Raw genomic sequence first — 46,678 nt, 5'->3', positions numbered from 1 at the left:
TCAAGTCCAGAGCGCATACTAAACAGCGAAAGACCAGCTAGGAGTGTCAAGCATCATCCGATGCCATTGCGTCAAGCATCAAGCGAGTCACGACAGCTCCAAGAGATCGTTGTCAGGTCTCATGATCTGCGTGACAGATCGTGCTCAGGATCTGTGTGACACTTCGCCGAGTGCTGGCGGACTGGAAAGCGGCGACGCCTCTGATCAGGGACACGCCAGGCGTGGCAATCTTGCTTTGCGTATTCGGATCGCTACTTTTTGCATGCGTCTCGTTGATGCGCGCACCCTGATTCGTTTGTCCGCAGGAAGAGGAACATGCACCACATCCGCATATCTGGCTTCTTCGTCATGCTCACCTCGGCATTGGCAATCGCCTGCGCCCCTGTCCCCGCGGCCATGGCCGTCACCTCCCCCGTGCTTCAGGCGGATCCTCCCAAGGAGGAAACCTGCCCCAACGGGCAGCCGAAACCGTGCGGCGCCCAGGAGGAACGCGGCGGCGTCGACGCCGACCGAGAAGAGACCAAGAAGGACACGGCCAAGGCCAAGGAGGACATCGCCGAGGCCAAGAAGAAGGTGGAGGAATGCCCTCCGACCTCCAAGCAGTGCATGGAGAACCTCATCGGCGACGGCGGCCAGCAGCGCAAGGACCTCGACGACACCCGGCAGGCGCTGGCCAACTTCCGGCCCGCACCCTCAGACAACGCCGCATCCGCCATCGCCGAAGCGTGTGACGAGTTCGCCGCGGGCCTGCCTGCCGCACTGCGCAACTCCCCTGACTTCTCCCAGCTGACCGGTGTCTGCGAGCTGATGAACCCATGACCGCCGTGAACTCTCCTCTTCGTTGGACACCGATGGTTTTCACCGCCGTCCTGGTCGCGCTCGTTCCGGCGACCGCCTTGGCCACCCCCGCACCCGGTGTGCCCGACGTTCCTGTCGCCCGGGCCTTCGACGGCGACAAGCCGCTGCCATCAGTGGACGAGGCGGTCAGGCGGTGCGCGGAAAATCCCGGCGCCTGCCGCTTCCGTATCGACTCACAGGCTTCCGGTGAGTACTACAGTGCCGTGAAGTCCCTGGGCAACGCGGTCATCAACTGCACCAAGGACCCGATCACCGTGGAACGCCAGGTCACCTTGCGTACCGGCAGCACAGATAACCTCGGTGGTGAGATAACCGGCAACATCTCGGTCGAGGGGCAGGTCAACGCCTCCGGCGAGGTCTCCGCAGGGGTGTCGGGAGAAGGTAGCGGGACCTTCACCACACCCAACACCCAGCAAGGGCCATACGCGGCGTTCAGTGCCAAAGGAGGGGCGAACGGCAGCGGAAAGCTGGCGGGCTCGCTCGGCGCCAAGGGCGCCTTCGAGGGCGCCTTCAAGCTCCACTACCAGCGCAGCTGGACCACCGAGAACACCGAGGCGACCCAGTACACCACCACCGTCCGCTCGGGCGACGCCCTGGTTTTTGGGGCCAGCTCCGCCATGCAGCGGGTCGCGGGAAAGATCACCATCGGCGGCCTGCAGGTGCGCAACGTCACGGTCGACGGCCCCTCGACCGTGAACACCAGCACCTTCGTCGCCGACACCTTCACCGTGCCGGGCGACACCTGCGACCGGTTGCGGCCCGCGAGCAAGACCGCCGTGGAAGACACCGTCAATCGCGGATTCCGCAGGGCTGATCGCTCAACGATCCTTCCCGCGCTGCCGCAAGGCGCGCGGCTGAGGCAATGCACCGTGCTCGCCGCCGGGCGTTCCTGACCGCCCCGCCTGAGCACCCCTTTTTTCGTGGAGATCATCATGACGTCACCACACACTCCCGTCAGGGCCGCCGTCGCCGGCGCACTGTTGTTGGGCCTGGGCCTGGCGGCACAGCCCGCACACGCCACCCAGCTCGCCCCTGCCGCAGCATCCGCGCAGACCACAGGGCCCGATACCAAGCCAGTCACCGTCATCAACGGCGACTTCGCCCTGCCCGCCTTCACCGGCACCGGCCCGAACTGGGCAGCTGTCCAGGGCTGGTCTGTCGGCTCGACCAATGGAGCCGGCACATCCTACGGCGTCGCCCGCTACGCAGGCACCGTCTCAGGCCACCCCGACGGCAAGACGGCCGTCATGCTTCGCCTGCCGAACGCCACCACCCACTCCTTCAAGCAGCGGCTGCGCGGTGTGCGCGCGGGCGCCCAGGTCACCGTCACCTTCGACGACAGCCCCGGTGTGGCCGCCGCCTGCACCCCGGCGGCCCTTACCCAGGGCCAGGCCTACACCGTCGAGGGCGACGGCGGCCAGGCCGGCGCCCGGACCACCGCCCCGGACCCGGACAAGAAACCCAACGTCCTGGGCACCGGTGTCTGGCGCACCGGCCAGACCTACACCTTCACCGCCAGCGAGCACGAGCCGCTGCTCACCTTCACCTCCCAAGTACCCGCCACCGACAACGCCAGAGGCGACTGCGGCCCCCTGATCGCCAATGTGCGGGCGGCCCAGATCCCGCCACCGGTGGACAAGACCATCCCGAAGAGCGCGCTGCCGGACTCCCAGGCCTTCTACGGCAACGACCGCAGGCCGGTCGCCGACGCCGTCAACCACTGCGCGAGCGCGCCCGGCACCTGCTCCTTCACCCCGCAGGAGGCCTACTCCTACACCTACTACGAGCCTGCGAAGGCCAACGGCGACACCTACATCAACTGCACCCGCAACGCCCTGACCCGCACCCGTCCCGTCACCGTCGCGGGGCGCTCCTACGGAGACCTGCCCACCAAGGCCGGACTACCGGGCAGCGCGGGCGCGGCCAGCTCCATGGCCCAACAGTTCGCCGCCGGGGCTGGAACGGCTCCCAGCTGGTCCACCTCCATCACCCACAACGTCACCGAAGTCGCCCAGCCCGCCGAGGCCTCATGGGTGGAAACCCAAGCCGGACGCCGCCGTACCGAGGGCTGGTTCACCACCAGCCCGGCTCCCGCCGACCCCCACACCGAGTGGCGCCTGTACACCGTCCTGGACTACCCCGCCACCGAGCTGTCCGACCGCCTCTACCAGCGCACCGGTCCGATGACCGGCTCCGAGAAGCAGCGCTGCCAGTCCAACCGCCCCACCGCCACCACTCCAGTCGGCGCCGATGCCCCCGCGGGTTTCGAACGCGCCCACTGAGACGGGGCATGACGAGCATCCGAACGAAAAGTCCCGTTAAGGGGGCGTAAGCCGGAAAGAGGCAACAGCCGGTGCCACGCGGTCTGTCCTGCCGCTCGGCGAGGGCGGATTTCGGCGGTCTGCTGCCGAACGGGCCACGAGACCGAATCGGCAAGGGAACCAATGTGGAAGCGTTGACGGCCCGGGACTCCTATAGCTCCGGCGAGCCGCCACTCAGTTGATCAGTGGGTGCGGGGGCGGGGCGCCAGCACTTCGGTGACCTTGGCGATGGCCTCAGCTCCGGGTTTGACCTGGGGTGATGCCGTTAGGTGACCGGACAGAGTCCATGTTCTGTCCTGTGCGCCGACCGCCATTGCCCTTTTCCGACTTACTTGGTCTGCCCCCCAAGCAGTTGTCGGTCCAGGAGTCCCGGCACCGGCTGGCCCGCAAGATCTGCCACGGCAACGCCGGGAAGATCCGGCAGGCCTACCGGGAAGGCCAGGAAGACCAGCTGGCCGCCCTCGGGCTCGTGCTCAACGCCGTGGTGTTGTGGAACTCCCGCTACCTGAGCGCGATCATCGACCAGCTGCGCGCTCAAGGCGTGCCGGTCAAGGACGCCGACGTGGCCCGGCTGTCCCCGCTCGGCCATGCCCATCTCAACTGCCTGGGCCGCTACGCTATCGCCTCCTCCGCACCCGCCGGGGACCTTCGGCCGCTCGGCGAGGCAGCGCTGCCCGAGGCCGTCGTGGTGGACGAGGACGGGGTGTGAGCCGCCTTCCTCGGCGGTCCTCTCCTTCACATCCGAAGGAGTGCATGTGCCGTCCATGTCCTAGCATCGAAGGATCCGGCACCCGTGGGTGTCTGCCGACCGTGACCTCTGCCGATCAGCGCACGTCAATACACGACAGCCGGTTACGCGCGGTCACCGGCTCCGCCGGGGCGGCGGGCGCTGGTGTGCAGGGTGTGTTTGCCGGCCACCGCGCGATGGTGCTGGAGGAAATCGGGGGCCTGCCAGTGCACGTTGGTGGCCCAGCCCAGGCGTTCGAACAAGCGAATCAGCGCGGCGGAGGGGTCGATCTGGTCGGCGGCGCGGCCGTGCCGGGCGCAGTCGGGCTGACTGTGGTGGCCGTTGTGCCAGCTTTCCCCGAAGGACAGCAAAGCCAGCGGCCACAGGTCGGTGGAGCGGTCGTGGCGGCGGGTTGTGTACGGCCGCTCACCGATCACGTGGCACAGGGAGTTGACGCTCCAGGTCACGTGCTGCAGCAGGGCGATGCGGACCAGGCCGGCCCAGATGAACGCGGTCAGCCCGCCGTAGAGGGTGCCGCTGATCGCCCAGCCCGCTGCGAACGGCAGGAGCAGGGAGGCGGCGCACAAGGCGGGGTAGGCGCGGGAGATCCGCAGCATGGCCGGATCGTTGCGCAGCGGGTCGGGGGCATACCGTGCGGCCGAGGTGGGTTCGCTGGAAAACAGCCAGCCCAGGTGGGCGTGGGCCAGGCCTCGCAACCGCCCGCCGGGATGGGCGCCGTAGCGGTAGGGGGAGTGCGGGTCACCGGGCCGGTCACTGAAGGTGTGGTGTCGTCGGTGGGCGGCCAGCCAGCCGATGAGGTTGCCCTGAAAGCTCATCGACGCGGCCACGGCCAGAACGGCGCGCAGCCAGGGGCGGGCGGTGAAGGAGCCGTGGGCCAGTAGCCGGTGGAAGCCGACCGTCACCCCCAGCCCGGTCACGATGTAGAAGACGGTGGCCAGCAGCAGGTCGGTGAGGCTGATCCCGCTTCCCCAGGCCAGCCAGATGCCGCACGCCAGTGCGATGAACGGCGCGATGACGATCGTGGCCGTCAGCGCCGCCTGCCCGGCATGGACACTGAGGCGCTGCTGGGCGGGCGGGAAGGGTGACCGTCCGTCGTATTGCTGTCCGATGGCCTGCGGAGCTTGGGTGTGCATCCGGGTCACGCCACCATTGGCAGGCCGCGGTCCAGGCCGGTGATGTGCAGCAGCCGGGACATGAACGGGCGGGGCGCACTCAGCGCGAGGGTGATGCCCATCAGCCGGGCGCGGTGCTGGATGCCGACCAGGACGGCCAAGCCGCCGGCGTCGCAGAACGACACCTGCGACAGGTCGAGGATGAGCAGGCTCGTGCTGGAGTGCAGCGTGTTCATCAGTTGCCGGCGAAGCGCCGCGCTGGTGAAGATGTCGATCTCGCCGGACAGGTGAATGACGGTCGGCCTTGATCGGTCGGCTACGCCGAGTGGCGCGGTGTCGATGACGGTTATGGAAGTCTCCTTCGGGGAAGCTGGAACGGGATGAGATGCCTGCCGACCGGAGATCGGCCTGCCGCCAGGACGGGCGAGTCCTGAAAGTGATCGATCTGGCCGGCAGAGGGCACGCGGGGCACGCTGGCGCTGGCGGCTGTCTGGCGAGGAGGACACCTTCTGGCCGGTGACCAGCCCGCTCTCGTTCTCCCAGCGGGCCGTGTCGTCGGCGGCCGTCCCGCGCGGAGGCGGAACGGGGTCGGGCGGCAAGCGTGCGCCGGTTTGAGCGTCGTCGGCGCTCAAACCGGCGCTGTCCTGGGTGGTGAGGTCTTGGGCGGTGAGCTTGAGTGTGGCCTCAGCAGGAGCGGCGGCGGTGTCCGGCGGGATGACCAGCAGGACGACCGGCTCGCCGGCTGCGAAGATGAGAGTGATCAGACGCGGGTCGGTGTGGCGGAACCAGCCGATGCGGACCTGCCGCCCCCGTGCCGGGACCCGGCGCGGGATGCTCTGCCACGCATCGCCATGCAGGCCGATGCGGAGCGTGACTCGGCCCAGCCGCCGGTCCACGGTGGCGATGAGGCCGGGTAGTTCAGCGGCCGCGTCGCGGGAGTAGGGCCACCAGGCCCCGTCCACCACGGCTCGCCGGTCCAGCACCGGGTGAAGACTGAGTCGCAGCGCGGAATCGGCCCGAGGCATCGCTGATGAAACAGGGCTGAGTGGTGCGGGTTGAGAAAGAAGTGTCGGCGTCATGGTCGCCTGACCTGTCCAGGCCCCTGCGAAGGGGCCGGTGGTGGTTCGCCGGGGGCGACGCAGACCTGAATGCCAACGCTCGAAAAGACCTCGGTACCCTCAGTGTACGGTATGACTTCCGGAATTCGGCAATTCCGGAAGTAAACTGTGCGGGTGACTTCCGGAAACGCGCCCTCAGAGATCACAGAACCGGCCGGAGAAGCTTCCGGAAACACAAGCCGGTCGCGGGCCGTGCCGCTGTCCGGCCCGTACGCGGCGATCCTCACCGACTACGCCACCGCGCTCGAGCGCTCCCCGCTGGCCGACTCCACCAAGACCAAGTACGCCTCCCGGCTGCGCGGCTACCTGGCCTGGCTGGCCGACCAGCACGAGGCCAGCGCCCTGGACGGCGACCCGCTCACCGACCCGGTAGCGGCCACCGGCGCGGTACGTGACTTCCGCCGCCACCTGAAAAACGGCCGCCGCGCTCCCAACACCATCGACACCTACCTGTCGGCCATCGACGACTTCTACGCCCGCCGCGGTCTCGGCAAGCCCCAGGCCCGCCGCGAGCGCGACGCCGGCCGCACCGCTCCCCGCGCCCTGGACGCCCGCCGCGCCCGCCGCTACATCCGCCACGTCCAGCTCACCGCGACCTCGCGCGACAAGGCCATCGCCCTGCTGCCCTACTTGGCCGGCCTGCGCATCTCCGAAGTCGTTGGTCTCGACCTGGCCGACGTGCGCCTGTCAGCCCGCAAGGGTGAGCTGCGCATCCGTGGCAAAGGCCGCGACGGCGGCAAGATCCGCCTGCTGCCCGTCCATCCCGACCTGCGCCAGGCCATCGCCGACTGGCTGGCATCTCGCGCCGATTGGAAAGGGGCCGACACCCACGCCGCGCTGTTCCTCAACCACCACGGCGGCCGCCTGAGCGATCGGTCCGCCCGCGGCATCATTACCGGCTTCGGCGACGCCGTAGGCCTCAATGACGACCCCACCGAGCCCTTCGGCCCGCAGGTCCTGCGCCACACCTTCGCCACCCAGCTCATCCGCGACGGCAAGGACCCCATCCTGGTCGCCGAACTGCTAGGGCACGGCTCGTTGGACACCACCCGCCGCTACGCCCTGCCCACCGAAGCCGACAAGGCCGCCGCCTTGGACGCTCTCATCACCGACCATTAAACAGTCCGCTCCGCAACGCTCGCCCTGGCGCTCCATCCGCATGAGATCGCCTCACGACCCCGAAACACCGAGACGACTACTCACCATGATCATTCTCAGCGATAACCGCTGTCCGTCGGTTCCTCACCCCCGGGCTACCGGTTCGGCCCCGTCTTCCGCGCCAGCATCAACGGGACCGGCGGACCGCTGTCCTACGACGCCGCCCACCACCGGTGGCAGGGCTACTGCGAGGCGGCCGGAGTCGACATCGAGATCCACCAGCTACGGCACGCCCACGCCACCGAACTCATCAACGCCGGCGTCTCCACCGAAACCACCCAGCTGTACACTCTCCTCGCCGACGACGTCGCAGACACCGAGATCCGCGCCGCCCGCCGACGCCGCGACCGCCGCTGACCTGCACGCTCACTGCTCCACACGTCACTACACACAACCAAGATCAATCTCAGCGCCAATGGCTGTTCCCAGGTTCCTCAACCCTGATCCTGCTGGAGAACGGGAACGCGGTTTTGGCCGAGGAGGGGATGGTCGTCTTGTCCCACGGTTGCCCCGCACAGCAGAGCCCACCCGCGGCGCTCGCTCTGGCCGCCGCCCTGCACGTGGTCAGCCGGCACCTCGACCGGGTCGCGAAGCTCAACGCTTCCTCGCCCGGCGGCGCCGCGGCCGAGAGCCCGTAGCCGCGCCGCCGCCGGGGGCCGTTACCGGCGCCGAACATCAACCTGCTGTTCGGCGCCGGACGGACTCGCCCGGTCGACGACTGTCCGAGTCCTGCCCGGATACCTGGATCACGGACAGCCGAAGCACTGAGCGGCGCCTTCCAGGCCGCACCGCCAGGGACAGCCTCTGGCTATTCGTCCGCCAGCAGCTCTCTCAGAGTGCCGCCCTCGCGCCGACACGACATATGATCATGGATTTCTCGCGGCGTCCGAAACGTAGCCGTCAGAAAACGATCAGGGTCTCTGTAGCCGTCAAACAGCCCTGAAGCCCCGCCGAAATAAACTCGGCGGGGCTTCAGGGGTACCACCCTTCAATCCTTAAGCCTGGTCTTGCCAGATTTCGAACTCTCGCGGTGTCTTTTGAGCAAGGATATTCATAATTGGAGCTCGGTTCACGGACTCCAGCCATGCATCGAGGGATGTTCTGTCCTCTGGGAACCGCCATTCGGTGTGACTTCCGGCAGACTCGAGTTCGTTATCCAATGAGTACCTGAATTCGAACTGTAGCTGAACGTAGTACTCGTGCTCTCCAGACGAGTCGATGACTTCGAGCTGGCGAACCAGGCTGAGCACAAAGGTTGGCTCGGAAAACCAGCTCACCTTTCCGTATTGAAAGAGGTGCCCGTCTGCATCTGGCAATTCGGGTATATCGAACTCGATCGCCGAGTAACGACGGACCAGTCCCGTCAAATCCGAGACCTGAGAGGTGAACAAAGGTGGCTCGCCGAGGAGCCCTCTGGCAAGGTCCAAAGCCGCTTCTACCTGCTGCTTGTTGGACATGAGTACCTTCCGTGCCCGATACCTGCGCCTCAGGATAGTGTTTGCCCGCGGAGTCCTCGCACCGGCGGGCGGACTTTCCCCCTAAGGCCGGTAGCCACCCTGTAGCTGCCTCCTGAAGTGGTCTATTACATCCAGAGCCTCTCCCCTGGTTCGCGCCCCACTCATGAGATTATTCACATAATCACAGTAATCGAATGCACAGAAGCGCCAATCAGGTTGGGTGATCCGCTGCTGCGCGGTAGCCACACACCATTCTCGGCATCATTCACACCGATACCGAACTTATCTAGCACGGTCCTCGCAGGGGCAGCCTTCGGTGAGTTTCCAGCCACAATATGGTGTGGACTGTGAGGTGTGCCCGGCTCCGGGAAAACCGGATTAATGAGGCTCCGCCGTAGTTTATCCGCGCATCCCGGCTCGGTATTGTGAAAAAGAATTGCTTGGCTGCCTGCGAGGACATGGTAGGTGTGGATGTCGTCGATGGTGAGGTTGTGGACGCGTTGGATGGCGGTCCACTTCTTGATCGCGGTGATCTGAACGCGGGTGCCGGCACCGCCAGAACCGCACCTGATCGTGGGCCCCGACTACTACACCTACGGCCCCTGGCCCGGCGGCGCCGCGCTGGACTTCCTGCGACCCATAGCCACCGAGGCCACCGCCCTCCTATGGATCGTCGTGATGATCGTGCTCGCGGCCTCCCTACTCTCCTTCGCCCGTCTCCACGCCCCCCGGACGGAGTCCTGACATGCGCATCGAGATCTCCCGCCTGACCAAGACCTACCGGGGCGGCGTGCACGCCCTCGGCAGGCTCGACCTCGACGTGCCGACCGGCATGTACGGGCTGCTCGGCTCCAACGGGGCGGGCAAGACCACGCTCATGCGCATCCTGGCCGGGCTGCTCAAACCCACCTCGGGAACGGTCCGCGTCGGCGGGCACGACATCACCACCGCCGACGGGTGTCTGGCCGTGCAGCGGACGCTCGGCTACCTCCCCCAAGACCTCGGGGTCTACCCCGACGTGACCGCGCGGCAGTTCCTGGACTACATCGCCCTTCTCAAGGGAGTCGACTCGCGCACCGCGCGGCGACGCCGGATCGGCGAGCTACTCGAGGTGGTCGCGTTCACCAAGGACGCCGACCGCAGGCTCAAGGGCTTCTCCGGCAGCATGCTGCGCCGGGCCGGCATCGCCCAGGCACTGCTCACCGACCCCCGGCTGCTGATCGTGCACGAACCGACCAGCGGCCGGGACCCCGAGGAGCGGATCCGCTTCCGCACCCTGCTCTCCCAGCTCGCGGGCGAGCGCACGGTCCTGCTCAGCACGCACATCGTCGAGGACGTGGCCCAGACCTGCCGCTACCTCGCGGTACTGGCCAAGGGACGCCTGGTGTTCCGGGGAAGCGTCATGGAACTGGTCTCGCAGGCCGACCACCGTCCCCGAGGGAGCGGGCATGCGCTACCGGCTCATCGCCCCCGCCTCCCCCGACCCGCACGCCCGAACAGGGGCCGGGCGCCCGGCCGGTGGGCGTCCGGACGCCTGATCGGTCAGGTGCCCGGACGGGCGGCCCTGGTCAGGTCAGCGGACTGCCCGCAGGGCGTCCACGATGCCGTAGCCGTAGAAGCCGTTGCGGAGCCTGTTTCCCTCGCACACGTGCGTCGTGACGACCGTGTTGCCGTTCGACAGGTGCCGCGTGTAGGTGTAGGCGGCGGGGGTGGGGCAGTCCTTCCTGGTGGCGGACGCCTTGAGCAACGTCTCCACGACGGCGGGGTTGAGCGTCTTGCCGCCGTGCGTCCGGTCGCGGTGGCCGAACTTGCTGACGATCAGCGCCGCCACTCCCGCGGCGCGCGGCGAGGCCATCGAGGTGCCCTGGAGGTACTGGTAGTAGGCGCAGACGCCGTTCTTGCAGTCACGGACGACGCGGGCGACGTTGGGCGTGCCGTCGGGGTTCAGCTCACCCCGCGCCTCGGCGAGCGACCGGGGGTAGGCCGACAGCGTCGTCCTGGTGACGTCGCTGGTGTTGGTGGGCGTGTCGTAGCTGTCCCCGCCGGGGGCGGCCAGGTCGACGGAGCCGTTGCCGTAGTTGGAGCCGTAGGACTTGCGCTCGCTGATACCGGTCGCGGAGACCGTGATCACGTGGTTGCCCTCGATCGGCATGATGGAGCAGTCCGGCGAGATCGTACGCGAGTAGGGCAGCTCGCCCGGCACCCGGACGAAGTTGGGGCTTGAGGTGTCGGCGTACTCCCTGCTGAGGTCGCTGAACTGGTTGCCGACGGCCGTGACCAGGGTCACGCCCCTGGCGTGCGCGTAGTCGAGCGCCCGCTGCATGGCCTTGATGATCGTGGTCTGCTCCAGGCGGTCGGCGGGAGAGTCGGCCGGGTTGTTGACGCAGTTGGACAGCCACGGGTCGATGTAGTAGCTCATGTTGGCCACGTCGATACCGACGTCACCCGCGTAGGTCAGCGCGTCCACGCTCGGCTGGAGGAAGAAGTAGCCAACGTCCGAGCCGACCCGCAGGTTCACGATCGAGACCTTGGGCGCCACACCCGCGATGCCCAGCCCGTTGATCGGCGAGGCCAGCGATGACGCCACGTGCGTGCCGTGACCGTCCTCGTCCACGTCCGCCGGGTCGTTGCAGGAACGGTCCGGCTCCTCCTCGCAGGGGCCGTCGACCTCGTCGCCGTTGGCGTCGACCGGGATGTCCACGGTGAAGTTGCGGCTCAACTCGCGGTTGAAGTTCGGCGCGATGTCGGGGTGGGAGCCGTCCACGCCGGTGTCGAGGATGCCGACCAGCACGCCGGGGTCGCCCTGCTCGTGCTTGTACGAGCCGTCGACGGTGGCGTTGATCTGCTTCATGTCCCACTGGAGTTCCGACAGCGGCTCGGCCTCGGGGGCCGGCTTGCCCGGCTTGGTGAAGGGGGTGCCGTACTCCTCCTTGCCCGGCTTCTCCAACGCCTTGGCCGCGAGGGCCTCGCGCACCGCCGCGTCGCTCACCGGGGCGTTCTTGGGTACGCCGCCGACTGACCGGTTGCGGGCGACGCCCTCGATCAGGGCGTTGCCCCCCAACTGACTCGTGAAGCCGGTGTTGGTCGTGGCGACGGTGGCGAGACCGACGGCGCCGTTCTCCTTGAGAATCCTCCCGCCCGCGGCCTGGATGGCACTTCTGGCGTCGGCGGCGTTGACATCCTCCTTGTAGAGGACCACGTATTCGGTTTCCCGGCTGGGTTCCGCACCCACCTGCCGGGCCTGTGCCGGAGCCGCCAGTGTCGCCGCGGCGACAGCGGCGACGGCAATGACGACAGCGCGTTTCACACATACCTCCATGCGTCAAAAAATCCCTCGCCAATATCACCACACCGACGGCACCACTCCGTACATAAAGAAGGTCGCGGAGAAGCGTAAGAACATGCCATTGACTACTTTCTCGGGATGTCGGATGTAGTGGTTCGCGACACCGGCCCCCGAGGGCGAGAGGGGCGCGCCCCGACAGCGGAACGATCTTCGATCGGCGCGGAACCCGGCCGGACGGCGGCCACCCAGGAGGTCACCCCCTTCCGCCGCGCGGCAGGCACGGACGTCCGCCGGGCGCCAGGACGGCGCGACGGGGGTTTCCCCGGCCGGAGGGTCGGCCCCGTACCGGACGGGCCGTCCACGACCACCGCGCACCGCGATCCCACGGTTCACAAAATCAGCACGAACCGCCGGAAACAATCCCTGAAGCCCTCCATGGAGCCCCACGCCGAACAAGTGCCGAGCAATTCATATGGTCATTACCGTAATTCCCGGAAGGAATGAATCCGGATATCGATATGACAGAATCCGGCTCACTCATGAGTGGCCCTCGCTGCCGTTTTCCGCACGCGGTCCCGGGCAGGCCCGGCCGAGGACCCGCCACCCGCCGCCCCGCGGCACCGGCCACCACCGCGCCCCCAAGGGGTGACGGCGGCGGCCCGCCCGACTCCCCTCGCGCGGTCAGTGCCGATACGGGACCATCCCCGCAGGCGCGGGGCCGACACTTGCTGACCAGTCACTTTATCGGCGAAGACGGGCAGAAAGAATCAGTCCGTCGAAGTCGACGGGGTACCAGCGGTCCTTGCCCGCTGTCCGTATGGCCCAGCCCTGTTCGTTGGCAGCGGGTTCGACGAGGACGGCTTGGCCGTCGCCGACGCGGGAGGCGAGCAGCTCCCAGATTCGGTCTCTGATCCGTTTGCTGGGGTTGGGGTACTGGGACTATTTCCTCAGGGAACAACGCTAGGGATTTTCCACAGGTCAGCACGGGTGCGCTGAGCATCGCTCCAGGAGCTTGGTTAGTGGATGTCCTCGGTGATGGTCCAGCGGTGGCCGCGCCCGATGCGTTGGATTTCTTGGCGTAGAGCGCGGGTGCGTTCGCGGGCGTCGGGTCCGGCGATGCCGAGGGTGATCCGGTGGCTGGTGGCCTCGTAGTGGGTGCGGTGGTCTTCTCCGGCGGCAAGGCGGAGGGCGATGGTGATCCGGGCGCGGAGCCGGGTGTGTTTGCGGGGGTGCTGGCCGGGGTTGAGGCCTTCGATGACGATGTAGGAGAAGTGCGGCGCGAGTTGCTGGTCGGTCTGGGCGCGCGCGGTCTCGCGGGACAGTCGGTCGGCGTCGATGCTCTGACGGAGCCGGTCGCGTTCGGTGATGGGGATGGGGCGGCGTCCGAGCCAGTCGGGCCAGCCGTCAGGCCGGGTGGGTGACAGGGGTGACACGGGGCCGGTGTTCTCTTCGGCTGGCGTGGTGCTGCCTTCGGCCACGTGGCTCCTTATCTGAGGTGGGGCACCTGTTGATCAGTTATTTATCGCATTTGCTGGCGATCTGGGCAGGCATGCCGATCTTGTCCCTGCCTGACTCGTTTCAGCTGGCATTTCGGGTCTCCGTCTGGTGAAGGTGGGAGGGCGAGCGGGTGGTGGTCTGGGATGATCTGCGGCATGGCGCGTGGTGATGGTGGCGGTAGGGACGCAGGGGCGAGCCTGTTTGGCGGCCGGTGAGCGACGTGGACATGATGACCGCGGTAGTCCCTCGCTACGTTCAGCTGTTCCGATGGGGCTGCGGGTGGGGCCTGGCCGGTCAGGTCGCGCTCTGCTGGTCGTGGTCGCGGAGCATGCGCATGACGGTTGCCGGCGAGGGGGGCCGGCCCTTCTTCGCGCCGCTGGTGATGACGAGCCGCGCGGCGATGTCGCGCAGGCGGAGGGCCATGGAGAGCATGTGGTCGTCGGTGACGCCGACGCCGCCGATGGCCTTGCCGCGGGCGCGGGCGGACTCGTGGCCTTCCAAGGTGCGGTCGCGGATGTATTCGCGTTCCATCCCGGACAGGGCCGCCAGCACGATGAACACGACGCCGGAGGGGTCGTGTGAGCCTTGCAGTTCCCCGGTGAGGAACTCCAGGCCGACGTCGGCCGCCCGCAGTTCTTCGGCGAGGGTGGCCAGGTCGATGCCCCGGCCGAGCCGCTTGTGCTCGTGGACCACGAGGGTGACCGCGACGCCGGAGGCCCGCAGCTCCCGGGCCAGGGCGACGGCCCGTTCGAGTTCGGGCCGCCTCGTTGCGCGGGTGGAGATCTTCTCGGAGAAGATCCGGGTGACGCTGGCCTTGGTGAGGGAGTCGAGCTGGGTGTCCAGGGACTGGCGCAGGGTGGAGGCACGGGCGTACCCGATCCGTACGTGCCCGGTCGGTGCGACGCCCGCTGCGGGGCGGGGCAGTTCGGTCCAGGCCGTCCCGGGCTTGCGCACGGCCGGGGTGGGGACGTTCAGCGCTTTGGCCAGCGAGGGCACGAGCCGGAACCGGGCGGTGTGGTACTGGATGGCGACCTTGCCCTTGGCGGTGCGGCATGGCGAGCCGGCCGGGACGGCGCAGGAAGACATCGGGCAGTCGCGGGATTCCACTCGCTGGAAGCCGTCGGGCACCGCCCAACTGTTTCATGGGTGCGTTTCATGAATCAAGCCGTTTGCATCGACCTATGAAACATAGAATCCCCCGGACGGGGCAAGGCGCGAGCCGTGTTTCATGTGTCTCCGTTTATGAAACAAATCTCAAGGTACCCGACCGGAAATTCCGCTACCGGCCGTCTTCGCAGGCCAGCAGCTTCAGAGAACACGGTCCAGGAGGCGACGTACGTGACTGGCCCTGGACCAGGCCACAGCCCTCGTCGGATCCCGGAGAACGCGTCCTCAGCCGACCAGGACCAGCTTGCGCACGTTTTTGACGGCCTCCTCACGGGAGGTGTCGGCAAGCGGCTTGAACTGCTCCAGCGCGGGGACAGAATGCGCGAGCGTCATCTCGACATGCACGAACTCAAGGTTGCGGTCCAGGCCGATCTGCTCCAGCAGGGCTCGCAGGTAGGGCATCTGAAAGTCGTAGCGCTCGCGAGGGGTGCCCGGGCCGTACGCGCCACCCCGGGCGGTCACCACGATCGTCCGCTTCCCGGTCAGCAGGCCCTCGCTCATCGGCTCTTGAATCATGTGTTCCTTGACCGTGACCCGATCGAACCACGCTTTCAGCACCGACGGGATCGAGTAGTTGTACATGGGCACACCGAGCACGATGGTGTCGGCCGCGCGGAGCTCCTTGATCAGCGGCTCGGAGACGGACCAGGCACGGCGCCGGTCCTCGTTCAGCCCCTCCTGGAGCAGCAGGCCGGCGACCACCGAAGCCTCGTCGACGTGGGGGATCGGCGAAGCGCCGAGATCCCGGTACACATACGTGTGATCGGGGTTGGCCTGGCGCCATTCCTCGGCGAAGATCCCGGTGATCTCCCTGGTCACCGAGCCGTCCTGGCGCATGCTGCAGTCGATGTGGAGCAAGGTCGGCATGGCTGTCCCCTTATGGGTGCGGAAGGATACGGGGTCGGAAGGTGCGGGGGACGGATCAGCGGTGTGCGCGCAGTGCGGCCAGCAGCCATTCGAAGGCCGGGACCGCCGGTGGGGATGGCTTCTGGCCCTTGAGGAGGCTCAGGAGCTGCCAGTACCGCTCGACTCGGGGCTCGGCGACCATGTCCAGCCACATGATCAGGGCGGCGGTCTCCTCTGCGGGAAGGTCGTCGGGGATGATCCGTTTCAGGATCAGGCTCGCCCCGGCCGACTCCGGCGCGATCCCGCGCGACAGAGCGGCGCCTGCGTGCTCCAGGACCAGGGGCCGGAGGTTGAGGCCGTACTCCAGGCGGTTGTTCTCCTCGCCGCTGAGAACCATCCGCCGGACCGTCTGCTGGAAGCTCTCCTCGCCCGCCAGCTCGGCCAGCTCCACCCACGCGTTGATCTGCTCGGAGGTCGGGTCTTCCGGGAGATCGGACGGGAGGTCACGCATCCATCCCGCGACGAGCCTGGCGTCCTCATCGACGACGTCGGCGAACACGCGGTCGACGAAGTCGTCGATGATCTGCTGGCGTTCCCGTGCCGAGAGCCGGGCTAGCGCGTTGATCAATGCGATCTCCTTGGTAGAGCTGTCACGGTTGGCGAGAATGCGCAGGACGGACCGGCGTATCCGCAGGGTGCGGATCTCGGCGTCGAGCGCTTTGAGGTGCAGGTCCGCCACTTCGCTCAGTGTGGTGCGCTTCTCCAGCACCTGCTGGATGGCGTCAAGACCGAGCCCGAGATCGCGAAGTGTCCGGACCAGGTCCAGCCGCGCGACCGCCTCCGCGTCATAGAGCCGGTACCCGCCCTCCGACCTCTGGACCGGAGGGACGACGCCGCTATCGGACCAGAAGCGGATCGTGCGCGCCTGCAGCCCCGTACGCTGGGCCAGCTGCCCGATCGTGTAGAGACCCGTCACGTCGTTCATGGCTTGAATCTGCACCTTCCACCTGGTGGAACCTCAAGCGATTTGTCGGAGATTCTCGCCGTGGAGCAGCCGTTGACGGGGCGCGGGCCAAGTACAACATCCGCCGCAGCTACGGCCCGGAGAAGGAAGCGCTCGGTGTGCTGGCCATCGAGATCGAGCTCCTCCAGCCCGCCACCGCGTGACAAAGCCGCAACCCAGCTACGGGCCAGGGCCCCGCGCACCGTGCGGGGCCCTCGTTGCGTCCGGCCTCAGGATCCCCATCGTGGTCAGTCCTGTTCGTTGCCTTCGGCCGTCGCATCGCGCAGCGGCCGCAGGCTCCCCGGCGCCTCCGGCCGGGTGAACGGGTAACTGCCGTGGAAGTTGATGTGCTCCCAGATCAACGGGTACAGCCGGGCCCGGATCTCCGGGCCGATCAACAGGTTCCCGTCCGCCTGCAGGGCTTTCACGGCGGCGTCGACCACCGTCGGCGAACTCGTCGCGGAGGGGAAGGTGGGTGCGTTCAGGCTGTCGGAGGCCGGGCCGGACACCATCCGCCGCGCCCACGCCGTCCACTCCGTCGCCGCGGTGCAGTCGGAGTACTCGCTGTGGACGCGCGGGGTGGAGGAGCGGGTGCTTCCGGTGCTGCGCGAGCTGGGGATCGGCCTGGTGCCGTTCGCGCCGCTGGGCCGCGGCTTCCTGACGGGGAAGATCCGCTCATCCGAAGGTTTCGCCGAGAAGGACTTCCGGCACGGCAACCCGCGCTTCACCGGCGCCAACCTGCAGGCCAACCTGCGGATCGCCGATGAAATCCAGGCCGTCGCCGAGCAGGCGGGGGCGAGCGGGGCGCAGGTCGCGCTGGCGTGGCTGCTGGCCCAGGACGACGACATCGTCCCCACCCCCGGCACCAAGCGCGTGGCCCGGGTCGAGGAGAACATCGCCGCCGCCGACCTGCAGCTCACCGCGCAGCAGCTCGACCGGCTGTCGGCGGCCGGGGACACCCACACCGAGGCCGGGCTGGCCATCCTGGAGCGCTGACCAGACCCACGGCAACCCACATTCCAGGCGGCCGCGTAGCGGCCTGCCGATCTTGATGAAGGAGTACGACGTGGAGACCATCACGCTGAACAACGGCACTTCGACCACCGCGACCCGGCCATGGTCACCTGGCCCGGCAACCGCCGTACCGGCTGAGAGGGAGACTGCCATGGACGGCTCCCCCCGGCCCCTCGACCGCCGCCAGGTCCTGCGCGGCGCGCTGCTGATGGGAGGCACAGTGATCACCGCGACCGGCTGCGGCGATGGAACCCGGCCCGCATCCGGGTCGGCGACGGGTCCGGCCTCACAGTCGGCGAGCGTGCCGCCCACCACGGCGGGCCGCACGGTGCTGCCGGCCTACTTCTCCCGGCCCGGCGAGAACTACTACAACGGCGGCCGCCGCGACCTCGAGGTCGGCAACACCTGTTCCTAGGTGGAGGCCGCGCGGGTACAGCACCGAGATCATGCTGTCGGTAGATCGGTGAGATCCAGCTGCGCACCGACCGGCGCCTGGACCTCACCGACCTGCCGACTGGGTAACGCCGGACGCTCGCCCGTTCCGGCGACAGCACGGCTGGACCATCCCTGCGCTCGATGCCGGCGGGGCGTCGGCGATACTGTGGGCGTGGAGTACGTGTCCAGAGTGCCGCGACCGCCGCTGGACAGGCTGATCGACGACCTTTACTACCTGGAGGGTGCGCCGCCGTACGCCCGGCTGACGCTGCCGCCGGGGCCGTCGGCGTTGCTCATCGTCAACCTCGGGGCGCCGTTCCGCATCCGCGCCGGCACCGACATCGAGACGGCCGAGTACGCCGACGGCTGCGTGGTCACCATGCCCACCCGCGCCTTCGAGTTCGGCTATCCGCCGGAGACCCGGTCCGTCGGCGTGCACTTCAAGCCGTGGGGGCTGGCGCCGTTCCTGCCGATGCCCGCGGTCGAGCTGTGTGACCGGCCGGTGACGGTGGAGCAGGTTTGGGGCCGGCCCGCCATTGCTGAGCTGCGAGACCGGCTGGCTACGGCGGCCGGGCCGTACGAGATGCTGACGCTGCTCGAGGAGGAGCTAATGCGACGGCTGTGCGAGACCGCCGGCCTGGGGCTGGTCCGCCATACGAGCAGCGTCATCGCGGCGACCAGCGGGGCGGTGGCGATCGGCGACCTGAGCGTGGCAGCCGGTGTCAGCGGCACTCATCTGGTACAGCGGTTCAAGGAGCTCATCGGCGTCACGCCGAAGCGGCTGGCCCGCACCTACCGCTTCGCCGCCACCGTGTTCGCGATCAACCCCGCCGGACCGATCGACTGGGGCGACCTCGCCGGTGGCGCAGGCTACTTCGACCAGGCCCACTTCGGCCACGAGTTCCGGGCGTTCACCGGGCTCACGCCGACCCGGTACGTCGAAGTCCGGCGGCGGTTCCTACGCGAACATCCCGGCCACGCGCTGGACGGCTGGCCGCTGCCGGCCGATTGATTTCTTACAAGAGCGACAGCTCACGACACGCTAATTTGGGGCACCCCAAAGCAGAGGAGAGCCCCGTGGGCAAGGTGGTCATGTACAGCTCGGTGTCGGTGGACGGCTTCGTCGCGGACGAGAATGACCAGCCCGGACCGCTGTTCGACTGGTTGTCCAGCGGTGACGTCCCGTTGGACGAGAGCGGCGAGCTGAAGGTGTCGCAGACGTCCTACGACTACACCCGGACGTACTGGGACCAGATCGGAGTCACGATCGTCGGCCGCCACGTCTTCGACATGACGGACGGCTGGGGCGGCAAGCCGCCGGGCGGCATCGACCACGTGGTCGTGGTGTCGCACCGGCCGATGCCCGAGGGCTGGGACCCCGAGGCGCCGTTTCACTTCGTCGACGGCGTCGAGGCAGCCATGGCCAAGGCGCAGGAGCTTGCGGGTGACCGCATGGTCGAGGTCGCCGCTGGCGACGTCGGTGGCCAGGTGCTTGCCGCGGGCCTGATCGACGAGGTGCGCATGGACGTCGTACCCGTCGTGTTCGGGTCCGGCAAGCGCTACTTCGGGTCGGTCCACGCGCAGCACCTGTTGGAGGATCCTGAGGTGGTGATTCAGGGCAACCGGGTGCTTCACCTGCGCTATCGGGTGCGCCGTTGACCGATTTGAGCGGGTACGCGAAGAAGTCCACCGCGAACGATGACACAAGATCGGGCCTCCGGCTGCGTTTGCGCATCGCTGTCCCCGGTCGGGCAGCCGACGCCGATCCGCCCCAGCACCTCACCTGCGGCAAGTTCAACTCAAGATCACTGGTTGCCGGTTTCCGTCGTATCTTGGCCGACCCCCGAACGGACTTGGCCTGAGCGTGGCCTCGGGACTTTGGACCGGATCAACGCGCCGACGCCGCCCTCCCATCAGAGCTTCTGATATCGAGAGATATCAGAAGCTCTGATGGGAGGGCGGCGTGGGGCGGCGGCACCAAGCGGTACCCGAGGCGTTCACCACCACCCACGCCGCCTACGCCGCAGCGCTGAAGCGGGCCCCGCTGGACGGCGACACCCGCCGCGCCTACGACTTCCGGGTCCGGACCTTCCTCGCCTGGCTGGAGACCAGCGGCCTCGACGGGGACCCGCTCAAGGGCGAGATCTCCCGCGAGATCCCGCTCCTGGACGGCACCGCGCGGACTTCCATCGCCGAGTGGCGCACTGAACGCGCCTCCCGGCCCGGCGCCGACACCCCGGCGCTGTTCCTCACCCGCCGCGGCGATCGCCTCGATGGGGATCTGAACGTACGGCAACGGCCGGCCTATCGCCTCAGAGATGGCCGCAGCGATCTGGACCGGAGTCAGTTCGTCTCCGGCCAGGTCCACCGCGCGCCCGATCCACTCGCCCGGCTGAGCGAAGGCCAGTGCGGTGAACGCGCCGACGTCATCGACGGCCATGATCTGTTGCGGCACGTCGGCGGTGAATGCGGTGGACACGGCACCGTCGCTCAGGTGGTATGCGCCGGTGTAGTTCTCCATGAACGAGACCAGGCGCAGGAATGTCGCGGGCAGGCCCAGCCGTTTGATGCGCTGTTCGATCCGCCACTTGCTCACCACGTTCTGCGGCAGCTTTTCGGTGTCGTGGCGGCCGACGCCGGAAAGGGACGCGTAGACAAGGTGCTCCACGCCGGAGGCGTGTGCGGCGTCAGCGACATTGTGGCCCCAGCGGACCTCGTCCTCGGCCGAGAAACCTTCCGGGGTCCCCGGAGAGCCCACGGTGGGCTGAACGCTGAACAGGCCGTTCGCGCCTTCGGTCGCGGCGCGGAGCGAGGCGACGTCGTCCATCTCGGCGCGGACGATTTCGGCGCCTGTCTGTGCCAGCGCGCGGGCCCCGGCGGCATCGGGATCACGTGTCACCGCTCGCACTCACCAGCCGTCGGCGAGCAGGTGCGCCGTCACAGCACGTCCCTGGAGGCCGGTTGCTCCTATGACAACGATGGTTTTCATGACATATCTCCGGTTCATCGGGGTGCACGGAGCTGTCCACCTAAACGGGGAGGCCCTCCCTCACGGCACCAGTTGCTTGAAGCCGTCTTCCGCGACAGAGTCGAGGCTCTACGCACCACCGCAGCCGACCTGGCCACCGACCCCGATCCCGGCCACGCGCTGACGGCATGGCTGAGAGCCGTCACCCGACACGCCGTGTCGAACCGAGGTCTGGCCGCCTCCCTGATGCACGGCCCCCAGGACAGCGCTTCCACGCCGGGTGTCTCCTGCCACACAATGATCACCAACGCCGGAGCAGACCTACTGGCCCGCGCCCGCCACGCGAACGCCGTGCGGTCCGATGTCTCGATCACGGATCTGCTCCAACTCGTCAACGCCATCTCCCTGGTCGCGGAACAAGAACCTGACGGTACGGCTCAGGCCGACCGGCTGCTCAGCCTCGCCCTCACGGGAATTAACCCCGCGCAAGAAGCGGCGAAGGACACGCATCACAGCTGACGCAGCCCGCCGGCAGCGTCTCCAGACAGGCCGTTGACGAGCACGCCGGTCGACGAGCTTGTCGATATCGGCGTGCCGCTCTGAAGCACTCAGCCGGTGCCCGCGGTCGCGATCCGCTGTTCACCAACTGGCGGATGATCAGAAAGAGCGGCGAGATGCCTTCATCATGCGGCCGGACGCCACGGCGCGAGGCGTCCGGCGGCCGTGCTCGCAGACGACGCCGACGCCTGCACCGGGTACGGGTCGTCTCGCGAGCAATGCCGCGATCACGGTCCGCCTCTCGCCGACGGGCCGACTCTGCGGTAGCATCATGCAACCAGTTGACGAAGGGGTGCGACATGGTGCGGCGAACACGACTGGACAGCAACGCCTGCCCCGTCGCCAGGGCGCTGGACGTGATCGGCGACTGGTGGTCACTCCTGATCGTCCGGGCCGCGCTCGACGGAGACCGCCGCTTCAGCGAGTTCCATCGGACACTCGGCGTGGCGAAGAACATCCTCACGACACGCCTGCGCACGCTCGTCGACTCACACATTCTGATGATCGTGCCAGCCGCCGACGGCAAAGCCCATCACGAGTACGTCCTGACCCCGCAGGGCGAAGCGCTGCGTCCGGTGATCGCGGCGCTGCGGCAGTGGGGGGAGCAGAACGCGCCTCCCACCTCCGGCGAGTAGCCGGTGCCGAGGACGATCCCTCCCCACCAACTTCCTCATCACAAGGAGAGTCCTGTGCCGGAGTCCAAGATCAATGCAGGCTCGCTGAGCTTCGATGCGCTGGTGGACGGCCCACCGGACGGTGATCTGGTCATCCTCCTCCACGGTTTCCCGGAAAGCTCCCGGCAATGGGCTACACACGTCGTAGCGCTCGCCGAGGCGGGATTCCGCGCCGTGGCCTTCGACCAGCGCGGGTACTCCCCCGGCGCGCGCCCGGCGGCGGTGACGGCGTATCGGATGCCGCACCTTGTACAGGACGTGCTGGACGTGGCGGATGCGCTGGGTGCTGATCGTTTCCATCTGGTCGGGCACGACTGGGGCGGCTCCGTCGCGTGGTGCACCGCTTTCGCCAACCCCAAGCGGGTGGTCACGCTCACCTCGTTCTCCACACCGCACCCGCGTGCCTTCGCCGACGCAGTGCGGGAAGGCGCGCAACCGGTGCCCGGCTACCATCGCACCTTCGCGCCCGAAGGCGCGGAGGCGATGCTGCGTGACAACCTCGCGTGGATCCGGGGCTCACTGGGATCGGCGGTCCCTGCGGACCATGCTCGCGAGTACCTGGGGCGGCTGAGCCGTCCCGAAGCGCTGAGAGCGGCGTTGAGCTGGTTCGCTGCCAAAGACCCCGCGGACGTGGCGATCGGCGCCGTGGAGGTGCCGAGCCTGTTGCTGTGGAGTGACGGCGACCCGGTGGTGCGCCGCCACACCGCTGAGCTGACGGCGAAATGGGTGACCGGTCCCTACCAATTCGTGGCATTAGAGGGGATCGGCCACTGGATTTCCGAGGAGGCGCCGGAGCCCACCGCGCAGCTGATGACCGAGCACATTCGAAGGTATGGATAGCGCGCCGTCCCAATGCAATATTCTGGGTTCTCCTCGACCTGGCCGGGCAGCGCGGTGAGCTGGTGACCCATCAGATCAGGTAGACGCATGTGCTCGGCACGGAAGATCGCGTGAAGTCGTTCGACATCCTGGTCGACGTGGCGAACTCGCCCGGCCCGTTTGAGCGCGGCCCGCAGTTTACTGGCCCCGCTCCCCTGGCCGTGCACCGGCGTGTTCATGGTGAGCAGTCGGGTGGCGGCGGTCGCGGTGAAGGCTGGCGCGTGCGACGGGCCGGTCGACTCCACTGTCCAAGCAACCGTCTCGATGCGGCCCTGCTGTGTCAGCTCGTTCAACACGCTCCCCCGAACCCACCCCGACCGACGACCCCGCCGCCACCGGCGCGACCGCGGCCGGGTTGATCTGGATGCCCGCTTCCTTCAGCCCGCCTTCGTGGTGCTCGAGCCCGCCGAGTACGCCGTGCCGAGTCCGGAACGCGAGGACTACCTGCGGACGCAGATCGCGCACCGATTAGGTTTCCGCGCCGTGCCCGTCTGTACGCGTGAGATCGACTCACGAGAGGCTGGCACGATGCGGAAACTGATCTTCGGCATGAACGTGACCCTGGACGGCTACATCGCCGCGCCCGGCGACGACCTCGGCTGGAGCGTACCGAGCGACGAGCTGTTCCAGTGGTGGTCCGACCGGGTGGGGGCGACCGGCCTGGCGCTGTACGGGCGCAAGCTGTGGGAGACGATGAGCTCCCACTGGCCGACCACCGACCAGCAGCCCGGCGCCACACCGGCGGAGATCGAGTACGCCCGCCGCTGGCGGGACATGCCGAAGGTGGTGTTCTCCTCGACGATCGACAAGGTCGACTGGAACACCCGCCTGGTCACCGGCGACGCGGTCGCCGAGATCACCCGGCTCAAGGCCGAAGACGGCGGCCCCATGGACATCAGCGGCGCCACACTTGCCGCAACGGCCATGCGGGCCGGGCTGATCGACGAGTACGTGCTGGTCACCGCACCGGCCTTGCTGGGCGGCGGCACGCCGTTCTTCACCGCGCTGGACAGCTGGGTGAACCTGAACCTGGTCGAGACGCGGACGTTTCCCGGCGGCGTGGTACTGACCCGATACGAGACGAGGCGATGAGCACGGGCCAAATGCTCGGCTCGTAAGGCCAGGTCCTTCCTGGCGTGCTCACCGTGACCCTCGGCGATGAGGGGACCCCTCCCCGGGCCCTTCCTCGCGTTCCAAGTGAGCAGTGGAGATGAGGGCGACGGCGTCGTTGATCGTAACGATGATCTTCGGGCATGAAGATGCCCCGCCGGCAACGCCGGCGGGGCGGTGGTGTTCGCGTTGCCGCGTTGGTGTTCAGCTGGTCGGGGTGCTCATTCGGCGGTGACTTCGGTGACGGCGGCCCGTGCGCTGGACTCGTCGACGATGGGCCTTTTTCTGATCACAGTGTCGGGGGCAGGCCCAGCCATGGTTTGTCGGTGGCGTCGAATCCGGTGAGCTCGGCGACCTTCCCCTCGACGATGTGCAGGACCGCGATGGTGAACAAACGGTATTCCGGGTCGTCGGGGGTGCGGAGGTACAGCGCGGCGGCAGGCATGCGGTTGACCGTCGCGGCGATGCAGCGCCAGTCGTCGTGGCCGCGTTGGAAGAGCCCACCGGAGACCCAGCCGTCCACCGCGTCCTTGGCCGTGACGATCAAGGTGCCCGGCTCGGGCAGCATCGCGAAGCGCAGGTCATCGCGCAGCAGGGCCATCAACCCGTCCAGGTCGTTACGCTCATGGGCGTCCATATACGACTTCACCACGCCGCGCTCGTCATCCGACAGCTCGTGCGTGGCGGGGCTCCGCCAGTCGAGGCGGCGGTCGGGCAGCCGCTCGCGCATCGTCACGCGCGCCCGCTGCAGTGCGCTGGTCACCGATGCGACGGTCAGCTCGAGGGCGTCGGCGGCCTTCGACGCCGGCCAGCCGAGGACGTCGCGCAGGATGAGCACCGCACGCTGCCGCGGTGGCAGGTGCTGGACGGCGACGATGAACGCCAGCTCGATCGTCTCCCGCGCCACCACCGATTCCTGCGGGTCCTCCGGGAGCATCCGGTCGGGGTAGGGCTGCAGGTAGTGCACTTCCGAGTCCGTGCCCGGCAGCTCGGCAGGCACTGGTGTGCGGGCGTTGCGCTTCTCCAGGAAGTCGAGGCAGGCGTTCGTCGCGATCCGATACAGCCAGGTCCGCAGCGCAGCGTGGCCCTTGAACGACTCCTGCTTGTTCCACGCCCGCAGGAACGTCTCCTGCGTCATGTCCTGGGCGTCCTCGTAGTTCGCGAGCATCCGGTAGCAGTGCACCTGCAGCTCACGCCGGTAGCGCTCCGTGATGATCGCGAACTGTGCTGCGTCATTTGAGCGGGCCGCCGCGATGAACGCGGCCTCGTCGTCGCTTAGCAGTCTGGCGTCGGTCATGGTCGTCAATCCTTCCGTAGGTGGCGAGGGGCTACCAGAACTGACGATGTGGCGGAGGATTTCTGAGCGGTGAAGCCGCTGACACCGGGCCGTTCGTCAGGCCGGATGGGTCGGGTCGGGCACACCCTCGATGTCGAGGTGGGGTCCCCGTAGTGCTGGGGAAAAGATCGGGCGGGATATGGCCGGTCTGGCCGATCGCCCAATGCAGCGGCCGATCCCGGCCGGTCGGCGGCAAGCCCTATGCGTCATCTTCGGCTCTCGGCGGGGGCTTTGCTTCACGATGAGGAAACGGATGAGGACGACAGCAACGCCCATCGCGGCGGCTGCACAGACGATCACCCGAACCGAGGTCTCCGTCGGACGCCCGATCAGGAAGATTTCGGGTGGCATAAAGGTCATCTCGACGATCGCGCCGACCGGCACCGTCAATCTGGCAAGCAGGCCGATCACTCCATGGTTCTTGATGGTCGCGCCAACAGCGCCCAGAGGCGGCCCGAAGAGCAGGCTCGCGAGCAGCCAGGGGAGCATCCACCCCACCTGCCAGGCCAACGGCAGACCTCTCAGGGTGGACTCCGTGCAGTAATACACCGTCGTAGCCGCGGTCAATGCCAGAACACCGGCGGCCACCCCCCGGGTACGTGTACCTGCCAGCCATCCCGCCGCCACCGCCAGTGCGGCCCAGGACCAGCCGACGTCCAGCAGCAGCCTCGCTACTTCGGCGATCCTCATGACCCACACCCCGCCCAGGGACGCATCCTTGACGAGGGAGGTGAGTGCACCGAATCCCGCACCAAGCGCGAGAGCACCGACCACACTGCGGATGATCTTCACTACGCGAGGATACGCAGCGAAGAGGCATTCCTTGGTCGATTCCACATGTCACCGTCACCGGCGCCTCCTTGGCTCCCCACTCGGGTCGGCGTCACCAGGGGCAAAGTAGCTCTGCGTGACGGCGGTGACGGTGTGCGCGTCGCAGAAATAGTCATTTCTGCGAACCACACGAGCTACATCCGGGTACGCGCGTACGTGTGCAGCGCGTCGCGGACGAACATCGCCCCCGCCTCGTCGTCGTACATGGCGGCGAAGCGGGGGTCGTCGACGAACATGTCCCCAATGCCGTTCACCATCTCGATCGAGCGCTCCCGGTCGCCCTCGGCGGTGGGGGTGCCCGGGATCTGACTCAGCCACTGGACGTGCCGGGCAGCCAGCGACTGAGCGTGTTCCGATGTCGGCGAATCCCCGGCCTTCACTGCGGCGACCCATGCGGCGACGAGGTCGTCGGTGTCCTGCTTCCAGGCCCGCTGCTGGTCAAGGCTCTTGCCATGCCACCAGTCGTTGCTCACTTGGAACGCGCGCTCGCCCCAACGTGAGATCACCTCGTCCTTGTAGAGGTCGTTGAACCCCGCCAACATGACATCCATCCGCGGTTCCACCCCCGCCTGCAGAGCCTCAAGCGTGTGACGCACAGACCGGACCTGCCGTTCGATGCGGTCCCGTTCCTCTTCCAACGCGGCGATGTGGGCGCGGAGCCCGTCGAGCGCGTCCACCTCCTCGGCCAGGACCTCGGCGATGGCCGGCAAGCCCATGCCGAGCCGGCGCATGAGCAGGATCCGCTGTAGCCGGGCGACCGCGGTGGGGTTGTAGTAGCGGTACCCGTTCGCGCCGACCCGGGACGGGACCAGGAGCCCGACGCGGTCGTAGTGCCGCAGGGTCCGGCTGGTGATGCCGGCCCTCGCCGCGAGTTCCTGGATCGTCCACTCCATCGTTCCAGTGTTACCCGTGGCGCAGCGTGGTTGCGATGATCTCCGAGGCGTCGGCGTGCAGGGCCTGCGCCGCGGTCTGCCCGGTAGCCGCCAGGTAGGTGTCGACCAGCCGGTTGCCCGCGGCGTACCCAGCGCCCATCGGCAGTCCCACCGGGGCGACGCCGAGGTGCTCCGCGCCGGGGTCGCCGTGCACCCAGGCGGTGAAGTTCTGCATGCCTGTCACGTCGAGCCCGGTGAGCACCTTGGCGAAGACCTCGTCGTCGTGCAGGTGCGGCACGCCGATGCGGGCGGGGCCGAGCTCGTCGCCGTAGAGCTGACGGGCGAAGGCGTCGGCCAGGCCCTCGCCGACGATGTGCTCGCCGACCGTGACGGTCATCGGGTCCCACACAACCCCGCCCGGGCTCCACCGCAGGTTGTGGTGCAGTTCGTGTACGGCGGTGGCCTCCAGCCGCTCCACGTTCTCGGGGAAGGGCCAGAACGTGATGGCGATGTGGCCCGAGATGCCGCCGAACCCGGTCAATCCTTTGCAGGGACCCATGAAGTGTTCGTCACCTGGATCGCCGAGGACGAACAGCACGGTGATGTCCGGGGCCTCCAGTCCCGGCGTGGCCTCCAGCAGTACGGCGAGAGCGTCGTCGAGCGCGTGTTTCATCCGCTCCCAGGCCCCGGCCGCAGCCAGGGTTTCGAGCGCGTCGAGGCAACGCTCCTCGTCACGGTCGATGGGGAACCCGGACGTTGCGAGGTGTACGGCAACCAGGTCGACCTCGCCGGGGTTGTAGCGGTACATACCCTTGTTGGGCTCCAGCATCGAGTGCAGCAGGCCAACGCGGTCCGCGACCGGGGCCAGCAGAATCCGCCGCATGGCGGAGTAGGTGTCAAGAACAGTGATCGACATGGCCGCGATGCTAGAAGTTGACGCAGCGTCAAGGTCAAACCAGCGGCGCTCTTCGTCGAGATACAGCCGGGCATGCCGTCACCCGGGCCCGTCGCGACCGGCGGTTCGCCGCTGTGATGGACTCACGCAACTTGGTCAGCCGCTGTCCAGCGTGCGCAGCTCCTCGGTCTTGCGGTCCGCGGTGAACAGCATCCACTCGCTGTCGCTCACGCCGTCATGAGCATGGTCAGAGTGCGTGGCCGCCGGCGACCTGCAGGACTTGCCCGGTGGCCCAGCGGGCCTGGTGGGAGGCCAGGTACACCACCGCGTCGGCGATGTCGTCCGGCTCTCCGCACCTGCCCATCGTCTTGACCCGGGCGTCGTACAGCTCCTGAGCCAGTGCAGCCTGCTCCGCAGACAACTGCGGTCACCCGGGTCGGCTACCAGGAAGTCGAGCGGTCGTTCTTCTGCCGCGTCTGCCAGCGCGCCGAGCGCGTAAGGCGGCCGCGGCCGCGCTGCTGGCCTGCCTTGACGCGCTGTGACGGTACTCCGGTCGACGCCGGTCGTGGTCAGAACTCGTCGTCATCGAGCTGGCGGCGCAGTTCCTCATCGGTGATGCCGGTCAGCCACTCCCAGCGGGCGGCAGTGGCGGCTTACCCGTGACCGCGGTGGACGCAGAAGAGCTGGTCTTCGGTGCCGTAGGGTTCCCGGTAGGAGACGATGGCGGGGCCTTGAGCGCTCAGGTGGCCGGGCAGCCGGGTGTCGGGGCTCCAGCCGGCTGAGTTGAAGCTGGTCCACCACAGGCTCTGGTCGCCGGAGCCGCGGTGCACGCAGTACAGCCTGTTGTTGAAGACGGCCAGGGCAGGGCCCTCCGCACTCCGGTGGGCGGGCAGCCGGCGGGCGGTGCTCCAGCGCGTGCCGTCGAAACTGGTCCACCACAGGAAGTGGTCAGAGCCGCCGCCGCGGAACACGCAATACAGTACGCCGGCGTAGACGGCCAGAGCGGGGTTGGAAGCCGTGAAGTGGCTGCCGAACGGCTGGTCGTTGCTCCAGCTGGTGCCGTTGAAGCGGGTCCACCACATCTGATCGCTGTTGGCGTCCCGGTAAGCGCAGTACAGCATGCCGTTGAAGGTCGCCAGGGCCGGGCCTCGGCTGGACGCGCCGTTCATGCGGGTATCGGGGCTCCAGCGGTTGCCGTCGAAGCGGGTCCACCACAGGCCCCTGTCGTTGCCGCCGCCGCGGTGCACGCAGTACAGGAAGTTGTTGTAAACGGCCAGGGCAGGGCCGTCGGCGCTGCGATGGGCGGGGAAGGCGACATTGTCGCTCCAGCCCTCATTGCTGCCGGGGTCGTAGGCGGTCCACCAGAGCGATTCGTCCCGGTCCCCGCGGTGCACGGCGTACAGCCGGCTGCGGAACTCCGCCAGCGCCGGATTGGACCTGGACAGGTGGCCGGGAAATCTCTCGTTCTCGCTCCAGTTGTGGGAGGTGTTCATGGTCGTCCACCACAGCGAGGTGTCCTGCCTGGGGGCCAGGGAGATGGGGAGGAGCATCCCCGGGGCGAACCAGGGCGACACCAGCCGACAACCGTGGTGCCTGCCGATGGCCTGGATGATAAGAGAACGGATCTGGAAGGAGAGCTCGATCAACCGGCCGAGCACCCTGGGACGGACGGCCCTGGCTACGATCTCCCCTACCAGCTCCGAGATCTCGGCGGCGGCTTCGGCGGCGGCGGCGTTGAGGACGATCTCAAAGCCCCACCATCTCGCGTTGGCGTACACCTGCATACCGTTGGCGCTCAGCTGCGCCTCGATCTGGCGAGCCCTGTCTTGGTCGGCTTGGGGGAGCCGACTGGTCTGCTCCTCGAATTCCTTGCGGGCTTTGTCCAGATACTCCCGGGAGATCTGCTGCGCCTCCTCGTGGGAGACGGAGTACGGGATGGCCTGCCAAGCGGCGAGGGCGTCTGCCTCGGCTCCGGCTTGGTCCTGGCTGGTGCTTTCATCGGGCATGCGATCACGTCCCATTCCGTAGGAGGATCCGCCGCGAAGCTCGTCAGCGGCCTTGAGTATCCGGCCGTGCCCCACTGCTGGCAAGAGCGTTCGGGTGGCCGCAAGCGGCCACAGGCACAACGGACCGTCTCGGGCCGGTTGGATGCGTGGTCGCAGGCCACTGGGCCTCCGCCGTCCGGGTCCGGCGTCGGCAGCGGTTTCTAGACGCAACGGCTTGTCTGTGCGCAGGGGGCTCGCTCCGGCTCTCGCGTTCGGCGCCGAGGTCCTCCCTCCAGTTGGCGGCAACGGGTAACACGCGGACCGGTGCAGGTCACAAGGGTGCGGACGGCGAGGTCACGGACGATGACGTTGACGGCGTCGGCGCCCAGCCGGGGGCCGAGGTCGCCGTGCCGGTCGACGCGGCGCAGCAGTCGTCCGGGGGTCTCCCCCGCCTCGGCGAGTACGGCGATCCAGTCGGTCCAGACGGCGACGGGGTCGGTCAGCGGGTGGCTGCCACGCGGGACGGCGATCGTCTCGTCCCGGCGGTCCTTGTCGGTTTTGTCCGCCGCGGTGTACCGCTCCGCTCCGGCGGCAGCCGCTCCCGCCTCAGCCCCGACCGTTGCCTTCGCCTACTGCAGCGCCGGCGGCAGTACCTTCACGGTCTTCTGTGAGGCGTGGTGGCAGGGCGGCACGGACCCGGCCACCGCCAAGTGGAGCGACGGCCCCAACAGCATGAGCATCAGCACCAGAATCTCGGACCCGGTGGCTCGCTACACACAGGGGGGCGGCAGCTGCATACCCGGGTCGTTGTGGGGGGCCAAGCTCACCATCACCGACGCTGCCGGCGCCGTCACCGAGAGATGGGTCTCTGGCGGCCGCGCCTGCCGGGGCTGATACGCGGCGAGTTATGGCGCCGGTAGTCCAGCCGTAGCCTGCCGCGACCGAAGCCGGAGCGCCCCTGTTGTCATGGGTGCTCCGGCCATGGCTTGTGGTTGATCCGCACCGTCTACATCACTCCCGCGCCGTTGATCATCGTCGTCCGCCGAACTCCCAGTCGTGGACTTCGATATCGGCATAGCGGTCCGGGGCCAGGACGGTGCGGGCCGTGTCCCGATCCCTCGCTCGGATCAAGGCTGCCGTGCCCAGCCAGGTGGCGCCGTCGTCGGACAGTAGCGACCCGTAGGCGATCAAGTCGTCCCGCCGGTCGGGCGGTGGAATGAGGTCGGCGGCCTGGCCCGTGCCGAGGCCGAGAACCAGATAGCGGTTGCCGCCTTCGCGGCTACCGGGGAAGTCCCACATGGTGCGGCCCAGGTGGTTGCGCCAGCGGCGCAGCAGCACGTCCCGGTACACGCCGGCCTGGTAGTTGGGCTCGTCGAAGGCGAACGTCCGCGCGGCGGCGGGGTCCGGCAGGTCGACGATGTGCACACTGCCGGAGGCCGTGTCGCCGTCGAGGGTGGGGCCGCGGGCGATCAGCTGCGCATCGTAGCGGTCCATGTAGGACCAGTGCTCCTCGGCGAGCTTCTCGCGCAGCGCTGCGGAGCCGGGCCGGTCACGGTGGTAACAGAAGAATTCCATGTCGAGCCTATCTATCACGGGTTGCGGCAGAGGCCGGTGCGCAGCGGGGTTTCGCTGATCAGCCAGGCCATGGTGAAGGCGGCGACGGACAGGGCGGCAGCATCACCGTCGGCGGCTACTGGCTGGGCGCCCACCTGCGCCTCCCCGACAGCCGTGCCGCCGCGCCGCTCCATGACCTACTCGCCCTGACCGCCTCGGGACGCGTCCACCCCATGGTGGGCGCCGAGTACCCTCTCGACCAGGCCGCAACCGCCCTGACCACCCGCCGCACCACCGGTAAGGTCATCCTCCGCGTGGCGTGAAGCCCTTCTGCAGCAGAAGCCCGCCATCAGCCTGCTTCCGGGATGGCGAAGGGCACCCTGCTCCCCTGTGGCTTGTGGGCGGCGATCGCAACCTGTAGGTTGCCATTAATGGCAACCTACAGGTTGCGAAAGAGGGTGGCATGGGTTCGGACGCGATCGAACGTGTGGTGGTGCTGCGGCACCCCATCGAGCGGGTGTGGGCCGCGCTGACCACCGCGGAAGGGCTCTCGCGGTGGTTCGGCTCGGTGGCGGAGATTGATCTGCGGCCCGGTGGGCGCGCGTTCTTCCGTTGGGACGACCTGGACGAGGAATCCGTCGCCACGATCGTGGTGGTCGACCCACCACACCGTTTCGTGTTCAGGTGGGCGATCGAGGGCCTGCCGGAGGATGACGCACCCCGGACGCTTGTGGACCTCACCCTGGAGCCGGTGCCGGGCGGTACCCGGCTGCGCCTGGTGGAGAGCGGGTTCGCCCAGGCCGCCGCCGACGTGGCCCACTCTGCCCACAAGGCCAACAGTCAGGGATGGGACGCCGAGCTCGTCGACCTGGAGACCTACCTCGATGCGGCCGCCTGATGCAGAAGGGCAGGCCGTCGCGGTGTTCGCGGCGCTCACCGATCCGACGCGGCGGGCGCTGCTGGAGGAGCTCGGCCGCGCCGGGCCCGCAACCGTCACGGATCTGGCGCGACGGTTGCCGATCAGCCGCCAGGCGATCGCCAAGCACCTCGGCCAGCTCGCCGAAGCGGGCCTGATCAGCGTCGGCGAACCGGCCGGCCGCCGCCATCCCTACCGGCTGGAACCAGCCGCCATCCGCACAGCCCAGGTGTGGCTGGCCAAGCTCGCCAACCGGTGGGATGACCGGCTGGCCGCGCTGGAACGCGCACTGGACGCCACCGACACGAAGGAGTCAAGCAACGATGAACAAGCCTGAATTCACCGCCGGCCTGAACATCGCCATGAAGATCCCCAAGGCGCAGTACGAGGCCACCGTGGCCTTCTACCGCGACACCCTGGGTTTCGACGTCAAAGAAGACGACGTCTCCTACGCTCCGACCGTCTCGAGAACTCATTCGGTGCGGTTCGGACCCAATACGCTGTGGCTCGACTGTGTCGACAACTACAGCCAGCCCGACCTGTGGCTGCAGCTGCACACCGACGACCTGGACGCGGCAGCGGCCAAACTGGCCGACAGCGGTATCCACCCGTGTGACGAGGTCGAGCCCCTGGAGAGTCTCGATTCCAGAACCCACTGGATCAAGAACCCGGCCGGTGTCGTGCATCTGCTCGCGGAGTCCGCCTGATCCCGATGTCGCGATGAGGCATCCCAGCGAGGTGAGCGGCCACCCTCGCGGTATCGCGGAGCCGAACGCCCGGTTTCACGAGTCGCTCAAGCTTCGATGACACAAGCCCAAGGTTTCCTATCGCAGCACAGTGGACGACCTTCACGCCGCGACGGCTTACCGGCTGACCAGGGCCAACACCAGCGCGTGTACCTGGTGACAGCTTCGTTTGCGACAGGCCGTTTCCGGGCCGAGGGCCGTACGGTCCCCATCGGCTCAGTTGCGGACGGCTCGCTGCAGGACGGCTTGGATGTGATCAGGGTCGGCGGGGGCGTTGTCGAGGAGGATCGCGGTGCACAGTCCGTCGGAGGCCGCGACGAGGGCGGCGATGGCCGCAGGGTCGTCGGTCAGCGTGGTGGCGAGTTCGGCGATGTTCTCCCGCCAGCGTCGTGCCACGGGTCGCAGTGCGGGGCGGCGGGCGGCCAGGGTTGCCAGCTCGCGTTCGGCCAGGGCGCGTTCACGTCCGGGACCGGCGGACTCGGCGATGAGGTGGGCCAGGCCGGTGAGCTTGTCGCCGGGGGTGTCGATGATGTCGCGGATGCGGGCGGTGTAGGCGTCGGCGACACTCGTGAGGGCGGCGACGAGCAGGTCGTCGAGGGTCGCGAAGTAGTAGGTGCTCAGGGACGTCGTGGTGCCGGCCTGTTTGGCGACCGTGCGATGGGTGACGCCTGCCGCGCCGTCGCGAGTGACCACGGCAAGGGTGGCCTCGATGATCTCCGCGCGTCGTTTCTCGCCACGCGCGCGGCGTCCGTCGACGTGCTCGCTGTCGTCGGTGGTGTCGTCCATGCTGCTCCTCGGCCCGACCTCCAGGATAGTCGGACCATCGTTCAAACGCCGGTGTCGCGGTTCTGCGCCTCCCCGAGTGTGGGCACGTGACGCAGCATCCCGAGGCACAGCACCGTGGCAGCGGCGATGGCGACCCCCGCGACCAGGGAAGCGATGTTGAGTCCGCCGGTGAAGGCCTGCTGGGCCGCCTTGACGGTCCCGGACGGAAGGCTCCCGGCGATCGCCATGGTCGCGTTCAGGCTGTCGGTGAGGGGACCGAAGGTCTCCGATGACAGGCCTTCAGGCACTGTCACCTGGGTGCGGTAGACGGCGGTGGTGAGACTGCCGAGCAGGGCGACGCCGACGGCGATGCCCAGTTCCTGGACCGTCTCGGAGATCGACGCCGCCGACCCGGATCGCGCTGCCGGCACTGCGCCCACCACCATGTCGGTGCCCAGGGCGGCGAGGGCGCCCAGCCCGAGATAGACGAACGCGAAGCCGACCGCCACAGCGACCTCGTCGTCGAGTCCCGCGGTGGCGAGCAGCGCGTAGCCGGCGAGGGACGCCCCGAGGGCGGCGCCCATGACCGAGCCGGGGCGGAAGCGCCGGGCGACCAGGGGAGCACCGATGGCGGCGGCGAACATCGCCAGCGCCGGTGGTCCCATCCAGAGCCCCGCGTCGAAGGGCGTGAGCCCTTCGACGAGCTGGAGGTACTGCGTGACCAGGTACATCGAGCCCCCGACTCCGACCAGGCCGATGAGCAGCACACTCAAGGCCACGGTGAAGGCCCGGTTGCCGAACAGCGTCACGTCCAGCAGTGGGTCGGGGAGGCGGCGTTGGCGGCGTACGAACACGATTCCGGCCAGAACGCCCGCCATGGCACAGGCGAGGGTTGGGCCGCCGGGACCGTCGGAGGCGATGCGCTTGACGGCGTAGATGACCGGAAGGATCGCCGCCAGGGACAGGCCCACGCTGATCAGGTCCAGTCGGCCGGTGGACGGGGCCGCGTACTCGGGGAGCAGGGCGCGCGCCCCGGCCAGGACGACGAGGGCGATGGGCACCGCCGTCAGGAACGGTGCTCCCCACCAGAAGGAGTCCACCAGCGATCCGCCCACGATCGGCCCGGCGGCCATCCCGAGCGCGAACATCGTGGCCCAGACCCCGATCGCGACCGTGCGCTGACGCGCGTCGGGGAACATGTTCGAGATCAGCGACAGCGTGGAGGGCATGAGCGTCGCCCCGGCCACCCCCAGCAGGGCTCGCGCGAGGATCAACAGCTCGGCCGTGGGGGCGAACGCGGCGAACACCGAGGCCGCCGCGAAGGCGATCATCCCGATCTTCAGCAACCGGCGCCGCCCGATCCGGTCGCCCAGCGTGCCCATGGTGATGAGGAACCCGGCGACGAGGAATCCGTAGGCATCCATGATCCATAGCAGTTGGGTGGCTGACGGGGACAGATCGGCCGCCATGCTCGGCACCACCAGGTACAGGACGGTCACGTCCAGTCCCAGCAGCCCGGTCGGCATGGCCAGCAGGCCCAGGCCCGCCCACTGGCGCGCCCCTGCCCGCGTGAACTGTTGCTGCGTCATCACGCCCCCTTCACTCTCATTATGTTGAACGATAGTACAACTAGTACTATCGTTCAACATAATGAGATCAGGCGTGAAGCGGGTGGCGCCGGTCGGGTCCAGGACGTGCATCCTTCGAGGAGGCTCCGCCTGCGGCCTGGCACCGGAGCCACCGCGACTGCGGCGTTCCTGGCCACGATCGCCAACCCCAACACCGCCGAGCGAATAGGCAACGAAGCACACCAAGATCGCGCTCAGCCGGCTGTACCGCCGTTCCTCAACCCCGGATGACGACGCTCTGGCCCCGGCGGCCGGCGTTGGTCGTGACGGATGTCACGGGCGCGCCGCCCGCGATCCTCGATCGCCGGAGTCAGCGATCGCCGTGCGCGCCGGTGAAGATGGTGCCGATCTCCGCCATCCGCTCGGCCGCATAGCCGGGGTCGATCAACGCCTCGGGGGTGTGGAGGCCGGGCGGCACAGGGGCGCCGCGCAGGCCGAGCAGTCGCTCGACGCCGAGGGCGACGCCGAGCGCCGTCAGGGGACGCTGCCCCTCCGGGTGGAGGAGGTGGCGGCTCGTCCTGAGTGGCGCGCCCGCGCGGTCCACGCCTTCGAGATCGATCTTGACCTCCGTGGACGCGGGCCCGCCGCGCCGCCTGCCCGCCGATTCGCCGATCGCGAACGCGAAGCGGACGTTGGGCGCGCCCGTCGCGAGGGCCAGGCTCGGCACGTCGAGGATGGGGACGATCTGGCCGGGCAGCACGGCGCCGTCGACGCTGGTGACCTCCACCTGCGCGTCGGGGCCGCTGACCCAGCCGAAGACGCCGTCGCGGCGGACGTGCCCCGCCGAGGTGGCGGCCAGCAGGCGTTCCATGTCCACCATGGCCGCGGGCCCGCCGCCGTCCTGTTCATCCAGCACGCCGCTGACCTCGATGGTGTCGAGCCGGTCGAACTCCCTGGCGAGGCCGAGCACCGCGAGGACGACGAGCCCCGCGTACCAGTGGCTGGCCAGCAGGATCGGCGTCGCACCGGCTCGCAGGCCGGCGGCGACAACCTCGGGTCCGATGTCGACCAGGCCGCTGGAGATGCTGACATACGGCAGGCCGCGGTCCTGCGCGTAACGCAGTCCGTTCAGGTGGCTGTCCCACACCGTTGCCACGACCGCCGAGTAGCCGTCGGTCTCCTGGAGGCCGAGGTCGCCTCGCCGCAGATCGATGGTCGCGGCTGTCGCGCCGCCGAGCTCGTCGGCGACCCGCCGGGCGCGGCCGAGATCGCGACCCGCGATCGTCAGCGGCAGCTCCGGGTACCACCGGCGCAGGAGGGTTGCGGTCCCCGCGCCCGCCTGGCCGGATCCCCCCATGATCAGTACGGAGTGCTCCACGGTGATGTCCTCTCACTAACCTACATTCTGTAACTTACACTTTGTAGCTTAAGCTGGGAGACGACGCAAGGGAGGACGATGACCACGGGATCGACCCGCCTGTCCAAGCCGGCCAGGCGGGAGCAGCTGCTCGACACCGCCATGGCGATCGTGCGCGCCCACGGCACCGACAGCCTCACGCTGCTCAGCCTGGCGGAGGCCGCCGGAGTGAGCAGGCCAGTCGTCTACGACCACTTCGGCACCCGCCCCGGCCTGCTGATCGCGCTCTACCGGCGGCTCGACGAACGGCACCGGGCCGCCTCGAAGGAGGCCCTGCGTGACGCCCCGGCCCTCCCCCGCGAGATCGCCCGCGTCCTGAGCGCCGCCTACTTCGCCTGCGCCACCGACATGCCGGAGTGGACCGCCATCTCGGCCGCGCTCAAGGGGAGCCAGGAGATGGAGGCGATCGAGCGCGAGCTGCTCGACGGCTACACGGACCTGATGGCCACCGCCCTGCGGCCGTACTCCGGGCTCACGCAGGAAGCCCTCCGGCTCCGCTGCGTCGGCGTGCTGGGCGCGGCCGAGGCGATCGCCGCAGAGCTGAACCGGGGGCGTGCCACCGTCGCCGCGGCCATCGCGGCGCTGACGGACCTGACCGTCGACAGCATCGACGCCGGAGCTCAGGACTGACGCTGTCGCGGCCCGTTGTGCGGTTGTGCTGGGCCTCTCACTCGGCAGAGGTCAGAAGGCGTAAAGGCCGAAGCGGCCCCAGGCGATGACAACGGACAGCACGAGCAAGGCCACGTTGACGGCGACGCCCGACGACTCCTTGCGGCGGGCGTGGGTGGCGGCTGCACCGAGCATAGTGATGGCCAGGCCGGTAGCGGCCAGCGGAGTGAGGGTTGGGGCGATGTCGGTGACGGCGGGCAGGATCAGGCCGACGGTACCGAGAAGTTCGACCACGCCGATCAGGCGAACCTGGGTGGCGGTGAAGTCCTCCACCCAAGGCATCGCGGGGCGCAGCTTCTCCTTGGGCCGGATGGACTTCATCACCCCGACCAAGCCGAAAGTGGCGGCCAGGATGACCTGCAGTATCCACAGGAATACGTTCGTATCAGTAGCTCTCCATTGGACGATGCAGAGGTGCTCGGCCTGGGGTGCTCGGCCTGGGTGAAGGTCTCACCGTCCAGCCGGATCACGGCTCGAACGTCGTGCCAGTCGTCTTCGACCATCTCGCTGCGACCGCCCACCACCCGGCCGACTGGTCGCAGGGTCACGGTGTCGGTTGTCATGGTGATCTCCACGTTCTAGTGGCGCCTGAGGGCACCGCGGTGTTTGGCAAGAGTGTTCGAGCCGGTTGAACAGCACGGATTCGCCGTTCAGGTGAATCGGGGTTCAGTCGCCGGAACCCCGGCCGCAACTGCCGCACACGGACCTGCCGGCGAGTCGGCGGCACTCACCGCGACCGATCAGCAAACGCCACCTGGACTACGAGCGGCGCTCAGAGCCATCACCCAGCACTTCGACCACTACGCCGCCCAAGCTCGACTTGCTCGGGCGGCGTGAAAATTGCCACAAATCTACAGAAACCCGGACCAGAGATTGCTAGGCGTCGCGGCGCAGCGTGAACCAGAAGGTCGGCACCGAGTTGGTGCCCGGTGTGACGTCGAGTAGTTCCCAGCCGGGGAACCTGGCGCGGAGCTCGTCGGCTGTGACGCCCGCCGCCCACGACGTGACCTCGGGGATCGGATTACCGAGCGGCTCGGGACCGTACCCGAACATCAGCAACCGTGCTCCGGGAGCGGCGCGGCGGGTGAGCCCGGCGGCGTAGGCGTCGCGGCGGTGCAGCGGGACCCCGCAGTAGCAGCTCAGGTCGAAGAACAGGTCGAAGGGGCCCGGCACGTCCAGCTCGTCGAGGCGGGTGGCGTCTCCGTGCAGCAGCCGTACCGCCACTCCCGCCTCCGCAGCCTTCTCCCTGGCCTGGTCGACGGCGCGGTCGATCAGGTCGACGGCCGCCACCTCCCAGCCGCGCCGTGCGAGGTAGGTGGCGTTGGTCCCCGTGCCGCAGCCGAGTTCGAGGGCGCGGCCGGGCGGCAGCGCGCCGTGCCCCTCTACCAGGGCGACCAGCTCGGGCGGCGTCACGCCGGTGTCCCACGGTGGCTTGCCGGTGCGGTAGTAACCCTCCAGTGCACGGTGGACGGACTCCTCCTCCGGGTCTCGCCGCGTTGAGGCCAGGTCCGGTTCCGGCTTCTGGGTGGCGTTGGTCTGGTCCATCGTCTCCTCCAAGAATCTAGAGTTGAACTCTAGTGACATGCTCTAGAGATATACTCGCAATATGGACAAAGTCGAGCGGCCGGACAAGCGAGCCGAGCGCTCACGCCGCACCCGCGAAAAGATCGTCGAGGCGGCTCGCGAACTGTTCGTCGCGCAGGGCTACGGGGCGACGAACCTGCAGGAGGTCGCGGACCGGGCAGGCGTGGCCGTCCAAACGGTCTATTTCGTCTTCCGCAACAAGCGCACGCTGTTCAAGGGCGTCGTCGACACATCCATCGCCGGGGATACCGAGCCGGTCGCCACCATGGATCGTGAGTGGTTTCGCGCCGCATGCGCCGAGCCCACCGCAGCCGGACAATTACGCGCGCACGTCCACGGCACCCGCGAGATCCTGGGCCGGGTCGCCCCGATCATGCCGCTGATCGCGGCTGCCGCGGCCACCGACCCCGAGATCGCCGCACAGTGGCCGGACGGCCCCGACCCGCGTTACACCGTGCAGTACGCAGCGGCCGAAGCCCTGGCCCGCAAGCCCGACGCCCGTCCCGGCCTCTCCATCGAGATGGCGGCGGACCTGCTGTTCGGCCTGCTCAGCCCGCAGCTCTACCTGATCTTCGTACGCGACCGCGACTGGTCGCCGGACACGTGGGAAGAGTGGGCCCGCACTGCCTTAACCTCCCAACTCTGCGCCGACCCCGGCTAAGCGGACGGACGTCCGGTACGGATCGGCCGAGTTCGGGTCTCCGTGGGTCGGCCGCCGTGGTTGCCGCGTGTGGCGGCGGCTTGCTGGCCTTCGAGGGTTTTCTCGCGGATGTAGTCGCGGTCGAGCTGGGCGGTGACGGCGAGTACGGCGAAGAGCATGGAGCCCACGCCGTGCGGGTCGTAGATCCCGGTCAGGGGTCCGGTGAGCAGCTCCAGTTGCACCCCGCCGCCTTGTAGCAGGGAGGAGAGGGTCATCAGCTCGGCGGCGTTGCGGGCGAGGCGTTTCATCTCGTGCACGGTGAGGACGACCGGCTGGTCCGGGGCGGCGGTCTTGATCTCGTGGGCGAGGGTGAGTGCTTTCTCCAGTTCGGGGCGGATCTTGATGCGGGTGCTGATCTTCTCGGAGAACACCCGTGTGCAGTGCGCGGCCGCGAGGGCGTCGAGCTGGCTTTGCAGTTCCTGGGTGGCGGTGGAGCAGCGGGCGTAGCCGATCCGGATCGGCGTCCCGTTCGTTTCCGGCTTCGCCGGGGCGACATCGGGGCCCTGTGTCCACTTCTTGCCCGGTCCGCGGTAGGCGGGGACGGGCGCGGTGAGTTCGTCCCGTAGCGAGGGCACGAGGATGAACCGTGCGGTGTGGTACTTCGCGGCGGTCTTCCCGGCGCGGGTGCGGCAGGCGCTGTCGGCGGGGACGTCGCATTGCGGGCAAGGGTGGCGTTCGACCGCGGCCGCGGCGTCGTCGGGTCCGAGTTGCATGCCGTCAATCTCGCAGAACACTGTCAAAACCAAGGGTAGTTGTGAGAGGTGTTGTGCGAATCGCGACCTGCGGGTCTTCGGCTCAGATCGGGGTGTTCGCAGAACTGTCACAACTGGTCATTTATGAGAACACGAACCGTCACCACCATTACACAGAGCTACTTTGCCTCCGGTGACACCGACCCGAGTCCCGGGCCATGTCCCGCATGTCGCCCACGTCGGTCACCCGGGCTTCACCGGCGAAATGTGCGATCTTCGTGGCTGGGATGCCGTTGAGCCACTGCTCGGTCGCGCCGAGCTCGTCGAGCGCCTGCAGGTGGGCCAGGCGCAGCTTGAACATGCCCAGCGTTGCCGCCTTCGCCGGTGTCTTCAGCCGGTCGAACTCGCTGCGTCCCGATGTCGGGTCCAGCCACAACAACCGCGTCAGCCGGGCCTTGGTGGCCAGGTCGATCCGTGCCGCGACCATCGCGTACAGCGCGATGTTCGTCTCCGTCCGGATCGCCGCGACCATCCGGTCCAGCGTGGAGAACCCTGGCAACTCGCGCCGCGTCCGCACCAGCTCCTCCAGCGCCACGTTGATCAGATCGGCCGGGTTGTCCTTCGTTGTGACCGCCCGGCGGATCGCCTCCTCGGCGATCGCACGGGCCTTGCCCGAGTCGTAATTCACGCCCATGAATGACCGGACCAGCCCGCGATGCCACTTCGCGGTCCGGTCGGCATCATGCTCGGCCGTCACCTCGCCAGGCAGATCCAGCAGACCGCGCACATGCTCGACCACCGACGCGGGGACCTCGTCCAGCTTCGGGAAATGCCCCAGCCGTTGATACGACTTCAGCCACACCACCAGGGCCAGCAAATGCCGATCGCTCTGCGTCTTCTCCCGTGCCCACGCGACCTCGGCGACCGTCGGCGTGAACGCCTCAGCCAGCTCCCGCGCGGGAACCACCCTCTTGAACCGCGGATACGCGGTGCGATCGATCGCCGTCACAACCCAGACCCCGAGCAGAAGACCGATGTAACGCATCGGAGCCTATCCAGCACGCGCGGTCCGATACTGCGCGGGTTTTGCTACACCAAGCTGATCATCCCGCCGTCCAAGAACCTCGTCGTACAGCCACCCCGACCAGCAGCTTCGGGAGCTCATTGCCCCTTTCACTCGTATCCCGGCGGTCCCCCTATGTGGGCCGACCCTCTCTGTGGGTGATGAGTCTTTAGTCCGTTTATAAATGATCTTGAAACTGGCTGAGCGCCTTTACGTTGTAGATTAATAACTCTGAGGCACCATCGCGCCTGCACCCAGGTGGCGGTGCGGCCCGGGATCATTGACGCTTGGCGGACGTCCGCGCTCCGGCCTCGGCCTCCTCAGCAGCGCGGCCGGCGCTCCAGATCATCGTCCGCTGGTGGACCCGCCGGCCGTCGTGCCGGAGGCCGGGCACCAGTGGTGCCGGGCCGTGCTCGGCGAAGCCCATGCGCTCAAAGAACCGCACCGCCCGGGTGTTCTCGACCAGGGTCTGCAGGTGACAGCCGGGAGATCCGGCCTCCCTGAGCCGGTCAAGCCACCGGCTCATCAGCCCGTCGGCGGCGCCGGTCCCTCGCGCCTCGGGTGCCACGTTGATGTGCAGGTGCGCGGGCCACCTGGCGTCGGCGAACTCGCCGACGCCGGGCTCCCTGCGGACCGCGGCCCACGCCAGATCGGCCAAGCTGCGCGCGAAGAAGGCCGCGGGCCTGGGTCGGAAGACCAGCCGGTAGGTCCTCATCGCCTTCTCCATGCGCTCGCCCTCCCCGGGGAACCTCGCACTGTCGAGGCATCCCGTCAGGTAGCCCACCAGGGCGCCCCCGGCGACGGCGACGAAGAGCGAGTCCGGCTCCAGCTCCATGTAGGGGTCCAGGTAGACGGCCGCCTCCGAGTCCACGTGCCCCCACAGCGACGCCGTGGGGGCGCCCTCGCCCACGCGCTCGAACAGCTCGCGCAGCTCGGCGCGGTCGCTCGGCGCGAACGTACGGATCTCCATGACGCCTCCCTCATTATGTATAGCCTACTCTGTACAACATACACAATTACTAGGCTATATGACGTACACAGATTCCGACCGCACGAGAGGATGTTCGATGGCAGAGCTGCCACCCGTCGTGGCGCGGATGTGGGGCCGCGAACCCACCACGCGCAGAGGCCCGAGGCCGCGCCTGGACCTGGCCACGATCACGATGGCCGCCATCGAGATCGCCGACACCGAGGGGCTGGCCGCCGTCTCCATGAGCAACGTCGCCGCCCGGGTGGGCGTCGCTCCGATGGCGCTCTACCGGTACGTCGGCAGCAAGGACGAACTGCTGACCGTCATGGCGGACAGCGCCGTGCCCCCACCGCCCGAACGCGGGAACCTGTCCTGGCGCGCCTACCTCGCCATGTGGACCCGGCTCACCCGCGACCTCCTGCTGTCCCGGCCCTGGCTGCTGGACCTGCGCCAGAGCACCCCGCCCATGGGCCCGCGGCGACTGCTCTGGCTTGACCGGGCCCTGGACGCGCTGTCCGGTACCGGGCTGGACGACGGCCAGAAGTTCAACGCCGCCACGGTGCTGACCGGCTACGCCCTCACCGACGCCACACTCACGCACTCGCTCGGCGCCGGTGGCAAGGAGCTCGCGGCCAGAGCCAAGGGAGCCACCGAGTACGGCGAGATACTCACTGAGGTCCTGGACCCCGCGACGTACCCGGCACTGTCGGCCATGATGCGCTCCGGCCTGCTCAGGGACTCCACCGGCTGGACGGAGGACGCCGACTTCCGGTTCGGCCTCGACCTCCTGCTGGACGGCATAGAGGCGCTGATCGCCCGCCCAGCCCGGTAGCCGGCCCCGGCCGCTGGGTGAGGAGGAGCGCGAATATCACCTGGCATCGGGGGATTTCCAGGCCCTTGACAACAACCGAACGGCCAACGACGTTAGCGAGCCGGAGCGGGCCGAGATATCGCCGTCCACCGTTCCGATGCGCTGTTGTGGCTGTTCAGGGCAGGTCGAACGCCAGGGTGAGGGGTCACGCCTTCGCGGCGGTCTTCTTCGGCTGCCGGGGCACGATGGCGGCCTTGTCGAGGCGAGCGTGAGCGTACTGCGGGTTGGTGTCCTGGCCTATCCAGGCTGCTTCGCGTCCGAGGTGTTCGGCCTACCCGATCTCTTGACGATGGCCACACACGCGCCGCCCTCTTCGCCAAGCACACCGGGCGACGCCCGAGGGACTACCGCGCGGCCTTCCGTCGTGTCGACTGATCACTCGGGCGACCAGAGCACCGGCCTGCCCGGAATCCCTGGAGCACCTCAGCAGTTCCTGGCCCGTGTCGCCGCCCACGCGGCCCTGTGGGCCGGAACGCACCGCGGCCGACGTGACGACTGACCATATGCCGGCCTGGCCGACCTGCTGCTCACACACGGCCTCCTGTTCACCCCGGCTGACCGGTCCGCGCACATCCAGACCGGTCCGCCGGGCTCGTGCTTCGCCGACGCCACACGGATCGCCGATGCGCACGATCGGCGCTCCGGTTGTCGATGACCGCCGCCGATCACCCCTGCCCGGTCGCGAGACAGCTTCACGATCAGCTCTCGAATACCCTGTCAGGGCCGCTTCAGGCGCTCGTCGCCTACCCGGCCTCGCCGCGGGGCCGTCAGTCGCGGGTCAGCCCGCCCGACCGACTCGCGCCAAGTCCTGTTCCGCACTCCCGGACGGGGACCGTGGAGTGGAACTCGATCATCGTTTGCCGAGCGGGCACGAAGCACATGGCAGTGATCTCCGCGGGCGCGTGCCCCGCGGAGATCACTGCCCAGTGGCTACGGTCCGGCCGGCCGGTGGTCCGATGCCGCTGAGACGGTGTGGATCGTCAGCCCACCGGACCGTTGATCACAATGTTGTCGACCGTCATGGCACCGCTGTTGTGGATGCCCCAGATGAGGTAGTAGTCGTCGAACGCACCGGTGGTGAACGTCACCGATCTGCTCTTCACCCCGGAGCCGGTGGAGTCGGTCAAAATCCCGCCCCACCAGTCGTTGCCATATCCCCCGCTGGTGGTCCGCGCCAGGAAGTAGTGCTCGACCTTGGGGTTCGCAGGCCCGAGAATCCGGTACCGGTAGGTCACCGTGTAGGTCGTCGAGCGCTTCAGCTTCATCTTGGCCCTGTTCGAGATCAGGAACTCCGTCCACTCCCCGTTGGGCAGGCTCTGACCGTAGGCCGAGTAGGTTCCCGACACCACCTGTGACTTGTCCGAGGTGATCCACATGGAATGGTCGACGCCCCATGTGGAGTAGGCGGTCTTGTCGTACGAGCCCGACTCGAAGTTCTCCCCGATACAGCGGCACGGCCCAGAGGAGCCGTCGTAGTTCATCTTCCACTCCACATTGCCTCCGAGAGGACCGGCACGGCCGATGTTCGTCGGCTTGACGGTGATCTTCTGGTCATCGAAGGCGGCGGGAATCGTCGTCTCGAACCCGTGGGAGTCGCCATACTCCGGATGGGCATCACGGATGTCGGTACGGAGCTGGAAGGCTGAGGCCGTCTTGACCAGCTTGCCGTCCGCGAAGATCGAGACGTCTACCGGCGAGCGGGTGTCGGGGTCGATCGCCCAGCCCTTGACCAGGATGTTCTCGCCCTGCCAGCGCACTTCGTCCAGCGCCCCGAACGGATCGTGCCGGGAGTTCTGGGTCATGCAGCCAAGCTGTTTCCCCACTCCCCCAGAGTCGGCGTTCACACAGAGCTCGCTGGGGGTGCCTTCGAGCCCGTCATGCTTGATCCACACTTCCCAGCCATGGTTGGGGCCGAACGTGGGGAAAGCCTGGGCGATGTCGGGGCGCGGCAGGGCGGCGCTGTAGCCGCGGAAAAACTCTTTCTTGTCGCGGAATCCACTGAATGTCGCGTAGGAGGCGGTATAAGGATCGATCATCCAGCCGCCGATCACGGAGTACGCGCCCGATTCGACGACCGCGAGAGGAATCCGGTACTCGATGGCGCCGAACGCCCGGGAGTCGAACTCAAGGCATCCGAGGTCGGTGACCTTGGTGGTGGTGTAGAACGCCGATACGCAAACCTGGTGCAGCCCTCTGGTCGGTGGGATCTGGACGTCGAAGTTGAACCCGTGCGCGTCACCGTAGGGGGTGCCCGGCCTCGGGGTGTTGGCCCAGCTTGTGACCTGCGCCTGTCCCGATGTGCCGCCGATCACTTGGACGGTCTTGGAGGGGTAGGCGCTGTTCGCGGCCCATCCCTTGACGCGGACCCGTCCTCCCGCCTCCAGGATCGCCTCCTCGAGTTTTCCCACCACCGTGTTGGTTCCCGGGTCAGTGGTGGGTGCCGCGTTGGGCTGCTGCGGGAGCTTGAGGAAGCCGTCGGGAGTCCGGTCCAGCCGCCGCGTCTTCGGTGGTTCGACCTTCCGCGTGCCCGACAGGTCGGGGAGTTGGGCGCGGTCGAGCTCGCTCGGCGTGTAGGGCGTGAACTTCTCCTTTTCCTTCGACTTCTCTTTTTTCTTTGTCCCCGGCTCCGGCTCCTTGACCGTATCCGCGGGGTTCCCCGCGGATACGGTCAGCACCGGCGCGTTGGCGAGTGTGCCTCCGGCGGCCTGCGCCGGTGGCGCCGTCGGGAGGAGCAGGAGCGCACACAGCACGCTCGCCGCTCGCAGGGCATTGGTTCCTCTTCGCATGGTCATTCCTCTGACTCCCTGGACGGGATGAGATGGGGAACAGACGTCGGTGGGGCGGATGAAGGCCACGGACCGCGCATCCGGGTTGTCATGTGGACGGGTTCCATCCAGGGGCTCCGTCCGGTCTCTTTCATCGGGCGGAGGGACGGGTCATGGTGTCGTAGGTTTCGAGGAGTTTGTGGGCGGTGGTGACGGGGGCGAGGGTTTCGGTGTAGGTCTTTTGTTTGAGGTTCTTGGAGTGGTGGTCGT

The 46,678-nt window shown here is 68.1% G+C and carries 49 protein-coding genes and 4 pseudogenes; 24 read left to right on the top strand and 29 right to left on the bottom strand.

The genetic code is table 11. From position 1 onward, the window contains the following. Positions 1-315: 315 nt before the first annotated feature. The 4 genes and pseudogenes from AB0K21_RS41820 to AB0K21_RS41805 all read left to right on the top strand — a co-directional run. Complete coding sequence (locus AB0K21_RS41820) at positions 316-819, top strand: hypothetical protein (RefSeq protein ID WP_343971100.1); 504 nt, start codon at positions 316-318, stop codon at positions 817-819. Between the two features lie 32 nt (positions 820-851). Beyond that, positions 852-1,751 carry a hypothetical protein gene (locus AB0K21_RS41815; protein WP_343971098.1) on the top strand — a complete coding sequence of 300 codons (900 nt, stop codon included), beginning with the start codon at positions 852-854 and terminating at the stop codon, positions 1,749-1,751. A 39-nt stretch (positions 1,752-1,790) separates the two neighbouring features. Beyond that, a complete protein-coding gene (locus AB0K21_RS41810) occupies positions 1,791-3,140 on the top strand; it encodes a hypothetical protein (RefSeq protein ID WP_364158211.1) in 1,350 nt (449 codons plus the stop codon). A 388-nt stretch (positions 3,141-3,528) separates the two neighbouring features. Next, positions 3,529-3,888 (top strand): annotated as a pseudogene (locus tag AB0K21_RS41805) (Tn3 family transposase); the annotation flags it as partial. A gap of 143 nt (positions 3,889-4,031) precedes the next feature. Here the strand turns inward: AB0K21_RS41805 and AB0K21_RS41800 are convergent. Next, complete coding sequence (locus AB0K21_RS41800; RefSeq protein ID WP_364158208.1) at positions 4,032-5,060, bottom strand: acyl-CoA desaturase; 1,029 nt, start codon at positions 5,058-5,060, stop codon at positions 4,032-4,034. Between the two features lie 5 nt (positions 5,061-5,065). Continuing rightward, on the bottom strand, positions 5,066-6,064 hold the full coding sequence (locus AB0K21_RS41795) for an STAS domain-containing protein (RefSeq protein ID WP_364158205.1): 999 nt from the start codon (positions 6,062-6,064) through the stop codon (positions 5,066-5,068). A gap of 285 nt (positions 6,065-6,349) precedes the next feature. On the opposite strand from AB0K21_RS41795, the gene AB0K21_RS41790 reads away from it, so the two are divergent. The 3 genes from AB0K21_RS41790 (at position 6,350) to AB0K21_RS41780 (ending at position 7,953) form a co-directional block, all read left to right on the top strand. Next, on the top strand, positions 6,350-7,276 hold the full coding sequence (locus tag AB0K21_RS41790) for a tyrosine-type recombinase/integrase (RefSeq protein ID WP_343971086.1): 927 nt from the start codon (positions 6,350-6,352) through the stop codon (positions 7,274-7,276). A 108-nt stretch (positions 7,277-7,384) separates the two neighbouring features. Beyond that, positions 7,385-7,672, top strand: coding sequence for a tyrosine-type recombinase/integrase (locus AB0K21_RS41785; protein ID WP_343971376.1), 288 nt, complete (start codon positions 7,385-7,387; stop codon positions 7,670-7,672). 128 nt (positions 7,673-7,800) lie between these two features. Then, the gene (locus tag AB0K21_RS41780; protein WP_364158201.1) at positions 7,801-7,953 is read left to right on the top strand and encodes a hypothetical protein; all 153 of its coding nucleotides are present in this window, start codon (positions 7,801-7,803) and stop codon (positions 7,951-7,953) included. A 357-nt stretch (positions 7,954-8,310) separates the two neighbouring features. Here the strand turns inward: AB0K21_RS41780 and AB0K21_RS41775 are convergent, their stop codons facing one another. Together AB0K21_RS41775 and AB0K21_RS41770 are read right to left on the bottom strand one after the other, a co-directional pair. After that, a complete protein-coding gene (locus AB0K21_RS41775; RefSeq protein ID WP_343971083.1) occupies positions 8,311-8,772 on the bottom strand; it encodes a hypothetical protein in 462 nt (153 codons plus the stop codon). 173 nt (positions 8,773-8,945) lie between these two features. After that, positions 8,946-9,155 carry an AHH domain-containing protein gene (locus AB0K21_RS41770; protein WP_364158225.1) on the bottom strand — a complete coding sequence of 70 codons (210 nt, stop codon included), beginning with the start codon at positions 9,153-9,155 and terminating at the stop codon, positions 8,946-8,948. A gap of 160 nt (positions 9,156-9,315) precedes the next feature. On the opposite strand from AB0K21_RS41770, the gene AB0K21_RS41765 reads away from it, so the two are divergent. Both AB0K21_RS41765 and AB0K21_RS41760 read left to right on the top strand, forming a co-directional pair. After that, the gene (locus tag AB0K21_RS41765) at positions 9,316-9,516 is read left to right on the top strand and encodes a hypothetical protein (protein ID WP_343971080.1); all 201 of its coding nucleotides are present in this window, start codon (positions 9,316-9,318) and stop codon (positions 9,514-9,516) included. A 1-nt stretch (position 9,517) separates the two neighbouring features. Next, a pseudogene (locus tag AB0K21_RS41760) lies at positions 9,518-9,952 on the top strand (ATP-binding cassette domain-containing protein); the annotation flags it as partial. On the opposite strand, the gene AB0K21_RS41755 reads toward AB0K21_RS41760, so the two are convergent. The 8 genes and pseudogenes from AB0K21_RS41755 to AB0K21_RS41720 form a co-directional block, all read right to left on the bottom strand. Continuing rightward, entirely contained in the window at positions 9,875-10,222 is a 348-nt protein-coding gene (locus AB0K21_RS41755) for a hypothetical protein (RefSeq protein WP_364158197.1), read from the bottom strand. The pseudogene AB0K21_RS41760 and the gene AB0K21_RS41755 overlap by 78 nt on opposite strands. Positions 10,223-10,345: 123 nt before the next feature. After that, positions 10,346-12,079 carry a S8 family serine peptidase gene (locus tag AB0K21_RS41750; RefSeq protein WP_343971074.1) on the bottom strand — a complete coding sequence of 578 codons (1,734 nt, stop codon included), beginning with the start codon at positions 12,077-12,079 and terminating at the stop codon, positions 10,346-10,348. Positions 12,080-12,799: 720 nt separating this feature from the next. Further along, a pseudogene (locus tag AB0K21_RS41745) lies at positions 12,800-12,973 on the bottom strand (type I-E CRISPR-associated endoribonuclease Cas2); the annotation flags it as partial. Positions 12,974-13,074: 101 nt separating this feature from the next. Further along, complete coding sequence (locus AB0K21_RS41740) at positions 13,075-13,536, bottom strand: hypothetical protein (protein WP_343971071.1); 462 nt, start codon at positions 13,534-13,536, stop codon at positions 13,075-13,077. Positions 13,537-13,849: 313 nt separating this feature from the next. After that, positions 13,850-14,683: a recombinase family protein gene (locus tag AB0K21_RS41735; RefSeq protein WP_364158192.1), complete on the bottom strand. Its 834-nt coding sequence runs from the start codon at positions 14,681-14,683 to the stop codon at positions 13,850-13,852. A 264-nt stretch (positions 14,684-14,947) separates the two neighbouring features. Further along, a complete protein-coding gene (locus tag AB0K21_RS41730) occupies positions 14,948-15,589 on the bottom strand; it encodes an NAD(P)H-dependent oxidoreductase (RefSeq protein WP_364158189.1) in 642 nt (213 codons plus the stop codon). A 55-nt stretch (positions 15,590-15,644) separates the two neighbouring features. After that, the gene (locus tag AB0K21_RS41725; protein ID WP_343971062.1) at positions 15,645-16,553 is read right to left on the bottom strand and encodes a MerR family transcriptional regulator; all 909 of its coding nucleotides are present in this window, start codon (positions 16,551-16,553) and stop codon (positions 15,645-15,647) included. Between the two features lie 266 nt (positions 16,554-16,819). Further along, positions 16,820-17,014, bottom strand: a complete 195-nt coding sequence (locus AB0K21_RS41720) for a hypothetical protein (RefSeq protein ID WP_364158229.1) — start codon at positions 17,012-17,014, stop codon at positions 16,820-16,822. Here AB0K21_RS41720 and AB0K21_RS41715 point away from each other — a divergent pair. The 4 genes from AB0K21_RS41715 (at position 16,929) to AB0K21_RS41700 (ending at position 19,679) form a co-directional block, all read left to right on the top strand. Continuing rightward, a complete protein-coding gene (locus tag AB0K21_RS41715) occupies positions 16,929-17,567 on the top strand; it encodes an aldo/keto reductase (protein WP_364158222.1) in 639 nt (212 codons plus the stop codon). The genes AB0K21_RS41720 and AB0K21_RS41715 overlap by 86 nt on opposite strands. Before the next feature lie 169 nt (positions 17,568-17,736). Beyond that, positions 17,737-18,000 (top strand): hypothetical protein, encoded by a 264-nt coding sequence (locus tag AB0K21_RS41710; protein WP_364158186.1) that lies wholly within the window; start codon positions 17,737-17,739, stop codon positions 17,998-18,000. A 192-nt stretch (positions 18,001-18,192) separates the two neighbouring features. Next, positions 18,193-19,032 carry a helix-turn-helix domain-containing protein gene (locus AB0K21_RS41705; protein WP_343971056.1) on the top strand — a complete coding sequence of 280 codons (840 nt, stop codon included), beginning with the start codon at positions 18,193-18,195 and terminating at the stop codon, positions 19,030-19,032. A gap of 65 nt (positions 19,033-19,097) precedes the next feature. Then, a complete protein-coding gene (locus AB0K21_RS41700) occupies positions 19,098-19,679 on the top strand; it encodes a dihydrofolate reductase family protein (protein ID WP_364158183.1) in 582 nt (193 codons plus the stop codon). A gap of 229 nt (positions 19,680-19,908) precedes the next feature. Here the strand turns inward: AB0K21_RS41700 and AB0K21_RS41695 are convergent, their stop codons facing one another. Beyond that, on the bottom strand, positions 19,909-20,919 hold the full coding sequence (locus tag AB0K21_RS41695; RefSeq protein ID WP_364158180.1) for an NmrA family NAD(P)-binding protein: 1,011 nt from the start codon (positions 20,917-20,919) through the stop codon (positions 19,909-19,911). Positions 20,920-21,081: 162 nt separating this feature from the next. On the opposite strand from AB0K21_RS41695, the gene AB0K21_RS41690 reads away from it, so the two are divergent. From AB0K21_RS41690 to AB0K21_RS41675, 4 genes are all read left to right on the top strand, one after another. After that, complete coding sequence (locus tag AB0K21_RS41690; protein ID WP_343971047.1) at positions 21,082-21,507, top strand: hypothetical protein; 426 nt, start codon at positions 21,082-21,084, stop codon at positions 21,505-21,507. A 338-nt stretch (positions 21,508-21,845) separates the two neighbouring features. Continuing rightward, positions 21,846-22,181, top strand: coding sequence for a helix-turn-helix domain-containing protein (locus tag AB0K21_RS41685; protein WP_343971044.1), 336 nt, complete (start codon positions 21,846-21,848; stop codon positions 22,179-22,181). Positions 22,182-22,235: 54 nt separating this feature from the next. Next, positions 22,236-23,060 (top strand): alpha/beta hydrolase, encoded by an 825-nt coding sequence (locus AB0K21_RS41680; RefSeq protein WP_364158175.1) that lies wholly within the window; start codon positions 22,236-22,238, stop codon positions 23,058-23,060. A gap of 567 nt (positions 23,061-23,627) precedes the next feature. Beyond that, complete coding sequence (locus AB0K21_RS41675) at positions 23,628-24,191, top strand: dihydrofolate reductase family protein (RefSeq protein ID WP_364158219.1); 564 nt, start codon at positions 23,628-23,630, stop codon at positions 24,189-24,191. Between the two features lie 307 nt (positions 24,192-24,498). Here the strand turns inward: AB0K21_RS41675 and AB0K21_RS41670 are convergent, their stop codons facing one another. The 7 genes and pseudogenes from AB0K21_RS41670 to AB0K21_RS41640 form a co-directional block, all read right to left on the bottom strand. Further along, positions 24,499-25,506, bottom strand: a complete 1,008-nt coding sequence (locus tag AB0K21_RS41670; protein WP_343971038.1) for an RNA polymerase subunit sigma-70 — start codon at positions 25,504-25,506, stop codon at positions 24,499-24,501. A 96-nt stretch (positions 25,507-25,602) separates the two neighbouring features. Beyond that, the gene (locus AB0K21_RS41665) at positions 25,603-26,337 is read right to left on the bottom strand and encodes a hypothetical protein (RefSeq protein ID WP_343971035.1); all 735 of its coding nucleotides are present in this window, start codon (positions 26,335-26,337) and stop codon (positions 25,603-25,605) included. A 173-nt stretch (positions 26,338-26,510) separates the two neighbouring features. Next, positions 26,511-27,269, bottom strand: a complete 759-nt coding sequence (locus AB0K21_RS41660) for a MerR family transcriptional regulator (RefSeq protein ID WP_343971032.1) — start codon at positions 27,267-27,269, stop codon at positions 26,511-26,513. Positions 27,270-27,279: 10 nt separating this feature from the next. After that, positions 27,280-28,164 carry a DUF2268 domain-containing putative Zn-dependent protease gene (locus AB0K21_RS41655; protein WP_364158170.1) on the bottom strand — a complete coding sequence of 295 codons (885 nt, stop codon included), beginning with the start codon at positions 28,162-28,164 and terminating at the stop codon, positions 27,280-27,282. 226 nt (positions 28,165-28,390) lie between these two features. Next, positions 28,391-28,507 (bottom strand): annotated as a pseudogene (locus AB0K21_RS41650) (SDR family oxidoreductase); the annotation flags it as partial. 289 nt (positions 28,508-28,796) lie between these two features. Further along, positions 28,797-30,149: a hypothetical protein gene (locus AB0K21_RS41645; protein WP_343971026.1), complete on the bottom strand. Its 1,353-nt coding sequence runs from the start codon at positions 30,147-30,149 to the stop codon at positions 28,797-28,799. A gap of 1,008 nt (positions 30,150-31,157) precedes the next feature. Beyond that, on the bottom strand, positions 31,158-31,703 hold the full coding sequence (locus AB0K21_RS41640) for a YciI family protein (RefSeq protein ID WP_364158167.1): 546 nt from the start codon (positions 31,701-31,703) through the stop codon (positions 31,158-31,160). A gap of 442 nt (positions 31,704-32,145) precedes the next feature. Here AB0K21_RS41640 and AB0K21_RS41635 point away from each other — a divergent pair, with 442 nt between their 5' ends. Genes AB0K21_RS41635 through AB0K21_RS41625 form a run of 3 tightly spaced genes read left to right on the top strand, consistent with a single transcriptional unit; the run spans position 32,146 to position 33,305 of the window. Then, a complete protein-coding gene (locus AB0K21_RS41635; RefSeq protein ID WP_343971015.1) occupies positions 32,146-32,580 on the top strand; it encodes an SRPBCC domain-containing protein in 435 nt (144 codons plus the stop codon). After that, positions 32,567-32,935 carry a metalloregulator ArsR/SmtB family transcription factor gene (locus AB0K21_RS41630; protein WP_364158163.1) on the top strand — a complete coding sequence of 123 codons (369 nt, stop codon included), beginning with the start codon at positions 32,567-32,569 and terminating at the stop codon, positions 32,933-32,935. Before AB0K21_RS41635 ends, AB0K21_RS41630 begins: the two co-directional genes overlap by 14 nt. Beyond that, entirely contained in the window at positions 32,922-33,305 is a 384-nt protein-coding gene (locus tag AB0K21_RS41625; protein ID WP_343971010.1) for a VOC family protein, read from the top strand. The genes AB0K21_RS41630 and AB0K21_RS41625 overlap by 14 nt, the downstream gene beginning before the upstream one ends. A gap of 255 nt (positions 33,306-33,560) precedes the next feature. On the opposite strand, the gene AB0K21_RS41620 is transcribed toward AB0K21_RS41625, so the two are convergent. From AB0K21_RS41620 to AB0K21_RS41610, 3 genes are all read right to left on the bottom strand, one after another. Beyond that, positions 33,561-34,130 carry a TetR family transcriptional regulator gene (locus AB0K21_RS41620; protein WP_343971007.1) on the bottom strand — a complete coding sequence of 190 codons (570 nt, stop codon included), beginning with the start codon at positions 34,128-34,130 and terminating at the stop codon, positions 33,561-33,563. A 41-nt stretch (positions 34,131-34,171) separates the two neighbouring features. Next, entirely contained in the window at positions 34,172-35,698 is a 1,527-nt protein-coding gene (locus tag AB0K21_RS41615) for an MFS transporter (protein ID WP_364158158.1), read from the bottom strand. Between the two features lie 349 nt (positions 35,699-36,047). Continuing rightward, on the bottom strand, positions 36,048-37,055 hold the full coding sequence (locus AB0K21_RS41610) for a hypothetical protein (RefSeq protein ID WP_364158155.1): 1,008 nt from the start codon (positions 37,053-37,055) through the stop codon (positions 36,048-36,050). Between the two features lie 78 nt (positions 37,056-37,133). Here AB0K21_RS41610 and AB0K21_RS41605 point away from each other — a divergent pair, with 78 nt between their 5' ends. Beyond that, the gene (locus AB0K21_RS41605) at positions 37,134-37,724 is read left to right on the top strand and encodes a TetR/AcrR family transcriptional regulator (RefSeq protein ID WP_343970999.1); all 591 of its coding nucleotides are present in this window, start codon (positions 37,134-37,136) and stop codon (positions 37,722-37,724) included. Positions 37,725-37,775: 51 nt separating this feature from the next. Here AB0K21_RS41605 and AB0K21_RS41600 read toward each other — a convergent pair whose 3' ends face one another. Next, on the bottom strand, positions 37,776-38,117 hold the full coding sequence (locus tag AB0K21_RS41600; protein ID WP_364158216.1) for a DoxX family protein: 342 nt from the start codon (positions 38,115-38,117) through the stop codon (positions 37,776-37,778). Between the two features lie 522 nt (positions 38,118-38,639). Next, positions 38,640-39,308 carry a class I SAM-dependent methyltransferase gene (locus AB0K21_RS41595; protein WP_364158151.1) on the bottom strand — a complete coding sequence of 223 codons (669 nt, stop codon included), beginning with the start codon at positions 39,306-39,308 and terminating at the stop codon, positions 38,640-38,642. Between the two features lie 61 nt (positions 39,309-39,369). Between AB0K21_RS41595 and AB0K21_RS41590 the strand changes: the two genes are divergently transcribed. Beyond that, complete coding sequence (locus tag AB0K21_RS41590) at positions 39,370-40,008, top strand: helix-turn-helix domain-containing protein (RefSeq protein WP_364158148.1); 639 nt, start codon at positions 39,370-39,372, stop codon at positions 40,006-40,008. Here AB0K21_RS41590 and AB0K21_RS41585 read toward each other — a convergent pair. From AB0K21_RS41585 to AB0K21_RS41575, 3 genes are all read right to left on the bottom strand, one after another. Next, positions 40,005-40,760, bottom strand: a complete 756-nt coding sequence (locus tag AB0K21_RS41585; RefSeq protein WP_343970987.1) for a recombinase family protein — start codon at positions 40,758-40,760, stop codon at positions 40,005-40,007. The two genes, AB0K21_RS41590 and AB0K21_RS41585, sit on opposite strands and share 4 nt — an antisense overlap. Positions 40,761-40,908: 148 nt before the next feature. Continuing rightward, entirely contained in the window at positions 40,909-41,784 is an 876-nt protein-coding gene (locus AB0K21_RS41580; RefSeq protein ID WP_364158144.1) for a DUF4158 domain-containing protein, read from the bottom strand. Positions 41,785-42,079: 295 nt separating this feature from the next. Continuing rightward, on the bottom strand, positions 42,080-42,772 hold the full coding sequence (locus tag AB0K21_RS41575; RefSeq protein WP_343970981.1) for a GNAT family N-acetyltransferase: 693 nt from the start codon (positions 42,770-42,772) through the stop codon (positions 42,080-42,082). 97 nt (positions 42,773-42,869) lie between these two features. On the opposite strand from AB0K21_RS41575, the gene AB0K21_RS41570 reads away from it, so the two are divergent. Both AB0K21_RS41570 and AB0K21_RS41565 read left to right on the top strand, forming a co-directional pair. Then, positions 42,870-43,604 carry a TetR/AcrR family transcriptional regulator gene (locus AB0K21_RS41570; protein ID WP_364158140.1) on the top strand — a complete coding sequence of 245 codons (735 nt, stop codon included), beginning with the start codon at positions 42,870-42,872 and terminating at the stop codon, positions 43,602-43,604. 403 nt (positions 43,605-44,007) lie between these two features. Further along, on the top strand, positions 44,008-44,142 hold the full coding sequence (locus AB0K21_RS41565; RefSeq protein ID WP_364158137.1) for a hypothetical protein: 135 nt from the start codon (positions 44,008-44,010) through the stop codon (positions 44,140-44,142). 481 nt (positions 44,143-44,623) lie between these two features. Here the strand turns inward: AB0K21_RS41565 and AB0K21_RS41560 are convergent, their stop codons facing one another. Beyond that, the gene (locus AB0K21_RS41560) at positions 44,624-46,429 is read right to left on the bottom strand and encodes a hypothetical protein (RefSeq protein WP_343970975.1); all 1,806 of its coding nucleotides are present in this window, start codon (positions 46,427-46,429) and stop codon (positions 44,624-44,626) included. Positions 46,430-46,678 lie beyond the last annotated feature (249 nt).

It is taken from the genome of Streptosporangium sp. NPDC049248, from assembly GCF_040678965.1.
GTDB lineage: Bacteria > Actinomycetota > Actinomycetes > Streptosporangiales > Streptosporangiaceae > Streptosporangium > Streptosporangium fukuiense.
This window is presented reverse-complemented; position numbering and strand designations above follow the sequence as displayed.

Bases quoted from the DNA above. Each gene is read 5' to 3' on its own strand.
- AB0K21_RS41575 (WP_343970981.1), bottom strand. From the start codon at position 42,772: ATGGAGATCCGTACGTTCGCGCCGAGCGACCGCGCCGAGCTGCGCGAG.
- AB0K21_RS41710 (WP_364158186.1), top strand. From the start codon at position 17,737: ATGGACGGCTCCCCCCGGCCCCTCGACCGCCGCCAGGTCCTGCGCGGC.
- AB0K21_RS41685 (WP_343971044.1), top strand. From the start codon at position 21,846: ATGGTGCGGCGAACACGACTGGACAGCAACGCCTGCCCCGTCGCCAGG.
- AB0K21_RS41755 (WP_364158197.1), bottom strand. From the start codon at position 10,222: ATGCCCGCTCCCTCGGGGACGGTGGTCGGCCTGCGAGACCAGTTCCAT.
- AB0K21_RS41810 (WP_364158211.1), top strand. From the start codon at position 1,791: ATGACGTCACCACACACTCCCGTCAGGGCCGCCGTCGCCGGCGCACTG.
- AB0K21_RS41820 (WP_343971100.1), top strand. From the start codon at position 316: ATGCACCACATCCGCATATCTGGCTTCTTCGTCATGCTCACCTCGGCA.
- AB0K21_RS41670 (WP_343971038.1), bottom strand. From the start codon at position 25,506: ATGACCGACGCCAGACTGCTAAGCGACGACGAGGCCGCGTTCATCGCG.
- AB0K21_RS41590 (WP_364158148.1), top strand. From the start codon at position 39,370: ATGGACAAAGTCGAGCGGCCGGACAAGCGAGCCGAGCGCTCACGCCGC.
- AB0K21_RS41585 (WP_343970987.1), bottom strand. From the start codon at position 40,760: ATGCAACTCGGACCCGACGACGCCGCGGCCGCGGTCGAACGCCACCCT.
- AB0K21_RS41645 (WP_343971026.1), bottom strand. From the start codon at position 30,149: ATGCCCGATGAAAGCACCAGCCAGGACCAAGCCGGAGCCGAGGCAGAC.
- AB0K21_RS41795 (WP_364158205.1), bottom strand. From the start codon at position 6,064: ATGCCTCGGGCCGATTCCGCGCTGCGACTCAGTCTTCACCCGGTGCTG.
- AB0K21_RS41620 (WP_343971007.1), bottom strand. From the start codon at position 34,130: ATGGACGACACCACCGACGACAGCGAGCACGTCGACGGACGCCGCGCG.
- AB0K21_RS41780 (WP_364158201.1), top strand. From the start codon at position 7,801: ATGGTCGTCTTGTCCCACGGTTGCCCCGCACAGCAGAGCCCACCCGCG.
- AB0K21_RS41570 (WP_364158140.1), top strand. From the start codon at position 42,870: ATGGCAGAGCTGCCACCCGTCGTGGCGCGGATGTGGGGCCGCGAACCC.
- AB0K21_RS41775 (WP_343971083.1), bottom strand. From the start codon at position 8,772: ATGTCCAACAAGCAGCAGGTAGAAGCGGCTTTGGACCTTGCCAGAGGG.
- AB0K21_RS41580 (WP_364158144.1), bottom strand. From the start codon at position 41,784: ATGCGTTACATCGGTCTTCTGCTCGGGGTCTGGGTTGTGACGGCGATC.
- AB0K21_RS41635 (WP_343971015.1), top strand. From the start codon at position 32,146: ATGGGTTCGGACGCGATCGAACGTGTGGTGGTGCTGCGGCACCCCATC.
- AB0K21_RS41800 (WP_364158208.1), bottom strand. From the start codon at position 5,060: ATGCACACCCAAGCTCCGCAGGCCATCGGACAGCAATACGACGGACGG.
- AB0K21_RS41630 (WP_364158163.1), top strand. From the start codon at position 32,567: ATGCGGCCGCCTGATGCAGAAGGGCAGGCCGTCGCGGTGTTCGCGGCG.
- AB0K21_RS41625 (WP_343971010.1), top strand. From the start codon at position 32,922: ATGAACAAGCCTGAATTCACCGCCGGCCTGAACATCGCCATGAAGATC.
- AB0K21_RS41560 (WP_343970975.1), bottom strand. From the start codon at position 46,429: ATGCGAAGAGGAACCAATGCCCTGCGAGCGGCGAGCGTGCTGTGTGCG.
- AB0K21_RS41605 (WP_343970999.1), top strand. From the start codon at position 37,134: ATGACCACGGGATCGACCCGCCTGTCCAAGCCGGCCAGGCGGGAGCAG.
- AB0K21_RS41660 (WP_343971032.1), bottom strand. From the start codon at position 27,269: ATGGAGTGGACGATCCAGGAACTCGCGGCGAGGGCCGGCATCACCAGC.
- AB0K21_RS41615 (WP_364158158.1), bottom strand. From the start codon at position 35,698: ATGACGCAGCAACAGTTCACGCGGGCAGGGGCGCGCCAGTGGGCGGGC.
- AB0K21_RS41815 (WP_343971098.1), top strand. From the start codon at position 852: ATGGTTTTCACCGCCGTCCTGGTCGCGCTCGTTCCGGCGACCGCCTTG.
- AB0K21_RS41725 (WP_343971062.1), bottom strand. From the start codon at position 16,553: ATGAACGACGTGACGGGTCTCTACACGATCGGGCAGCTGGCCCAGCGT.
- AB0K21_RS41675 (WP_364158219.1), top strand. From the start codon at position 23,628: ATGCGGAAACTGATCTTCGGCATGAACGTGACCCTGGACGGCTACATC.
- AB0K21_RS41730 (WP_364158189.1), bottom strand. From the start codon at position 15,589: ATGCCGACCTTGCTCCACATCGACTGCAGCATGCGCCAGGACGGCTCG.
- AB0K21_RS41655 (WP_364158170.1), bottom strand. From the start codon at position 28,164: ATGTCGATCACTGTTCTTGACACCTACTCCGCCATGCGGCGGATTCTG.
- AB0K21_RS41640 (WP_364158167.1), bottom strand. From the start codon at position 31,703: ATGGAATTCTTCTGTTACCACCGTGACCGGCCCGGCTCCGCAGCGCTG.
- AB0K21_RS41595 (WP_364158151.1), bottom strand. From the start codon at position 39,308: ATGGACCAGACCAACGCCACCCAGAAGCCGGAACCGGACCTGGCCTCA.